54 protein-coding genes and 2 tRNA genes (2 of these 56 running past the window's edge) are annotated in these 57,671 nt (G+C 59.7%); 37 read left to right on the top strand and 19 right to left on the bottom strand.

From position 1 onward, the window contains the following. From FH975_RS05990 to FH975_RS16900, 22 genes are all read left to right on the top strand, one after another. Positions 1–1,305: the 3' portion of a monovalent cation/H+ antiporter subunit D family protein gene (locus FH975_RS05990; RefSeq protein WP_162320498.1), read on the top strand. Its footprint begins 306 nt before the window's first position; the window shows 1,305 of its 1,611 coding nt (coding positions 307–1,611); its start codon lies off the left edge, out of view; it ends in the stop codon at positions 1,303–1,305. After that, positions 1,302–1,733, top strand: coding sequence for a Na+/H+ antiporter subunit E (locus FH975_RS05985; RefSeq protein ID WP_153078178.1), 432 nt, complete (start codon positions 1,302–1,304; stop codon positions 1,731–1,733). The genes FH975_RS05990 and FH975_RS05985 overlap by 4 nt, the downstream gene beginning before the upstream one ends. Beyond that, on the top strand, positions 1,733–1,996 hold the full coding sequence (locus tag FH975_RS05980; protein WP_235928472.1) for a monovalent cation/H+ antiporter complex subunit F: 264 nt from the start codon (positions 1,733–1,735) through the stop codon (positions 1,994–1,996). Before FH975_RS05985 ends, FH975_RS05980 begins: the two co-directional genes overlap by 1 nt. Continuing rightward, entirely contained in the window at positions 1,996–2,373 is a 378-nt protein-coding gene (locus FH975_RS05975) for a cation:proton antiporter (RefSeq protein WP_162320497.1), read from the top strand. Before FH975_RS05980 ends, FH975_RS05975 begins: the two co-directional genes overlap by 1 nt. Before the next feature lie 52 nt (positions 2,374–2,425). Next, positions 2,426–3,679, top strand: a complete 1,254-nt coding sequence (locus tag FH975_RS05970; protein ID WP_235928470.1) for a YihY/virulence factor BrkB family protein — start codon at positions 2,426–2,428, stop codon at positions 3,677–3,679. Between the two features lie 455 nt (positions 3,680–4,134). Then, the gene (locus FH975_RS05965) at positions 4,135–6,072 is read left to right on the top strand and encodes an ABC transporter substrate-binding protein (RefSeq protein ID WP_162320496.1); all 1,938 of its coding nucleotides are present in this window, start codon (positions 4,135–4,137) and stop codon (positions 6,070–6,072) included. Positions 6,073–6,208: 136 nt separating this feature from the next. Next, on the top strand, positions 6,209–7,774 hold the full coding sequence (locus tag FH975_RS05960) for an ABC transporter permease (protein WP_162320495.1): 1,566 nt from the start codon (positions 6,209–6,211) through the stop codon (positions 7,772–7,774). Further along, a complete protein-coding gene (locus FH975_RS05955; RefSeq protein ID WP_162320494.1) occupies positions 7,771–8,886 on the top strand; it encodes an ABC transporter permease in 1,116 nt (371 codons plus the stop codon). The genes FH975_RS05960 and FH975_RS05955 overlap by 4 nt, the downstream gene beginning before the upstream one ends. Positions 8,887–9,262: 376 nt before the next feature. Further along, positions 9,263–11,005, top strand: a complete 1,743-nt coding sequence (locus FH975_RS05950; protein WP_162320639.1) for an ABC transporter ATP-binding protein — start codon at positions 9,263–9,265, stop codon at positions 11,003–11,005. Between the two features lie 39 nt (positions 11,006–11,044). After that, a complete protein-coding gene (locus tag FH975_RS05945; RefSeq protein WP_162320493.1) occupies positions 11,045–12,097 on the top strand; it encodes a hypothetical protein in 1,053 nt (350 codons plus the stop codon). A 172-nt stretch (positions 12,098–12,269) separates the two neighbouring features. Then, a complete protein-coding gene (locus tag FH975_RS05940; protein ID WP_162320492.1) occupies positions 12,270–13,907 on the top strand; it encodes a peptide ABC transporter substrate-binding protein in 1,638 nt (545 codons plus the stop codon). Positions 13,908–14,007: 100 nt separating this feature from the next. Beyond that, the gene (locus tag FH975_RS05935; RefSeq protein ID WP_162320491.1) at positions 14,008–15,624 is read left to right on the top strand and encodes a peptide ABC transporter substrate-binding protein; all 1,617 of its coding nucleotides are present in this window, start codon (positions 14,008–14,010) and stop codon (positions 15,622–15,624) included. 114 nt (positions 15,625–15,738) lie between these two features. Beyond that, on the top strand, positions 15,739–16,665 hold the full coding sequence (locus tag FH975_RS05930) for an ABC transporter permease (RefSeq protein WP_153078187.1): 927 nt from the start codon (positions 15,739–15,741) through the stop codon (positions 16,663–16,665). Positions 16,666–16,676: 11 nt separating this feature from the next. Further along, positions 16,677–17,609: an ABC transporter permease gene (locus tag FH975_RS05925; RefSeq protein ID WP_153078188.1), complete on the top strand. Its 933-nt coding sequence runs from the start codon at positions 16,677–16,679 to the stop codon at positions 17,607–17,609. 7 nt (positions 17,610–17,616) lie between these two features. Next, positions 17,617–18,684, top strand: coding sequence for an ABC transporter ATP-binding protein (locus tag FH975_RS05920; protein WP_162320490.1), 1,068 nt, complete (start codon positions 17,617–17,619; stop codon positions 18,682–18,684). Further along, positions 18,681–19,727: an ABC transporter ATP-binding protein gene (locus FH975_RS05915; RefSeq protein ID WP_153078190.1), complete on the top strand. Its 1,047-nt coding sequence runs from the start codon at positions 18,681–18,683 to the stop codon at positions 19,725–19,727. Before FH975_RS05920 ends, FH975_RS05915 begins: the two co-directional genes overlap by 4 nt. 113 nt (positions 19,728–19,840) lie before the next feature. After that, positions 19,841–21,763, top strand: a complete 1,923-nt coding sequence (gene typA / locus FH975_RS05910) for a translational GTPase TypA (protein WP_153078191.1) — start codon at positions 19,841–19,843, stop codon at positions 21,761–21,763. Positions 21,764–21,770: 7 nt separating this feature from the next. Next, positions 21,771–22,181 (top strand): hypothetical protein, encoded by a 411-nt coding sequence (locus FH975_RS05905; protein WP_162320489.1) that lies wholly within the window; start codon positions 21,771–21,773, stop codon positions 22,179–22,181. 12 nt (positions 22,182–22,193) lie between these two features. Then, positions 22,194–22,523 (top strand): ferredoxin, encoded by a 330-nt coding sequence (gene fdxA / locus FH975_RS05900; protein ID WP_138251767.1) that lies wholly within the window; start codon positions 22,194–22,196, stop codon positions 22,521–22,523. A gap of 10 nt (positions 22,524–22,533) precedes the next feature. After that, positions 22,534–23,667, top strand: a complete 1,134-nt coding sequence (gene dapC / locus FH975_RS05895) for a succinyldiaminopimelate transaminase (protein WP_162320488.1) — start codon at positions 22,534–22,536, stop codon at positions 23,665–23,667. A 94-nt stretch (positions 23,668–23,761) separates the two neighbouring features. Further along, a complete protein-coding gene (locus FH975_RS05890) occupies positions 23,762–25,042 on the top strand; it encodes a citrate synthase (RefSeq protein WP_153078194.1) in 1,281 nt (426 codons plus the stop codon). A 120-nt stretch (positions 25,043–25,162) separates the two neighbouring features. Continuing rightward, on the top strand, positions 25,163–25,882 hold the full coding sequence (locus FH975_RS16900; protein ID WP_202923033.1) for an ASCH domain-containing protein: 720 nt from the start codon (positions 25,163–25,165) through the stop codon (positions 25,880–25,882). Positions 25,883–25,885: 3 nt separating this feature from the next. Here FH975_RS16900 and FH975_RS05880 read toward each other — a convergent pair whose 3' ends face one another. From FH975_RS05880 to dapD, 3 genes are all read right to left on the bottom strand, one after another. Further along, entirely contained in the window at positions 25,886–26,833 is a 948-nt protein-coding gene (locus tag FH975_RS05880) for a PDDEXK family nuclease (RefSeq protein WP_162320487.1), read from the bottom strand. 254 nt (positions 26,834–27,087) lie between these two features. Continuing rightward, a complete protein-coding gene (locus FH975_RS05875) occupies positions 27,088–28,167 on the bottom strand; it encodes a hypothetical protein (protein WP_153078196.1) in 1,080 nt (359 codons plus the stop codon). A 9-nt stretch (positions 28,168–28,176) separates the two neighbouring features. Next, a complete protein-coding gene (gene dapD / locus FH975_RS05870) occupies positions 28,177–29,130 on the bottom strand; it encodes a 2,3,4,5-tetrahydropyridine-2,6-dicarboxylate N-succinyltransferase (protein WP_407938613.1) in 954 nt (317 codons plus the stop codon). Between the two features lie 222 nt (positions 29,131–29,352). Between dapD and FH975_RS05865 the strand changes: the two genes are divergently transcribed. Together FH975_RS05865 and FH975_RS05860 are read left to right on the top strand one after the other, a co-directional pair. Further along, the gene (locus tag FH975_RS05865; RefSeq protein WP_162320486.1) at positions 29,353–30,369 is read left to right on the top strand and encodes a TAXI family TRAP transporter solute-binding subunit; all 1,017 of its coding nucleotides are present in this window, start codon (positions 29,353–29,355) and stop codon (positions 30,367–30,369) included. Then, positions 30,366–32,552, top strand: a complete 2,187-nt coding sequence (locus FH975_RS05860) for a TRAP transporter permease (protein ID WP_162320485.1) — start codon at positions 30,366–30,368, stop codon at positions 32,550–32,552. The genes FH975_RS05865 and FH975_RS05860 overlap by 4 nt, the downstream gene beginning before the upstream one ends. Positions 32,553–32,575: 23 nt before the next feature. On the opposite strand, the gene menC is transcribed toward FH975_RS05860, so the two are convergent. Both menC and FH975_RS05850 read right to left on the bottom strand, forming a co-directional pair. Further along, entirely contained in the window at positions 32,576–33,691 is a 1,116-nt protein-coding gene (menC, locus tag FH975_RS05855) for an o-succinylbenzoate synthase (protein ID WP_162320484.1), read from the bottom strand. Between the two features lie 3 nt (positions 33,692–33,694). Then, positions 33,695–34,468 (bottom strand): GNAT family N-acetyltransferase, encoded by a 774-nt coding sequence (locus FH975_RS05850; protein WP_162320483.1) that lies wholly within the window; start codon positions 34,466–34,468, stop codon positions 33,695–33,697. 62 nt (positions 34,469–34,530) lie between these two features. On the opposite strand from FH975_RS05850, the gene FH975_RS05845 reads away from it, so the two are divergent. Next, entirely contained in the window at positions 34,531–35,223 is a 693-nt protein-coding gene (locus FH975_RS05845; protein ID WP_162320482.1) for an SDR family oxidoreductase, read from the top strand. Positions 35,224–35,231: 8 nt separating this feature from the next. On the opposite strand, the gene FH975_RS05840 is transcribed toward FH975_RS05845, so the two are convergent. After that, positions 35,232–35,801: an LOG family protein gene (locus tag FH975_RS05840; RefSeq protein WP_328821793.1), complete on the bottom strand. Its 570-nt coding sequence runs from the start codon at positions 35,799–35,801 to the stop codon at positions 35,232–35,234. Positions 35,802–35,882: 81 nt separating this feature from the next. Here FH975_RS05840 and FH975_RS05835 point away from each other — a divergent pair. After that, a tRNA-Asn gene (locus FH975_RS05835) sits at positions 35,883–35,954 on the top strand. Positions 35,955–36,034: 80 nt separating this feature from the next. Further along, complete coding sequence (purU, locus tag FH975_RS05830; RefSeq protein ID WP_202923083.1) at positions 36,035–36,904, top strand: formyltetrahydrofolate deformylase; 870 nt, start codon at positions 36,035–36,037, stop codon at positions 36,902–36,904. Positions 36,905–36,975: 71 nt separating this feature from the next. Here purU and FH975_RS05825 read toward each other — a convergent pair whose 3' ends face one another. Then, entirely contained in the window at positions 36,976–37,461 is a 486-nt protein-coding gene (locus FH975_RS05825; protein WP_162320481.1) for an Hsp20/alpha crystallin family protein, read from the bottom strand. A gap of 217 nt (positions 37,462–37,678) precedes the next feature. On the opposite strand from FH975_RS05825, the gene FH975_RS05820 reads away from it, so the two are divergent. Further along, entirely contained in the window at positions 37,679–38,548 is an 870-nt protein-coding gene (locus FH975_RS05820) for a siderophore-interacting protein (RefSeq protein WP_162320480.1), read from the top strand. On the opposite strand, the gene FH975_RS05815 is transcribed toward FH975_RS05820, so the two are convergent. Next, positions 38,545–38,991, bottom strand: a complete 447-nt coding sequence (locus FH975_RS05815; RefSeq protein WP_162320479.1) for an NINE protein — start codon at positions 38,989–38,991, stop codon at positions 38,545–38,547. The genes FH975_RS05820 and FH975_RS05815 overlap by 4 nt on opposite strands. Before the next feature lie 112 nt (positions 38,992–39,103). Here FH975_RS05815 and FH975_RS05810 point away from each other — a divergent pair, with 112 nt between their 5' ends. From FH975_RS05810 to FH975_RS05800, 3 genes are read left to right on the top strand one after another with little or no spacing between them, the layout of a single operon-like run. Next, positions 39,104–39,922, top strand: coding sequence for a phage holin family protein (locus FH975_RS05810; protein WP_162320478.1), 819 nt, complete (start codon positions 39,104–39,106; stop codon positions 39,920–39,922). A gap of 19 nt (positions 39,923–39,941) precedes the next feature. Then, complete coding sequence (locus FH975_RS05805; protein ID WP_202923082.1) at positions 39,942–40,697, top strand: CDP-alcohol phosphatidyltransferase family protein; 756 nt, start codon at positions 39,942–39,944, stop codon at positions 40,695–40,697. Then, the gene (locus tag FH975_RS05800; protein WP_162320476.1) at positions 40,694–41,890 is read left to right on the top strand and encodes a glycosyltransferase; all 1,197 of its coding nucleotides are present in this window, start codon (positions 40,694–40,696) and stop codon (positions 41,888–41,890) included. Before FH975_RS05805 ends, FH975_RS05800 begins: the two co-directional genes overlap by 4 nt. Positions 41,891–41,906: 16 nt before the next feature. Here FH975_RS05800 and FH975_RS05795 read toward each other — a convergent pair whose 3' ends face one another. Continuing rightward, a complete protein-coding gene (locus tag FH975_RS05795) occupies positions 41,907–42,992 on the bottom strand; it encodes a glycosyltransferase (RefSeq protein ID WP_162320475.1) in 1,086 nt (361 codons plus the stop codon). A 57-nt stretch (positions 42,993–43,049) separates the two neighbouring features. Between FH975_RS05795 and FH975_RS05790 the strand changes: the two genes are divergently transcribed. The 4 genes from FH975_RS05790 to FH975_RS05775 all read left to right on the top strand — a co-directional run bounded on the left by FH975_RS05790 (position 43,050) and on the right by FH975_RS05775 (position 45,367). Then, positions 43,050–44,054 carry a zinc-dependent alcohol dehydrogenase gene (locus FH975_RS05790; protein ID WP_162320474.1) on the top strand — a complete coding sequence of 335 codons (1,005 nt, stop codon included), beginning with the start codon at positions 43,050–43,052 and terminating at the stop codon, positions 44,052–44,054. Further along, positions 44,054–44,458: a 6-pyruvoyl trahydropterin synthase family protein gene (locus FH975_RS05785; protein ID WP_162320473.1), complete on the top strand. Its 405-nt coding sequence runs from the start codon at positions 44,054–44,056 to the stop codon at positions 44,456–44,458. Before FH975_RS05790 ends, FH975_RS05785 begins: the two co-directional genes overlap by 1 nt. Positions 44,459–44,556: 98 nt before the next feature. Further along, positions 44,557–44,633, top strand: a tRNA-Ile gene (locus tag FH975_RS05780). A gap of 221 nt (positions 44,634–44,854) precedes the next feature. Continuing rightward, positions 44,855–45,367: a hypothetical protein gene (locus FH975_RS05775; RefSeq protein ID WP_162320472.1), complete on the top strand. Its 513-nt coding sequence runs from the start codon at positions 44,855–44,857 to the stop codon at positions 45,365–45,367. Between the two features lie 69 nt (positions 45,368–45,436). Here the strand turns inward: FH975_RS05775 and FH975_RS05770 are convergent, their stop codons facing one another. The 3 genes from FH975_RS05770 to FH975_RS05760 form a co-directional block, all read right to left on the bottom strand. After that, positions 45,437–45,979 (bottom strand): hypothetical protein, encoded by a 543-nt coding sequence (locus tag FH975_RS05770; protein ID WP_162320471.1) that lies wholly within the window; start codon positions 45,977–45,979, stop codon positions 45,437–45,439. Positions 45,980–46,935: 956 nt separating this feature from the next. Then, positions 46,936–47,712 (bottom strand): SDR family oxidoreductase, encoded by a 777-nt coding sequence (locus tag FH975_RS05765; RefSeq protein ID WP_162320470.1) that lies wholly within the window; start codon positions 47,710–47,712, stop codon positions 46,936–46,938. Between the two features lie 123 nt (positions 47,713–47,835). Beyond that, positions 47,836–49,038, bottom strand: coding sequence for an FUSC family protein (locus FH975_RS05760; RefSeq protein WP_328821792.1), 1,203 nt, complete (start codon positions 49,036–49,038; stop codon positions 47,836–47,838). A 181-nt stretch (positions 49,039–49,219) separates the two neighbouring features. Between FH975_RS05760 and FH975_RS05755 the strand changes: the two genes are divergently transcribed. Continuing rightward, positions 49,220–49,789, top strand: a complete 570-nt coding sequence (locus FH975_RS05755) for a GrpB family protein (protein WP_162320469.1) — start codon at positions 49,220–49,222, stop codon at positions 49,787–49,789. Positions 49,790–50,018: 229 nt separating this feature from the next. Here the strand turns inward: FH975_RS05755 and FH975_RS05750 are convergent, their stop codons facing one another. The 7 genes from FH975_RS05750 to FH975_RS05720 form a co-directional block, all read right to left on the bottom strand. After that, positions 50,019–50,966 (bottom strand): PDR/VanB family oxidoreductase, encoded by a 948-nt coding sequence (locus FH975_RS05750; RefSeq protein WP_162320468.1) that lies wholly within the window; start codon positions 50,964–50,966, stop codon positions 50,019–50,021. A gap of 1 nt (position 50,967) precedes the next feature. Next, positions 50,968–51,828 carry an ABC transporter ATP-binding protein gene (locus FH975_RS05745; protein ID WP_162320467.1) on the bottom strand — a complete coding sequence of 287 codons (861 nt, stop codon included), beginning with the start codon at positions 51,826–51,828 and terminating at the stop codon, positions 50,968–50,970. A 10-nt stretch (positions 51,829–51,838) separates the two neighbouring features. After that, positions 51,839–52,609 (bottom strand): ABC transporter permease, encoded by a 771-nt coding sequence (locus FH975_RS05740; protein ID WP_162320466.1) that lies wholly within the window; start codon positions 52,607–52,609, stop codon positions 51,839–51,841. Beyond that, a complete protein-coding gene (locus FH975_RS05735; RefSeq protein ID WP_235928468.1) occupies positions 52,606–53,268 on the bottom strand; it encodes an ABC transporter permease in 663 nt (220 codons plus the stop codon). The genes FH975_RS05740 and FH975_RS05735 overlap by 4 nt, the downstream gene beginning before the upstream one ends. Positions 53,269–53,404: 136 nt before the next feature. After that, positions 53,405–55,114, bottom strand: a complete 1,710-nt coding sequence (locus tag FH975_RS05730) for a dihydroxyacetone kinase family protein (protein WP_162320464.1) — start codon at positions 55,112–55,114, stop codon at positions 53,405–53,407. A 12-nt stretch (positions 55,115–55,126) separates the two neighbouring features. Next, a complete protein-coding gene (locus FH975_RS05725) occupies positions 55,127–56,122 on the bottom strand; it encodes an ABC transporter substrate-binding protein (RefSeq protein ID WP_162320463.1) in 996 nt (331 codons plus the stop codon). Positions 56,123–56,143: 21 nt separating this feature from the next. Then, positions 56,144–57,346: a cytochrome P450 gene (locus FH975_RS05720; protein ID WP_162320462.1), complete on the bottom strand. Its 1,203-nt coding sequence runs from the start codon at positions 57,344–57,346 to the stop codon at positions 56,144–56,146. Positions 57,347–57,611: 265 nt separating this feature from the next. Between FH975_RS05720 and FH975_RS05715 the strand changes: the two genes are divergently transcribed. Beyond that, positions 57,612–57,671, top strand: partial view of a MarR family winged helix-turn-helix transcriptional regulator gene (locus FH975_RS05715; RefSeq protein ID WP_162320461.1) — the start only. 441 nt of this gene lie beyond the right edge of the window; the window shows 60 of its 501 coding nt (coding positions 1–60); it begins with the start codon at positions 57,612–57,614; its stop codon lies off the right edge, out of view.

Genomic DNA, 57,671 nt, shown 5'->3' with positions numbered 1-57,671 from the left:
ATGGCGACTCATGAGGCTCGCTCCCGCTTTTACCACCCGTTCGTCCTCATCCTCATGGCTGGTGTAGCCGGGGCTCTGATGACGGGAGACATCTTCAACCTGTTCGTGTTCATCGAGGTCATGCTCCTGCCCAGTTATGGCCTATTGGCGATGATGGGCGCCAAACTCGGTGCCCACGGGGCGCGTATCTACGTCTCGGTGAACCTGCTTGCCTCCACACTGCTGCTGTTCGGTATCGGAATTGTCTACGGCACAGCCGGCACCGTTAATCTTGCTGAGCTGCACGGAGCTGCTGCTGAGGATCCCGCGGTGGCGGTGGGCGGCGCCGTCGTTCTCACAGCCATCGGCATCAAGGCCGCAGTGGTCCCAGTGCACGGCTGGCTGACCCGCACATATCCCATGACGTCGCCGGCAGTCACTGCATTGTTCTCTGGTATCCACACCAAAGTGTCGATCTATGCGATCTACCGGATCTATTCGGTGATGTTCGACGGCGACGAGCGGTTCCTGTGGATTGCCCTCGTCGTGACCAGCATGACGATGCTGATCGGCGTGCTGGGAGCGATCGGGGAAAAGACGACGCGGTCCATTCTGGTCTTCCACATGATCAGTCAGATCGGCTACATCCTCATTGGTGTTGGCCTGTTCACCGGACTAGGCCTGACCGCTGGCATTTTCTACCTGCTACACCACATGATTGTGAAGGCCAGCCTGTTCATGTCGACCGGTGCTATTGAGGAGACCTACGGAACTGGGGAAATCGACAAACTCGGGGGCATGCTCAAACGGGAGCCGCTGATCGCCATCACCTTCATGATCGCCGCGCTCTCTCTGGCGGGCCTGCCGCCCTTCTCAGGATTCGTAGCGAAGTTCACGATCATCCAGGCGACCCTTGAGCAGTCTCATTACTGGGTGGCCGCAGTGGCCGTGATCGTCAGTGTCTTCACTCTGTTGTCAATGCTCAAGATCTGGGTGGGCGTGTTTATGGGCAAGCCTCCGGCCGACCTTGAGGACAACGCGCTGAAGTATCAGGAGAAGATGCACGGCAAACGGTACCTTCGTGTGCAGGCGCAGGCGGAGAACCCCACTCTCACCATTGGCCCACCCACAGCTGCGATGTCTGCGGTTCTCTCCGGTCAGCGGGCTGTCAAAGTTCCGGTGAAGCTCATCATCCCCGGTGCCATCCTTGCCGCGATCACCGTTTTCTTCGGCTTCGGCGCCGAACTGCTGATGCTGCTCTCGGAGACTGCGGCGGAGAACCTGTTGAACCCCGAAGGTTACGTTGAGGCGGTGATGGACGCATGAGTACCACTTCCTCCCTGGCCTCCTGGCCCTGGCGTATAGCGAGCTTCCTCTTCTGGTACGCCAAGGCATTCGTGATGGCCAATGTCTATGTCACGCTGGACATCCTCCGATCCAAGAAACGGATGAAGACCTCTCCAGCGATTATCGCGGTGCCGGCCGCCAGCGAGTCTGACACCGAATGGACGCTCATCTCATGCTTCATCACCCTGACACCGGGCACACTGACCCTGTCGATTTCTCGGGAGCACAAGATTCTGTACGTGCACGGCATGTTTGTCGAATCCCGGGAGTCCTTGGTGGGGGAGATTCAGGAGATGGAAGACCGGATGCTACGAGCCCTCCGGCGCTCCCCGGGCGATCTGTCCCGTCCGCTCCGGGTCCCGGACGTCGTTCCTGTCGATGAGCCGCCAGAAGATGAGGTGCGCTGATGTCTGAGGTCACCCTGGAAATAGCCCTGATCCTGCTGGGGCTCGGGATGCTGCTGGCTGGTGTGCGCGCCTACCTGGGCCCCAAGATTACTGACAGGGCGGTGGCGGCGGACCTCATCTTCTTCGCGATCATCGGGTTCATCGCGCTCATCGGACTCCGGGCCAACATCGAGGCGCTGTTCGACATCATTCTCATTGCCACCCTGCTCGGGTTCATGGCTGCCATCTCAATGGCCCGGCTCGGATCAGGAGGACGCCGCTGATGGAATTCCACGACATCATGCACGGAACCGGTCTGGTGTTCATCTTCCTGGGTATCGTCACCATCATTGTGGCCGGTATCGGGTTGTTCAGACTGCCGGACCTCTACCTGCGCGCCTCAGCGGTCGGCACCTCTGCGGGCCTGGGAGTGGCTTCCATTGTGATCGGCGCGCTTCTGATGGACTTCAGCTGGCTGAACCTGGTGAAGGCAGCCGTGGCAGTGATCGCCCAGCTGCTGACCTCCGCAGTGGGATCTATGGCGATCGCGCGCTCCGGATACCTCAACAACTCCGCCCCAGCTGAAATCACCCATACAGACGACCTGCTCAAAACCCGCCGGGACCGGGTGACGGACCCAGAGGCTGAATCTTCAACGTAACGTCACGGCCGTGCACACGGGCCGTCCAGGAAGTATCCGGATACTGTGGATTATGAACGCTTCCCAGGATCACCCCGCTGCGCCAACCGGTCTCGCGCCCCACAGGGTGCGTCTCCGTGACGAAAAAGACACGGACATATTTGATGAGACGGCTACATACCATGACGGTTCTGAGCCAGGTACCGTCTCCGCAGCCGCGGACCAGCCGTACATGGTGAAGGCACTTCAGCGTGAGGAGCACGCTGAGGGCGAGAGTGCGCATCAGGATGACCGCAAGGTGGCCTCGCCGCTGAAGCTGACAAAAGCAACCTGGAAGTACAGCCTCAAGCGGACCTTAAGCGAATTCGGACGCGACAGATGCACTGATCTGGCCGCCGGGCTGACCTACTACGCAGTCTTATCGATCTTTCCCGCGCTCATCGCTCTGGTGTCGATTCTTGGCCTAGTCGGTGAGGCTGATCGTGTCACCGGATTCTTCGTTGACACGGTTGATGACATGACCGACGGCAACCAGGAGGTCATGGACACGGTCGACACTGTCATGGGCAACATCACCGGTGTCGGGGGTGCCGGGCTGGGTCTGGCTGTTGGGATCCTGCTGGCCCTCTGGACGGCTTCGAACTACGTCAATGGCTTCTCCCGGGCGATGAACCGGATCTGGGAGGTTGAGGAAGGGCGTTCGATTCTCAAACTGCGGCCCCTGGTGTATCTGGTCACAGTGATACTCATCCTGCTCGTGGCCGCTGCCGGCATGATGCTGGTCGTCTCAGGCCCTATCGCTCAAGCGGTGGGAAGCACTATTGGCCTTGGGGACACAGCGGTGACCGTGTGGAACTGGGCCACCCCTGTGGTGCTCATTCTTGTGGCGGCAGCCGGAATTGCCATGCTGTATACGACCACACCGAATATTCGTCAGTCAGGGGTGAAGTGGACCTCTGCAGGGGCCCTGGTCACGATTCTGGTGATGATCCTGACTACTGCGGGTATCGCGGTCTACGTGGTGAACTTTGCCAACTATGAGGCCACCTACGGGGCGTTAGCCAGTGTCATCATCTTCCTGTTCTGGGTGTACATCATGAATATGGTGTTGCTGCTGGGCGCGGAGTTGGATGCTGAACTTGAGCGGGGTCGGCAGCTCCAGGCAGGCATAGTCGCCGAGCGCACGATTATGTTGGCTCCCCGGGAGACCAAGAGCTCGAAGAAGAAACACGCAAAGCACGAGAAGTTGGTGGCTTCTGGACGTGCGCTGCGACTGTCTGAGGGCAGCACGAACGACCCCGATGAGCTCTGGAGGAAGCATTCGTAGCTTGCTCTGGGCTGTGACTCATGACACAAAGCGTAATATTTCGTAACATTTCTGCTGGCTGAAACGCCAGCTAACACCCACGCAGCGTCCAGCTGGCGTTACAACAGTGTTTCGCGGACTCCTTAGAAGCTTGTGAACTTTGGGTAACCTTGGGGAAACCTGAATTTATGCTGCATGCCGACTTGCCCGGAATGGCGGCGAAGTTCGAAGGGAAAAGTGGCATCGCGCTTCTCACCTGGAAGGTTTCGTAAATGTTGAATCGTCGGGCTTGACTTCCTTTTCGATCGCGTTAGGCGCCGTTCTGTGGCCTTGCATGCCCCGGTAACGATTCGATCACGAGGGCTGAAATGTCTCAATAGGTGAGTCGGTCGGTCGTAATCTGGGGGGCACCTGAGTTCTGGGGTGTGGCACACACCACTAGTCACTCCGCACCTAAATTTCTTGAGGAGCAATACGTGAAACTACGCAAACTCTCTGCTGCTGCGGCCATTGTGGCCTCCAGCGCACTCGTCCTGTCGGGCTGCACGCCCGGCAATGATGAAGAGAACGGCAATGGCGATGCCAATGGCGCCGAGAACGGCGAGACCGGCGACAACGGCAATGGCGAAGGCGGCGTCCAGGAGGGAACCGGCGGCGAATTCGACCAGGAAGGTGCCCTGTATTCGACAGTTCCAGACTCGGGCGCACGGGCTGAAATGCCGGAGGACTTCGAAACACAGGAAGACACCATCATCGTGTCTCCGGGTGAGCAGCCTTTCGTCAACGTCAATAATGACTACTCGGGCGCGAACTCTGTCAGCAATTCAGTGGTCATGGATCGCATGCGATCCAATTTCATGTACTTCGGTACAGACCTCTCCATCAACCCGAACGAGGAGTTCGGCACCTTCGAGGTGACCAGCGAAGAAGATCCGTTCATTGTTGAGTACACCATCAACGATGAGGCCGTCTGGTCTGATGGCACTCCCATCACAGCTCGTGATTACCAGCTGCTGTGGGCAGCACAGGCCTACGCAGGTTCTGATGAGGCAGAGGCTGAAGAGGCTGAAGAGGGTGAAGAGGGTGAGCCAGGAGCTGGATTTAGCCCCTCAGGCGCTACCTTGCCGTTGTACGTACCGGAAGGCTTTCAGTCCGAGAGTCCCGATTCCAAGACTTTCACCATGGAGCTTCCTGAGTTTTACGCGGACTGGCAGCTCCTAATCGGCAATTCATATGTCCCTGCCCACATTGTGGCAGAGCAGGCAGACATAAGCGTTGAAGACCTTGATACAGCGATTGCTGAGGCTGACCTCGACGCTCTCGAGCCTGTTGCTGAGGTATGGAACACCGGCATGGGTAGTGAGGGTGAGTGGGATCCGGAAATCGCGCTGTCCTCCGGTCCCTATCAGATGGCGGACTGGAACTGGGAAGGTGAAGAGACCGGTGGCTCCGTCACCCTGGAACCAAATCCCGAGTGGTGGGGAACTCCTCCGGGTGTGGACACCATCGTGATTGACTTCCTCAACGAGGACACCCACGTCCAGGCACTGGAAAACCTCGATCTTCACGTTATCGAGCCCCAGGCTGACGAAGACGTGAAGCTCGGCCTCGACTCACTCGCCGAGACCGGCGACTTCGTTGTCCACGAAGGCGACGTTGCTACCTGGGAGCACATTGACTTCCAGTACCAGCAGGGCCCATTCGCGGACACACCAGAGTTGGCTGAAGCATTCGCGCTCTGTCTTCCGCGGCAGGAAATCGTCGACCAGTTGATCGCACCCGTCAACCCAGACGCTGAGGTACTCAACGCTCGCGAAAAGCTCGCATTTGAGGATGACTACGAGGATTTCGTAGCAGAGTCCTACGACGGCCGTTACGACGAGGCTGATGTAGACGCAGCCGCTGAGATCATCGAAGAGAACGACGCTGTGGGCACGACTGTTGAGATCAACCACTTCGGTCAGCCACGTCGTTCCGCTGCGGTGGAAATCATCAACACCTACTGCGGGTCCGAGGGCGCAGGCTTTGACATTGTCGACGCCGGAACTCCGGACTTCGGTGCTGAACTCCTCGAAGGCAACTGGTCCGGTGTTGCAATGTTCGCCTGGGCTGGTTCAGGACAAGTTGTTTCAGGACTGAACATCTACTCCTCAGATGGAGCCCAGAATGCAACTGGCTTCTCAAACGAGACTGTTGATGAGCAATGGAGAGTCGTTGGGGACAACGTTTCTGATGAGGAGCGCACTGAAGCACTGGTCGAGATTGAGAAAGCCCTTTGGGACGACCTGCACGGCATTCCGCTCTATGTCCACCCCGGCATTGTGGCTGCAGATGCTTCAATCGCCAATGTTCGACTGACCGCCGCGCAGTCAAGCGTTACGTGGAACGCTGAACAGTGGCAGCGGGCCGAGTGAGTCGGTTCCTCTAGGAACTTGACTCGCCGCTCACGGTACAGCACCACAGCAAAGGGGCCCGGTAGAGATCTCTCTGCCGGGCCCCGGCCGGTGCATGGCCTATGACCCGCACAGACCGGAAGGCGATCTACCCACCGTGCTGAACTACATCTTTAAGCGCTTCGGACGACTTTTCCTCGTCCTTTTCGGTGCCTCACTTCTTTCGTACTTTCTCGTCGTTCACTCAGGAGATCCCTTGCAGGATCTGCGTGAGTCCACAGACGCCGATGCTGAGTATCAGATGGAACTCAGGGCCGAGCAGTTGAACTTGATGCTCCCCTGGACCGACCAGTACTACTTGCCTTGGTACGAACGCTACTGGGACTGGCTGACGGGCGTGCTCGGGTGTCTAGACCCCACGGACAGCATTATTGGGGTCTGTGATTGGGGCACTACTATCAATGGCGGCGATGTCACGGCACAGATCGCCAATGCAGCAGCAGTGTCGCTGCGCCTGGTCTTGATTGCTACGCTGCTAGCGATCGTTTTGGGAGTACTGACCGGCATCATCTCAGCTCTGCGCCAGTATTCGGTCTTTGACTACTCTATGAGCTTTGTCATGTTCCTCTTCTGGTCACTCCCGCTGTTCTGGGCGGCCGTGATCGCCAAGGAGTATCTGGCCATTCGCTACAACGACTGGATGGCAGATCCGCACTTCGCGCCGACCACCATCTTGATAGTGGCGGTACTACTCGCCATTGCCATACCGACCATTATCGGCGGCAGTAGCCGCCGTCGGATCGCAACTGGCGCAGTCATGTTTTTCTACACCTGCACCGTGATGCCCTTTCTGGACCACATTCATTTCATGGAACAGCCGAGGCTGGGGACCGGTTTCATCGCCATCGCGGCAATAGTCCTTGCCGTGGGCTTCACCGCCATGATTGCGGGAATTCACAATCTCAAGGTGCTCTATTGCGGCTTGGCTGTGGCCGCGCTCGGCGTCGTCTCGTACTTCCTGACCTGGAACCTTATGCGTGGCGCCGAGAGCTACTTGCTTCCCCTTGGTCTCTTCCTGCTCACTATTGCCATTTGTCTGGCCATAGGCCGGATATTCGGTGGGTACGCGAAGGGTCAGGCTACTGCAGTCACCGTCCTCACAGGGATCCTGATTTCTGGCATCATCCTTCTGGACCACTACATGTACACCTGGCCAGGTCTGTTGTCAGCGAAACCGCGTCCTATTCGAACTGTTGGCGCATCCACGCCCAATCTTCGGGCCGATGACTTCTGGGTTGTGTCTTTGGACCAGCTGACTCAGTTGTGGCTGCCCACGCTCGTCATCATGCTGACGTCCTTGGCAACATATACCCGTTACACCCGAAGCTCGATGCTCGAAGTGATTCAGCAGGATTACATTCGCACTGCGCGGGCAAAGGGCGTCACCGAACGTACCGTGGTGCTCAAACATGCTTTCCGTAATGCGATGATTCCGCTGGCCACACTAGTGGCCTTCGACTTCGCCGGTCTCATCGGGGGAGCGATCATCGTTGAGAGAGTCTTTGGGTGGAACTCCATGGGCACCATGTTCATCACCGGGTTGTCCAACGTCGACCCTGCCCCGGTGATGGCTGTCATCGTCTTCACCGGAGGAATAGCGGTGCTCTTCAACTTCATCGCTGACATTCTTTACGCCGTCCTCGACCCAAGGATCCGAGTATGAGCAACGAACAGACTCCCAACTCAGACCTCGACCAGCAGATGGTCGACCTCGCCGAGGTTGAGGACGCAAAACTCACCTCAGACCAAAAGTCCTACTCCCAAAATCAGCTGATTCGGAGAAGGTTCTTTTCCCATGTGCCTGCCATGATCTCACTGGTCGTGCTCACGATCATCGCGATCGTCGCGTTCACCTCAGTCGGCTACGGAATCATCCCCGGCTGGTGGCAGCACCCCTTCCGGCTTCCAAGAGGTGCTGAACTGGTAAACGGCGGGCAACCAACGATGTTCCAGGATGGGCAAATCTTCGGCCCGCACCCGTTTGGCCAGGATGGCCTGCCGCGCGACATCTTCGCCCGCGTCATGCGTGGTACTCAACAATCACTGATTATCGGTGTTGTCGTCGCCTTCGTCTCGTCCGTGCTCGGTATTCTGGTGGGTGCAGTCGCTGGTTACTTTCGCGGGAAGATCGAATCAGTCCTGATGACGCTCACAGACTTTGTCATCGTGGTTCCTCTTCTGGTGATTGCAGCTATTCTTGGCAACTTCGTCCGGGAGATGCCATTCGCGCCCTTCCCGCTCGCGATTGTCCTGGGTCTTGCGACGTGGACGGGCATGGCGCGACTAGTGCGGGCAGAGGTGCTTTCGCTGCGGGAGAAGGAATACGTTTCAGCGGCAATCGCTATGGGCGCATCGCCGTGGCGCATCATTATCAAACACATGCTGCCGAACTCCATCGGTGTGATCATCGTCAACGCATCATTCACAGTTGCGGCTGTCATTCTCCTCGAGTCGACGCTTTCCTATCTCGGAATGGGCGTTCAGGCGCCTGAAGTGTCGCTTGGCATGCTGGTGTCCCAAGGAGAATCAGCGATTAATACCCGACCGCACCTGTTCTGGATTCCTGGCATCTTCATCCTCACCATCACGCTGTGTGTGAACTTCATCGGCGACGGTCTCCGAGATGCCTTTGACCCGAGGCAGCAGCGCAAGGGCGATCGTCGTCCGGGACTGCGTCAGATTCTGGGCCTCCGCGGATTTGCGATGTCCCAGCAGCGCCGCGATGAGTCCGTGCGGACAGCTCACGCGCAAGAACAACGGGAGCGATCAGAGTGACCGTAGCCGGATACCTCGAAACCTTCGACCCCCATCAGTTGCAGTCCTGGAGGAACACATGAGCAAGAAAAGAGGTTCGGAGACCCCAGTCGAGAAGCTCTCGGTTTCCAATCCGTGGATTCCGGCAGTGATGTCACTGTTGATACCCGGACTCGGGCAGGTGGTGATCCTCAAGCAGCGAGAGTTCGGGCTGAAATTGCTCATCGCATGGTTGGTGATCGCCATCGGCCCAACGCTGGTTATGACGCCGCTCAGACTCAGCGGGACCCAGGTCAATCGTGGGGCGATAACCCTGGCAGACACGGTGGCGCTCTCTGCGCTAGGCATTGGTGTGCTCATCGCTGCGTTCGCAGCCGTGACGGCCTACCGCAGCGCCATGCCGGACTCCGACGAGGCGACTGCTGAGGCGGCCAGGGAGAAGCCGCCCGAAGCGGCGTTGAGTTTCCAGGATCTGAGGGTCAGCTTCAACACTGAATTCAGCACAGTGGACGCGGTAAAAGGCGTGAGCTTTGATGTGATGCCAGGCGAAGTGGTCGCCGTCGTCGGTGAGTCCGGCTCGGGCAAGTCGGTCACGTCCGCAGCGGCAATGGGTCTGATTCCCAAGAACGGCACCGTATCCGGCAAAGTTTTTCTCAGCGGTCAGGACATCACGACTATGGACGCCGCTCAGCTGCGCCGACTGCGCGGAACCGAGGTATCCATGGTCTTCCAGGAACCGATGACCGCGCTGAACCCGGTGCTCAAGGTCTCTGACCAGCTCAAGGAGGCTATGGAAGTCCATGGTGTGGCCTTTGGAAAGGACGCCCTGGCTAAAGGTGTTGAGCTGCTGGAGCTTGTGGGTATCCCTGACCCGGGGAAGCGGATTTTCGAGTATCCCCACCAGTTCTCTGGTGGACAGCGGCAGCGCATCGTCATTGCCATGGCGATAGCCTGCAGCCCTTCGATGATCATCGCTGACGAGCCGACGACTGCCCTGGATGTCACCGTTCAGGCCGAGATCCTGGATCTGCTACGCCGACTCAAGGTTGAGATCAATACGGCGATCATGCTGATCACCCACAACATGGGTGTGGTTGCAGATATGGCCGACCGCGTTGTGGTGATGTTCCAGGGAGAGGTGGTGGAGTCCGGAACTGCTGAGCAGATCCTCATGTCTCCTCAACACCCCTATACGCGACGCCTTTTGGAGGCAATGCCAAAGCTTCATCAGGCGAAGCCGTCGGCCACGGCTGCGGTCGAAGTTTCCGAGGAATGGCCAGACCAGACCCAGGCTGAGGTGGATGCCGAGATTGCCATCGAGGCTAAAGATCTTGCTCTTGCCTATAAGCATCGTGGGAAGGCGATGCGAGTCGTTGAGGGTGTCAACTTCTCCGTACCCAAAGGTGAAATCCTTGGTCTGGTGGGGGAGTCCGGATCTGGAAAATCCACCATTGCCAAAGCAGTTCTTGGACTGCTCGATGTCGACCACGGCGAGCTGCTGATTCGTGGACGTAACCTGCCAAGCCTCTCGCGCAAAGAACGCAAAGCAGTGCGCAAAGACATCGGTGTAGTTTTTCAGGATCCCGCGGCCTCTCTGGACCCGCGGTTTCCGATCGGTGAGATTATCGCCGAACCTATGGTGGTCCAGAAGGTCGGCTCACCAAACGATCGCAAGGAACGGGCGGCAGAGCTGCTCGAAGCGGTCAAGCTCCCCAGAAGCGTCATCAACCGCTACCCGCACGAACTCTCTGGCGGACAGCGTCAGCGCATCAGCATCGCGCGAGCCCTGTCTCTGAGCCCTTCGATCCTGATCGCCGACGAGCCCACGTCCGCGCTAGACGTCTCAGTTCAGGCGCGGGTTCTTGAGATGTTCATTGAGCTTCAGGAACAGTTCGAGTTTGCATGTCTCTTCGTTACTCATGACCTTGCGGTGGTTGATCAGCTCGCCAACCAGATCATGGTCTTGGAAAAGGGGCGCGTGGTCGAGCAGGGTCATAAGAACCAGATTCTGCGCGAACCCAGAATGGATTACACCAAGCGTCTGCTGGCTGCGGCGCCGGTTCCGAACCCTCAGGAGCAGCGAGATCGCCGCGAAGCCCGCCACAAACTTTTGGCAGCACAGGGACTCAACACCGACTAGCCAGGTTCGAACGGGAGACACACCTCTGGGGATGAAAGCGTGACACAGGACAACAGCAGTCTGACTGACTTCTACAGTCGAGCCAAGAATGACGACTGGCGTCAGCAGAAGCAGGACAACCACCGCCGGTGGCGACGACGCACCTTCGGTATCGGTTCAGCGGCTGCAGTAGTGATCCTCGTCGCGGGGTTTATCATCTACGACTATCCAAGAGAGTCCGGTCTCACGGATGCCCTGGGTATAACGTGCGGCGAGTACGTGAACCTCGACGATCCGGCGTCAGTACCGAGTCCTATGGATGACTGGGAGACCTACCAGCAGCAACTGACGAGGGCTGACGAGCTTGATGGTGAGGGCTTCCTCACTGCTGTAGCGCTCGTATCTGAGGAGCTTAACGCTGAACCACAGATGGGGCACGTGTACGAAGCCATCACCCAGCGCGAGTCTTCTGCTGTGGCTGCTGGTGAAACTTTGATGGTCGGCCATCATGAAGAGTTGTGGTCAGCTACCGATCGTGTTTCAGTCTTGGACCCAGAAGCTCACGAGATTACCTGGACGGCTGAGCTCAGACATCCGGTGCGTGATCAGGATCTCGCAGGAGAGGACCGTCCGCGGGTGCTCTACGGTGTGGGAAGCACAGACCAACACGTCGTACTTCAGACTCCCACCCATCGGGGTGACACCGATGTGGTTATCGCGGTAAAAAATTCTGCGGACGCACCTCAATGCGTGAGACTCGAAGGGGCGGTAGACACCGTAGAGCTCCTCACTTCCAGCGACGATCACATGCGCGCCTGGAGCCAGACGATTAATCTCAACGCAGGCCGAGTCTCCGCAACCCAATTCCTCATCCATCACGGGATCCAGGAGGATTCGGCACAACATGCGATGAGTGGTGTTGACGTTGCGACTGAAGAGGTTGATCCCGACCCTAGCGACGCCATTGATGCCCTCGACACCGACGATCACATCGACATACCTCAAGAAGCTCAGGACGCAGTAGACCAGGATCTGCAACGTTTGGCACCTTTGGACCCTGGTCACTACCTGCTCACCTGGGAAGCCGGTTACCTCGTCTTCGCAACCCATTGAAAGGACAAGGAGTTTGAAACCCAAGTGTTACAAGTTCGTGTAATGAAACCCATTAACACCACGTGATCAGTGATGGTTGTGAACATTGAACAGTGTCGAAACATCACCGCAAAGAAAACTGTACTAGCGTAATAACCACTACTCGCTCGATCCATTGATGAGGAGATCTCATATGAACCGCGAAACAACCACGAGGCAGTTCTGGCGCCGCGGCGCTGTAGCTGTCACGGCGTCCGCAGCGCTGGTCTTGTCAGCCTGCGGCAACGGCGATGACGGAGCCGACGCCAACGGCGGCGAGAACGGCGACCAGGCCACTGGCGGCGGAACTGTCAGCGTCTACAACTGCGAACCTCAAAACCTCATGCCCTCCAACTCCTCGGAGGTCTGCGGGTCTTGGGTGTTGGAGCAGTTGTTCACTGGCCTGACGCAGGTCGACTACGACACTTTTGAGGCCGAGCCCGGTGTCGCCAGCAGTTGGGATTCCAATGAAGACCAGACTGTATGGACCTTCGAAATTGATGAAGGTTGGACGTTCCACAATGGTGATGAGATCAACGCCCAGACTTTCGTAGACACCTTCAACTGGACCGTTGACCCCGAGAACGCGCAGCAGAACAACGATTTCTACGATGTCTTCGTCGGCTACGAAGACATGGTCGAAGGTGATGCTGAAGAACTCGAGGGCGTGCGTGCCGTCGATGACTACACCCTGGAGTTGGAGCTCAACGAGCCCTTCTCCCCGCTACCACTGATGCTCTCCTACACCGGTTTTTACCCCATGCCGGAGGCGGCGTTCGAAGACCCTCAAGCCTTCGAATCGTCCCCCATCGGTAACGGTCGGTACCAGATGGACGGCGAGTGGGAAAACGACGTGCAGATTGCCGTGGAGCGCTACGACGAGTGGCCGGGCGAAGACCCCGGCGTCCCTCAGCGCATCGAATGGCAGATCTACAGCGATATTGACACCGCCTATCTCGACGTCCAGGCAGGGAACCTCGATGTTCTTGACACCGTTCCACCAAACCGGCTGGGAACGATGGAAAGCGACTTCGGGGACAACCAGGCCTTGTTCGAAACCTCATCCTTCACCTACATGGGCTTCCCGCTCTACCAGGATGAATTCCAGGATGTAGATGTTCGGCACGCACTATCGATGGCGATCGACCGTGAAGAGATCATCGACAACATTTTCGACGGCGCACAGGTGCCCGCCCGAAATATCATTCCACCTATGCTGCCGTCCGGGCGAGAAGATGCGTGTGAGCATTGCGACTTCGACCCGGAGGCCGCTGCGGATCTCTATGAGGAGGCAGGTGGACCCAGCGAGCTGACCGTCTACTTCAACTCCGGTGCAGGTCACGAAGACTGGGTGGAAGCTGTCAGCAATCAGTGGCAGCAGCACCTCGGCATCGAAGATGTCACCTTCCAGTCACTGGAGTTCGCTCAGTACCTGGACCTCCACGACGAGCAGTCTGTCACCGGCCCGTTCCGTCTTGGCTGGGTGCTCTCTTACCCCAGCCCGCAGTATGCGATGGAGCCCATTTACACCACAGGTCAGTCCTCGAACTACACAAGCTTCTCGAATGACGATTTCGACAGTCTGATCGCTGAAGCCAACGCAACCGATCCGGAGGACGCGGACGCGCTGTACCAGGAGGCAGAGGACATTCTGCTGGAAGAGATGCCCGTGATCCCCATGTGGTTCCAAAGCATGGGTGTGGTGCACACCGACCGTATTGACCACGACTCGGTCACGATGGATCCACGCACGTTCCTGCGTGTAGAGCAGCTCGAAGTCACCGACGAGTAACAGAAGTTGTTGACATGTGAAGGCCCGTCCCGCCCCGAGACTCCGGGGCGGGACGGGCCTTCTTCATATCCCAACCATTTTGGAGTGAGCACTTCGCACCATGACATCTGCATCAATGCCGGCCGGCAGTCTCCAACGGTCCCGTCGAATCTCCACCGCCGCGGGAGGGGCGCTCACCGTCGTGCTAGCCGCGGCCGCCTGCGGCAGCGACAACGGTGAGTACGAGGCTTCGGCGGACGGCGGAAGCCTCAGCACCTATACTTGCGAGCCCCAAAACCTCCAACCGGGAAACAACACAGAGAACTGTGGTTCCCGCGTCCTGCAGCAGCTGTTCACCGGCCTGACAGAGGTCGACTACGAGACTTATGAGGCCCAGCCCGCCATGGCGAGCGATTGGGAGACCGAAGACCAGGTGGTGTGGACGTTCGAACTGTCCGATGAATACACCTTCCACAACGGCGACCCTGTCACAGCCCAGACGTTCGTGGACACGTGGAATTGGGTGGTCGACCCTGATAACGCGCAAGCGACTGCGAACTTCCACGACAAGTTTCTCGGCTACGAGGACGTCGTCAACGGTGATGCCGAGGAGATGGAAGGTGTTCGCGCGGTAGATGACTACACCCTGGAGATCGAGCTCGTCGAGCCCTTCGGTCAGCTTCCCATCGTGTTGACCTACAACGGTTTCTACCCCATGCCCGACGTCGCGTTCGAAGACATGGATGCTTTCCAAAACTCTCCTATCGGTAATGGCCGATACCAGATGGATGGGGAATGGGTCCGCGACACGGAAATCAACATGAACCGTTATGAAGAGTGGCCGGGGGAGGACCCGGGAAGTCCGGAGCGCATTGAATGGCGAATCTACAGCGACATCGAGACCGCATACCTCGATGTGCAGGCGGGTGAGCTGGACATTCTTGGCGAAGTTCCCCCCAGCCGAATAGCCCAGGTGGAGGAGGATTTTGGAGACAACTATTCCCAGAACGAGTCATCACGCTTTGTCTATATAGGTCTCCCCACGTACCAGGAAGACTGGGAAGACGTGGATCTCCGCAGAGCCCTCTCCATGGCTATGGACCGCGAGGAGATCAATGAGCAAATCTTCGAAGGAGCCATGACACCTGCATACGGGATTTTGCCTCCGATTCTTCCGATGTCACGCAATGATGCCTGCGAGTACTGCGATTTCGACCCTGAGCAGGCTGCTGAACTCTATGAGGAAGCTGGTGGACCGTCAGAGTTCACCATGTACACCGATGTTGGCACAGGCCACAACGAATACGTGGAGGCGATTGCCAACCAGTGGATGGCGAATCTCCCCATCGATGACATCACTTTCCAATCCCTGGAGTTCGCTCAGTACCTTGACCTTCATGACTCAGGTGACGTGACGGGGCCTTACCGCTTGGGGTGGCTTCTGGCGTACCCGAGCGCCCAGTACGCGATGGAGCCGCTCTACACCTCGGACGCCGCATCGAACTACGCGGGATACAGCAGTGAGGAATTCGACAACGCGATCCGGGAGGCGAACTTCGCAGACGCTGATGACGCCGACGAGCTCTACCAGGCCGCCGAAGAACAGCTGCTCGAAGACCTTCCTGTGTTGCCCCTGTTTTTCCAGGACTACTTCATCGTGCACACCGACCGAGTCGACAACGTCTATTCCGACCTCTCCAGTTATGTGCGAGTAGAAGACGTAGATGTTCTCGAGTGATCGATCAGAATGTCTCATCCGCACAGCACGGCGGATCGGACATCAACATCAGAAGATTGATAACCTTCTCACTGCCCAGATTCACCGCACCCCTTACGCACCCCAAGGACTCCAATGACCGGATACATCATTCGGCGTCTGCTGCAGTTCATTCCTGTACTCCTCGTGGCGACCCTCATCGTCTACGCCATGGTCTTCCTCATGCCCGGCGACCCCATTCGGGCGCTGGCGGGAGACAGGCCGATGAGCGAGCAGGTTCAGGCGCAGCTGCGTGACCAGTACAACCTTGATGACCCCTTCCTCGTGCAGTACGGGAAGTACATGTGGGGGGTCTTCACGCAGGGAGACTTCGGCACCACATTCCAGGGCCGACCGGTATTGGACATCATCCGGCAGGGCCTCCCGATCACCCTGACCCTTGCAGCTGTGGCGTTCGTCTTCCAGGCCGTGATCGGAACTATCGCCGGCATACTCGCCGCTGTCTACAAGGACAGCTTTGTCGACCGATTCGTCCAGGTGTCCCTCGTGATCGTCGTAGCCCTGCCGACGTTGGCCATTGCATTCCTCCTCCAGCTGACTTTCGGACTCAATCTGGGGTGGTTCCCCATCGCTGGAACGCGAGAAGGGTTCGTGAGCTACATCCTTCCGGGCATTGTGCTGGCGGCCGTCTCGACGGGCATCGTCGCCCGCATGCTGCGCAGTGAACTCATTGAGGCACTCCAGTCGGACTACGTGCGCACTGCGACGGCCAAAGGAATGAAGCGCAGCCGCGTCGTCACCAGACACGGTCTGCGCAACTCGCTCATCCCGGTGGTCACCTTCCTCGGTGCCGATCTTGCGACGATGCTGGCTGGGACAGTCCTGGTAGAGAGTGTCTTCAATATGCAGGGACTGGGCGGTCAGGTCTTCCGCTCCATTCAGGCGCAGGAGAACACCATTGTGGTGGGCATCGTGATCCTGTTTGTGCTCTTCTACGTCGTCGTGAATCTCATTGTCGACCTCCTGTACGCCGTCCTCGACCCCCGTATTCGCTACGACTAAGGAGAGCCGCTATGACTGAGCTGAACAGATCACGCGCAGTGGCGTCTGCGGGGGACCCAGCGCCTGCACCAGAGCCCAAGAAGCGCTCGCAGAAGGATGCCAGCCTGTGGATGGACACCTGGAGGTCGCTTCGCAAAAACCCGTGGTTCCTGATCTCCACGGTGCTCCTTCTGGTCATGATCACGATGGCGCTGTTTCCGCAGCTGTTCGCCACCCACGACCCGCGTGAGTGTTTCCTTGGCCGGTCCAGACAAGAGCCATCGGCGGAACACTGGTTTGGGACGGACATCCAGGGCTGCGACTACTACACGAGGGTCATCTACGGCGCCGGTAACTCCATCGCTGTGGGTGTGATCGTCACAAGCAGCATTCTCGTATTCGGGTCACTCCTGGGCCTCATCGCCGCGTACTTCGGTGGGTGGGTGGACGCGCTCCTGATGCGCGTGACCGACCTGATCTTCGCCATCCCCTACCTGCTCGGAGCTCTGGTCTTCCTCGCTGTGCAGCAGGATCGCAATGTGTGGGATGTGGCCTTCATCCTCATCGTCTTCACCTGGCCGACCATGGCGCGACTGATGCGCGGATCAGTGTTTTCTGTGATTCACAACGATTACGTCACCGCCGCCCGTGCCCTAGGCGCCGGACCTGTCACCATCATGCGCCGGCATATTGTGCCCAATGCTCTGGGACCCGTCGTCGGTTATGCGGCCGTGTACACAGGCATCATTATTGGCGCTGAGGCCACGCTGACGTTCTTAGGTGTAGGACTGCAACTGCCTGCGATCTCATGGGGTCTGCAGCTCAATGACGCCCAGAACTACCTGCAACAGATGCCGCACCTGCTGACGTTCCCGCTCATTTTCGTGGCCATCACAGTGTTCGCCTTCACCACGATGGGTGAAGCTCTCCGCGACGCCCTCGACCCCAAGTCCAAGAAGAGGTGAGTCAGAGATGACAACCACACCCCCGAGCACGCCCCCCGCGTCGGGTCCCGGAGCATTTGCCAGTTCGGGACCACTCTTGGAGGTCAAGGATCTTCACGTGGAGTTCCGCACCAAGAGCGGAGTGGCGCAAGCCATCAATGGGCTGAATTTCAGTCTGGAGGCCGGCGAGACTCTGGCAATTCTCGGCGAGTCAGGCTCTGGCAAGTCCGTCACAGCTCAGACCATCATGGGAATCCTCGATATGCCACCGGGACATATCGCTGGTGGCGAGATCCGTTACCGGGGCCAAGATCTTCTGGCGATGAAGCCCGAGCAGCGGCGACTGCTGCGCGGGGTGAACATCTCCATGATCTTCCAGGATGCGCTCTCTTCCCTGAACCCTGTGCTGCCTGTTGGTTGGCAGATCGCCGAGATGTTCCGCGTGCACCAGAAGATGAAGCGAAAGGCCGCCCGAGAGCGTGCCATTGGACTTATGAAGCGCGTCGGCATCCCTGCGCCAGAACAGCGTGTGGGGGACTACCCGCATCAGTTCTCCGGCGGTATGCGCCAGCGCATCATGATCGCAATGGCCATCGCCCTAGAACCAGACGTGCTCATCGCGGATGAACCCACCACTGCCCTCGACGTGACCGTCCAGGCCCAGGTCATGCGTCTACTCAAGGACCTGCAGACCGAGAACAACATGGGCTTGATCCTCATCACTCATGATCTCGGCGTCGTCGCTGATGTGGCCGACAAAATCGCGGTGATGTATGCGGGACGAGTGATGGAGGCGTCGGACGTCTACGAGATCTACGCCAAGCCCGGACATCCTTACACCAAAGGTCTCCTGGAGTCGTTGCCGCGACTCGACTCAGCAGAGACCCGGCTCAATGCCATCCCCGGTCTGCCGCCCTCGTTGACTGACATGCCGACAGGGTGCCCGTTCAGTCCCCGCTGCCCCTACGCCACAGACCTGTGTCGCAACGAACTGCCTGAGCTGCTTCCGATCGTGGGCCAGCACACCTCTGCCTGTCACTACCGTGATGACATCTACCATGGGCGTCTGCAGACCCCAGAGGAGGCACAAACATGAGCCTGCCCAACACCGAGTCCTTTGACGAAAACGCGGAGGTTGTGCTCGAGGTTGAGAACCTGGTCAAGCACTTCCCCGTGAAGGAAGGGCTGGTATTCAAGCGTCAGACCGGAGCGGTTCAGGCAGTTGACGGGGTGAGCTTCCAGCTTCGACGGGGAGAGACTCTCGGCGTCGTGGGCGAGTCCGGCTGCGGTAAGTCCACGCTGGCCAAACTCCTGATGCGCCTGGAAGAGCCGGACTCCGGATCCATTCGGTTCCGTGGCCAGGACTTCCTGGCGATGCGTGGTGAGGCCCTGCGGCATATGCGCCGGAAGATCCAGATCATCTTCCAGGACCCCTACACCTCATTGAATCCCAGGATGTCCGTCGGCGACATCGTGGCCGAACCCTTCAAACTGCACCCAGAGGCCAAACCCGCTCAGGGTGTGCGGAAACGCGTCAAGGAGCTCCTCGACGTCGTTGGTCTGGATCCCGATCACATCAACCGGTACCCGCACCAGTTCTCCGGAGGGCAGCGGCAGCGCATCGGTATCGCGCGGGGGCTGGCGCTTAATCCGGACGTCATCATCTGTGACGAGCCCGTCTCCGCCCTCGACGTGTCGGTCCAGGCCCAGGTGATGAACCTCCTCAAAGATCTTCAGAACGAATTCGGGATGAGTTATATCTTCATCGCTCACGACCTTTCCGTGGTCCGGCACATATCCGACCAGCTCGCCGTGATGTACCTTGGTCGGCTGGTGGAATTGGGCACCGACGACGAGCTCTACGGTGCGCCATCTCACCCCTACACACAGGCGCTGCTGTCGGCAGTGCCGGTGCCGGACCCCACCCTGCGTGGGGATCGGGAGGAAATAGTCCTCAAGGGTGATCCACCGAATCCGGCCAATCCGCCCTCCGGGTGCCGCTTTAGGACGCGCTGTTGGAAAGCCACAGATATCTGTGTCACGCACGATCCGGAACTCACTGTGCGTCCAGGAGTCACACAGGAGGTCGCCTGCCACCATGCGGAGCCGAACACGAGGGTTCTGCCGCAGGAGGTCTGAGCTCGGATCTTCGGGCCGGGAGAAATCACCTGCTGCCCTCGCGTACACTGGTGTGGTTGAGCACTCGACTGTCGAGTTGCTGATCCCTATTTTCGGAAGGCCCTTCTTTCTCCATGAGCACTGTGTCACGCAATGATCTGCGCAACGTCGCGATCGTCGCCCACGTCGACCACGGCAAGACCACGCTGGTTGACGCCATGCTCCGCCAGACCAAAGCAGTCGGCGGCCACGGCGACCTCGAAGACCGAGTCATGGACTCCGGCGACCTCGAGAAAGAGAAGGGCATCACCATTCTCGCCAAGAACACCACGGTGTTCTATTCCGGACCCTCCGCTCAGTCTGTAGCTGAGGCGGAAGCCGTCACCATGAACATCATCGATACCCCAGGCCACGCCGACTTCGGCGGTGAGGTCGAGCGCGGCCTCTCCATGGTCGACGGTGTAGTGCTTCTGGTGGACGCTTCCGAGGGTCCGCTGCCGCAGACTCGGTTCGTCCTGCGCAAAGCACTGCAGGCCTCGCTGCCGGTGATCCTCGTGGTCAACAAGACTGACCGTCCTGATGCCCGGATCGACGGCGTGGTCTCTGACACCATGGATCTGCTGCTCGGCCTGGCCTCCGACGTCGCAGAGGAAAACCCCGAACTCGACGTCGACGCGGTCCTGGACCTACCGATCGTCTACGCATCAGGCAAAGCTGGCCGTGCCGCCAAGACGCAGCCAGAAGACGGAGGCCTGCCCGAAAACGAGGACCTCGAGCCGCTGTTCGAAACCATTCTTCAGCACGTTCCCGCGCCAACATACGACGACGCCGAAGTCCTCCAGGCCCACGTCACCAACCTCGACGCCTCGCCCTTCCTAGGACGCCTGGCCCTGCTGCGTGTCTTCAACGGCACCCTGCGCAAGAACCAGCAAGTCGCCTGGGCTCGCAAGGACGGCACCATCAAAACCGTCAAGATCACCGAATTGCTGGCCACCAAAGGGCTCAAGCGTGTTCCTGCTGAATCCGCGGGCCCCGGTGACATCGTCGCAGTCGCAGGTATCGGCGACATCATGATCGGTGAAACACTCACCGACCTGGAAAACCCCAAACCACTTCCCAACATAGTGGTCGATGACCCGGCAATCTCCATGACCATCGGCATCAACACCTCACCGATGGCTGGCCGAGTCAAGGGCGCCAAGGTCACGGCCCGCCAGGTCAAAGACCGGCTTGAGCAGGAGCTCGTGGGTAACGTCTCCATCAAAGTGCTTCCCACGGAACGCCCCGATATGTGGGAGGTTCAGGGTCGTGGTGAGCTCGCACTGGCAATCTTGGTCGAGCAGATGCGCCGCGAAGGCTTTGAACTCACCGTCGGTAAGCCACAGGTCGTGACAAAAGAGGTCGACGGTGTCCTTCACGAGCCCATGGAAGCCATGATCATTGATGCGCCAGAGGAATACATGGGCGCCATCACCCAGCTGCTTGCGGCCCGCAAGGGAACCATGACCACCATGGCGAACTCCGGCTCCGGTTGGATTCGCATGGAGTTCACCGTTCCAGCTCGCGGGCTCATCGCCTTCCGCACCCGGTTCCTCACCGAAACCCGAGGTGCCGGCATCGCGTCGTCGTACTCTGCCGGGTACGAGCCCTGGAAGGGCGAGATCGAATACCGCACCTCCGGGTCCCTGGTCGCCGACCGTGCTGGTACTGCCACGCCGTTCGCCATGATCAACCTGCAGGAGCGCGGCACGTTCTTCGTCGAGGCAACCTCCGAGGTCTACTGCGGCCAGGTGGTGGGAGAGAACTCCCGCAATGAGGACATGGAAGTCAACATCACCAAAGAAAAGAAGCTCACCAACATGCGTGCGGCTTCCGCTGACTCCTTCGAAGGTCTGACTCCACCCACCAAGTTCACCTTGGAAGAGTCCCTGGAGTTCGCCAATGATGACGAATGCGTGGAGGTCACTCCGGAGTCCATCCGTATCCGCAAGGTCATCCTGGATCCGAGCGAACGCATGAAGGTCACCCGCCGCAAGAAGCAGGCCGCAGGAGTCTGAGCCGCTGATGCCACGGCCGGTCCTGCTCGGCATCTGCTTCGCCTCAGGCGTGATCCTCGGGGTGCTCGGCACTGTGCTCCACGGCAATATTTGGATCGTCGGTGATGTCGGTTCCGGCGCCGTCGTGCCCTGGGGAGCTGCCGCTGCTCTGCTGATCCTCTTCATGGCGCTGCTTTGGGCGGGCATGACGGGGCGGTCGCTGGTGGAGCCCTTCGTGATGGGCGGTACGGCGTTCACCGTCGCAACAATCGCGTACTTGTGGCCAGGTCCCGATCAGCTCGTCGTGCCGTATTCGCCACTTGCCATGGAGACCCTGCCGGGACCTGTCATCGCATCACTGGTCTGGTGGCTCGGAGCGGGAGCGGTGACCTTGGTCTCAATGGTGCTGAGCACATGGATACTGTCCAAAGACCGGTAGACTTGGGGCACTATGACCTATGTGATCGCCCTGCCCTGCGTAGACCTGAAGGACAAGGCCTGCATTGATGAGTGTCCCGTTGACTGCATTTACGAGGGTGAACGTGCCTTGTACATCCACCCGGACGAGTGTGTCGACTGTGGCGCCTGCGAACCTGTCTGCCCGGTGGAAGCCATCTATTACGAGGATGACCTGCCCGATAAGTGGAGCGAGTACTACCGCGCAAATGTGGAGTTCTTCGATGACCTGGGCTCGCCAGGTGGCGCCGCGCGTCTCGGGCTGATCGAGAAAGACCACGAGGTCGTTCAGGCGCTGCCGCCGCAAGAGCACGACGTAGACTGACGCCCTCACCATGCTGAATCTGCCGGACTACCCCTGGGATGCCATGGGGCCCTACCGAGAGCGCGCTCAGCAGCACGCCGGCGGGATGGTCAACCTATCAATCGGCACACCAGTCGACCCCACACCTGAGGTCATCCAGACAGCCCTCGCGCATGCAGCTGACGCGCCCGGTTACCCCACCACGCACGGTACGGCCGAACTCCGCGAAGCCATCTCCCACTGGTATGCGCGCCGGAGAAATGTCCCAGACCTCGACCCCCAGGCCATCATGCCGACCATCGGGTCCAAGGAACTGGTCGCCTGGATGCCCACACTGCTCGGCCTCGGCCCGGAGGACATCGTGGTCTATCCACGCATCGCCTACCCCACCTATGACATGGGTGCGATCATCGCGGGCGCGCGTGGCCTGGCCACAGATGACATCCACTCACTCGATGAGGCCACACTGAGCCGAGTGAAGCTCATCTGGCTGAACTCCCCTGGCAATCCCACCGGAGAAGTGCACGACGCCGCCCACCTCGCCTCCGTCGTCAGGCTCGCCCGGCGCATTGGCGCCGTCGTCGCCTCCGACGAGTGCTATGCAGAGCTGGGCTGGGAGGCTGCAGAAATCCCCTCCGTCCTGGACCCCCGCGTCTGCGGCGACAGCCATCAGGGGCTGCTCTCGGTCTACTCAGTCTCCAAACAGTCCAATTTGGCAGGCTACCGCGCAGCGTTCGTCGCGGGATGCCATGAGCTGATACGTAATTTGGTTAACACTCGGAAACATGCCGGGATGATCATGCCCGCTCCGGTACAGGCTGCATTAGCTGCTGCGGTGAGCGACGATGCCCACGTCAACGCGCAGCGCGAGGTGTACCGGCGGCGTCGTGCTGTGTTGAAACCAGCCTTGGAGTCAGCCGGTCTGCTGGTGGAGCATTCAGAAGCCGGACTTTACCTTTGGTGCCGGGCCAGCGCCCCTGCGTCCGCAAGCACCTGGGACATGGTCCAGAAGATGGCTGACCTGGGCATTCTCGTGGGGCCGGGTGTCTTCTACGGTTCCGCGGGGGAAGGGTACATCCGGGTGGCGCTGACCGCCACAGATGAACGGATCGACGCCGCGGCCGGCAGATTGAGCTCCAGCTCAGAGCGCGCCAACTCCATTTGATGCGGCTTTGACGCATTCGCGTGTACGCGCGGCAACACGGTAAGTTACCTACTGTTGTCACCTTCGCGTGTCCTCAAGATCAAAAGGAGAGCCAGTGAGCGAGCAGACCCCAGCGCACTTGGAATATCAAGGCCATGAGCTTGAACTTCCGGTGGAGGCCGCCGTCGAAGGTAATGACGGGCTGAGCATTGCTCCGCTGTTGAAGACCACCGGCGCGGTCACCTACGACCCCGGGTTCATGAACACCGCCAACACCAAATCAGCCATCACATACATTGATGGCGACGAGGGGATTCTGCGCTACCGCGGCTACCCCATTGAGCAGCTGGCGGAAAAGTCCAACTTCCTCGAAGTGAGCTACCTGCTTATCTACGGAGAACTGCCCACCGAGCAGCAGCTGGCGGATTTCGACAGCGTCACCCGGCGTCACACACTTCTGCACGAAGAGCTCAAGAACTTCTTCTCCGGCTTCCCCCGGGACGCGCACCCCATGCCGGTCCTCTCTTCCGCGGTCTCTGCGCTGTCGACCTACTACCCGGACTCACTGGACCCCTTCGACCCCGATCACGTCGAACGCTCCACATACCGGCTACTGGCGAAGCTTCCCACCATTGCCGCTTACGCCTACAAGAAGTCTGTCGGCCAGCCCATGCTGTACCCCGATAACAGCCTCAACCTGGTTGAGAATTTCATGCGAGGCTGCTTCGGTGTGCCCGCCGAGCCTTATGAGGTTGATCCCGATATCTCTAAGGCGCTCGATACGCTGCTGATCCTTCACGCCGACCATGAGCAGAATTGCTCGACCTCCACGGTTCGTATGGTGGGCTCGGCGCAGGCCAACCTATTCGCCTCTGTCTCCGCCGGCGTCAACGCCCTCTACGGCCCAGCCCACGGCGGCGCTAATGAAGCCGTCCTGAAGATGCTCCGCGATATCCAGGCCGGCGACGTCAGCCCAGAGGCCTTCATGGAGAAGGTCAAGAACAAGGAAGACGGCGTGCGGCTAATGGGCTTCGGCCACCGCGTCTACAAGAACTACGACCCGCGTGCACGCATTGTGAAGGGCCTGGCAGATGACCTGTTGGCCAAGCTTGGCGTCAACGATGAGATGTTTGAGATCGCGCAGCGTCTGGAATCCAAAGCACTGGAGGACGACTACTTCGTGGAGCGCAAGCTGTACCCGAACGTGGACTTCTACACCGGGCTGATCTACAAGGCGCTGGGCTTCCCGGAGAAGATGTTCACCGTGCTCTTTGCGCTGGGGCGACTGCCGGGCTGGATCGCTCAGTGGCGTGAAATGAACAGCGATGGTGCCACCAAGATCGGCCGCCCCCGCCAGATCTACACCGGCGAGGGCCTCCGCGACTACCCGGCCTGAGGCTGGCTGTCTCCCGTCGCGCGTTCGTCGGCCCCTTGGGACCACACTTTTGGCCGGAAATGGGTCAGAACGTAGTCCGAAGGCGCCGCCGTAAGCAACCCGAGACGACAGGAGCGAGTCGTGGAGCCGAACAATGCTGAGCGACGGGTGATCTCAGCAGCTGAATCACAGGCTGCCGATATCGGTGGCGACCCATATCACACTGTGGCCGCAGCAGCTATGGACCTGCACGGGCGCATCCACACAGGTGTGAACGTGTACCACTTCACCGGCGGTCCCTGCGCGGAACTGGTAGCTATGGGTGTCGCCGCCGCAGCTCATGCCGGTCCGCTGGTGACCATCGCCGCTGCAGGGGACCGTGGACGCGGGCTCATCCCGCCCTGTGGAAGATGCCGCCAGGCGCTGCTGGATCTTCATCCGGACATCCTGGTTGCAGTGCCCACCACTAGCGGCCCGCAGATGCGCCAGGTCCGGAACCTGCTGCCTGACACCTACTTCTTCCCAGACCACCAGACACCGCGCATCCTCCGATTCAACAAGCGCTACTACGATGCCGTGGCCTCGGGTAAGAAGTCCGTCACCATCCGCTATGACGATCCCACTCCGCTCGGCTCGTCCTTCTTCTACTTCGAGGACGACGACACCCACGGTCCTCTCCGGGGAACTGTCACTTCAGTGACTACGTACCCTTTGAGCAGCCTCACCGCAGAGCAGGCGCGGCTACCTCCCGCAACCTGCGTGGATTCCCTCAAGGAGGGGCTCCGTGGGCATTACCCGCACATGCCCGAAGACGTAGAGGTTGAGGTGGTGACCTTCACCGTTGACAGTGCGCACTCATGACTCTCAGCGTCGCCACCCGCGAGCCAGGAGTTCCCGCTCGATTTTGACGATGGCGAGCCTGCCGGAGTCATACATGTGATCTTTGGTGATGCGGACCTCTTTCCAGCCGAGCGCTTCGGTCCGTTCGGTTCGCAGGACATCTTTCCGCATCTGCTCACCGGAATGGTACTTTTCGCCGTCATACTGGATGGCTAGCCGCCACCGTCGCAGGAGGAGATCGGGCTGCACCACCCGCCGTCCGTCGTCGTCCAGCAGCCAGCCATTGACCTCCGGTTCGGGCAAATCGGCCTGGTGCATATAGAAGCGCAGCCTTGTCTCCTGCGGTGAGTCCACACCTGTCCGGGCAAGTTCCAAGGCTTGGGCGGCAGCACGCACTCCATTGGCGCGGCCTCGCAAGGAGAGAGCCTTCCGCAGTTGTTCAATCGATGTTGGCGGAGCTGCAGCCTCACCGAACTCCCGGCGTCCGGGTCGGATGAATCTGTCGGCCAGGACTAGCGCCTCGATCAGTGATCCGTTGATAGCCAGATCCGTCCACGTCCATGCCGGGGAGGTCACGGGAATTCCGTGACGCTGCACAATTTGCGTGGGAGGAACGTCCGATCGGTGCCCTGTGACCAGGGTGCGGTGCACGTGCGGGCCCTTCCGTGGGGTGGTGATGTGAAACGGCGGTTCCAGCGGCATATGGAGGAGTTCCAGCAGTATCGCCGCCGTGGCATGGCTGACAACCCGACCGGTGCCAGTAGTCAATGCTTGCAGTGCAGCGACATGGCGTTGATGTTCGCCGGCGTCGGCGAAAGGTGAGTAGAGGCCACGAGCAATCGGCGCGAGTGCGTTGTTGTACACCGCGTGACGAAGGTCGCGTCGTGAAATGCGCGTGTTGAGCTCAGTGCTACTGACTCCACGCCCCGGCAGGGGGTAGTGGCGGGGACGCCGTCGCCGGTCTCTGGTCATGTCCCATTCCTGGCACAGCACCGTGTGCCCCAGCGTGATACCAGCTAGACCCGGGGAGGGCGGGCGTGTCGACGGCAGCACCCGGCGACCTGTGAAAAAGTGAGACCGCCCGATCATGGCATGGCGAGCTGGTCTGGCCCATAACCAGAACCCTGCCACTACGTCGGCGAATGACGCCCATTAATCGAACCGTTTTCATGCCCGATTATGGGCGGCAAGCGCCGTCGTCCGAAGCAGGGCCGTGGGGAACGGCCTCAATGGTCGCGGGAGAAACCGAGCACCACTGTGCCGACGGATGCTGAGTCGGCGTCCTCGTCGGAAAGGCGCTGCCAGCGTGCAGAGTCGCGCTCCCACCGGTAGGGCGCCGAGGTCACCGACTGCACACCAAAATCTTCAGCCGAGGCCACCGACCAGTGCGCAATCAGCCACTGATGGTTGAGCTCCGCCTCCGAATCGGGCATCTCCACGGTCACCAGGGCATCCTCGTCCTGCCCTGAGACTTCGATGATCCCGTCGAGGATGGGCTCCGGCACAAACTCCTCGTCCTCTTCATCCTCTTCCGGGGGTTCCGTGAAGGGGACCTCCAAGACTGTGGGCATCAGACCGACCAGCTCGTCCGTCACTCCCTCAGGGTCAGGCCCGGGAACGTCCAGCTGGGAAAGGTGGCATGTCATATCTGGCCCCTGGGTCTGTCCCGCCAATGGCCAGGCAAAGGCTCGGGCGGCAGTGCCATGCTGGGGGTAGAACTGCGGATTGTGCGGGCGTTCCAGAGCTGCGGCTGCCTCATCCAACTCCAGGTCGGGCATCCAAAAGAGCTCCGTGTTTTCATCCTCGTCGTCTTCGTCAGCTTCTTCCGCCGCTTCCAGGCCCGAACGCCATGATCTTTCCATCACAGAGAAGAACCCATCCACGGTGATCTCCACTGGTTGAGCGCCGTTATCCGCAGTCCAATCGGGCGCGCCACGGGCGAACAGCACCTCTGAACCGCGCTCGTCATCCGAATCGCGGATGTTCAGCTCGGTCTCCTGCATGGACATGGCCAGCGCGTCGACGGCGGCCTCAGGCGGAAGTCCGTGGTCTGCCGCTGATGCCGCGAGCAGGGCGGCGTTATGCGTTTGGGTGGGGCTCAGCTCGTAATCGGTATCGCCCACAGTCACCGCGCACCGTTCGTCCAGGAGGAATTCGCGCTCCTCGATATAGCGCCACGTGCCGTAGGACGCACCAGCCACCATCGCCGTGGTCACACCCAGCGCGACCAGGGCACGACGACGCCGCCGCCGACGAGCCATCGGCCGAGTGATCACAGTATTGCGGCGTCTCCGGAAAGGACTCATGGTGCAGCCTCAGTTGGCGTGCAGCGCGGCGTTGAGCTCGACCTTCTGGCCCTTGCGTGGGCGGGCCTGAACCTGCCCGGTGACCGAGTCGCGGAGGAAAAGCAGACCCGCTGACCCGGAAAGTTCCGAGCCCTTAGCTGTGCCGCGGACACTGCCGTCACTGTTCAGCACGGTGACCTTGGTTCCGGAGGTGACATAGAGCCCGGCCTCGACCACGCAGTCATCGCCCAGCGAGATACCAACGCCGGAGTTCGCGCCCAGCAGGACCCCTTCACCCAGGGAAATCTTCTCCTTGCCTCCGCCGGAGAGGGTGCCCATGATGGACGCACCACCTCCGACGTCCGACCCGTCCCCGACGACGACGCCGGCAGAGATTCTGCCCTCAACCATGGAGACACCCAGCGTGCCCGCGTTGAAGTTGACGAACCCTTCATGCATCACTGTGGTGCCTTCAGCAAGGTGGGCGCCCAGCCGCACACGGTCCGCATCGGCGATTCGCACCCCGGACGGGGTGACGTAGTCCACCAGGCGCGGGAATTTGTCAATGGAATACACCGTGACTTGTCCGCGGCTGCGCAGCTTCAGGCGCGTGAGTTCGAAACCCTCAACAGTGCAGGGACCGAAGTTGGTCCACACCACATTGGAGAGGTGGCCGAAGATTCCGTCGAGATTGATGCTGTTGGGAGTCACCAGCCGGTGGGACAGCAGATGCAGGCGCAACCACACATCGGATGTCCCGGTGGCCTCAGCGTCTAGGTCTGACTCCACCGACACTGCCTGCACCTTCACCCCACGGTCTGGGTCTTCACCTTCTGCGGCTTGGAAGTGACTGGTGAAGGTGGCGTCGTCGTTCTCCGCCAGCGGGACCAGGGCAGGGGAGGGGAACCAGGTGTCCAGCACGGTGCCGTCTGCGGCGATCGTGGCGAGTCCATGTCCGGAAGCAGTACGAGCAGTAGAAGTCATGACCTCCATCCTACGTATGAGCGGAGTATGACGGTCACTCCTTCGAAGACACGCGGCATTAAGGTTACGTTTGTGTTTCAGGCCACTCGCTGACTGGCCGAATGCCGCTGACCTGCTCTAGTGTGATCTTCACGGGGTCGGCTGGGAATACCCTCATTGCAAGCTTGTGATGAGGTGGACCGGGTCGGTCGCACCCATGAATCATGTTTATCAGGAGGACCAATGACTATCCGCCGAACAGCCGCAGCAATGACTGCTGTGGCCGCGATGACCGCACTCGCCGCATGTGGGGACGACAACGGCGATGACAACGGAAACGGGGATGAGGGCGACGCCGACGTTGAGGTCGGCAGCGAAGACGACTTCACCACCGACCTGGAGTTCACCACCGGAGGCACCGGTGGCACGTACTACCCACTCGGTGGTGAACTTTCCGAGATCTTCTCCGCAGAAACTGACGCCTCTGTGAACTACGTGGAATCCGGTGGGTCCGGTGAGAACCTGGGCCGGATTTACAACGAACAGTCGCAGCTGGCACTGACGCAGAATGACACTGCGGCGTTGGCCTACACCGGAGAGCTCGAGGACCTCGAGGGCATCGAGATCAATAACGTGGGTTGGATCGCCAACCTCTATCCCGAGGCCATGCACATTGTGGTCCGCGACGACTCCGGCATCGAGTCCATCGAGGACCTCGAAGGCGCGACCATCGCAGTCGGTGACGCTGGCTCCGGTACTCGTGCAATCTCCGACGCCATCCTCGAACACTACGAGATCGACTTCACCCCTGAGGTGACAGACTTCGGTGCTTCCACCGAAATGCTGGGTGACGAGCAGATCGACGCTTCAATGTTCGTGGCCGGACCACCGGTCGCTGCGCTGACCTCGCTGGCCGCCACCACTGATGTGTCACTGCTGTCACTGGATGAGTCCGATGCTGAGGAGATCGCAGAGGGTGGGCTGTTCGATCCGTACACGATCGAGTCCGACATCTACGATTTCGCTGACGACGACATCACCACCATCTCGGTCTTCGCAGCTCTCGTGGCTTCGACGACACAGGTGAGCGACGATCTGGCCTATGACCTGACCGCCGCACTGTTCGACAACGCCGACAGCATCACCCTTGAGGTCGGCGAGAACATCGACATCGACGAGGCGCTGCTGGGCCTCGGCGCCCTGCCTCTCCACCCAGGCGCTGAGCGCTACTTTGAAGAGCAGGACGTCGACCTGCCGTGACCTCGACTGCCGCAGCCGATCAGCCCCGGGGGTCGGCATCTTCAGAGGATGCCGCCACCGGGGCTGCGGCTCAGCAGGAGGCGGACGATGTCCTGCGCGCTCATGACATCTCCAGCCGTTTCCGCACCGACCTCGGATGGTGGGGTTGGGTAGTCGGCGGCATCTCTGTCGTCTTCACCGCCTATCATCTCTACGCTGCGTTTGAACGTCCGTACAACGCGTGGATGCACGGGTCGCTTCACGTCGCCGGCGCACTGGCGCTGATCTTCTTGCTCTATCCCGCTTCAAAGCGACTGCTGCACGTCAAGCCCAGCGGCAACCGCTGGCTCGACGTGCTGACTGGTAGGCACCGTGGTATCCCGTGGTACGACGTGGTCCTGGCTGTGGTTGCCACTGTGTGCAGCCTCTACATCTTCTTCAACTACGAGTACCTGGTCTCCAACCAGGTAGCGATCATTGGCTACAGCGACACCGACGTCCTGGTAGCCACACTCGGAGTCATTCTTGTGCTGGAGGCTTCCCGACGCTGCGTGGGAACCCCGATAGTGGTTGTGGCCGGTGTGGCCATCCTCTATGCACTGTTCGCCACCGGTTCTGTGATGCCCGGAAACTGGGGGCACCGCGGACAGGACTGGAGCGAGTTCGCCACAAATATGTTCCTCTCCGCAGGACAGGGTATCTTCGGCACTCCCATCCGGGTCTCCTCCGAGTTCATCTTCCTGTTCCTGTTCTTCGCTGTTGTGCTGCTGCGAACGAACATCGGCCAGTTCTTCAACGATCTCGCCTTCCGCGCTGCCGGACGGTTCAGCGGCGGACCGGCCAAGGCTGCCGTGGCGGCCTCGGGCCTTCAGGGCATGGTGTCCGGGTCCTCGGTGGCCAATACGGTGGCCTCGGGCTCTTTCACCATCCCCATCATGAAACGCGCCGGGTTCAAGCCGCACGTGGCAGCAGCGACCGAGGCGACTGCCTCAACCGGTGGTCAGATGGTGCCACCCATCATGGGTGCGGCCGCGTTCATCATGGCTCAGAACATCTCCGGTCTGGAGTACAACGAGCTGATCGTGATTGCGATCATTCCGGCAGCGCTGTACTTCACGGGTGCATTTCTCTCGGTGCATTTCGAGGCTAAGCGCAATGAGCTCAAGGGAATTCCGCCTGAAGAGCTTCCGAGCTGGAAATCCATCATCACCCGCATCGATATGCTGCTGCCGCTGGTGGTCATTATCGGCACCCTGCTCGGAGGCGCGAGCCCGATGCGCGCTGCCCTCTTCGGCATCGGCACCGCACTGGCTCTCAGTCTGCTCCGCGCCATCATCGAGCATGTGGTCCCGGTGATCAGCCAGGCCACAAAGGAGGGCAAGAGCCCGCTTTCAGAAATCGGCAAGATGTTGGTAGCGCTGGTGTATGTAGTGGCCCAGATGTTGGTGGCGGGTGCCCGCACTGCGCTTCCGGTCATTGCCGCTTGTGCCACGGCCGGTATGGTCGCCGGAACGGTGACTTCCACCGGCCTGGGCGGTCAGCTGGGCGCCGGTCTGGTAGCCCTCGCGGGTGGAAACTTCCTGCTGGTTCTCTTCATGGTGATGATCGCGTGCATCATCCTCGGTATGGGACTGCCGACCACCGCGAACTACGTGGTGACAGCCACTGTTGCGGCCCCGATTCTCTATCAGAACTTCGACGTGCCGCTGATCGCGGCGCATATGTTCGTATTCTTCTTCGGCATCCTTGCAGATGTGACGCCACCAGTGTGTCTCGCCGCCTTCGCCGGCGCGGGCATCGCTGGTGCGAATCCTATGCGCGCAGGCGTGAGCGCTATGCGCATGGCAGTGGCCGGATTCCTCATCCCCTACGCCTTCATCCTCGAACCCGCCCTGCTTCTGGAAGGCACCTTCACGGAGCTCATACTGGCGCTGGGCACCGTGGTACTGGGCATGATAGGGGTCTCGTCAGGTCTGGCGGGCTACCTCATAGCCCACGGCACAGTCGTCGACCGGGTGCTGCTCGTCGTCGGTGGTGTGATGCTCATCTACCCAGATGTTGTTGTCTCGGGTGCTGGTCTCGGCGTCGTCGCGGCAGCTGTTGCGATTCAGGCAGTCCTGCGCTCTCGGGGTCATAAGGCGGACATGGAGTCTGGCTTTACCCCGGAGATTGACTATGACGAGGCAGCTGCTGACAGCAAGTGAGGTTCGGTACCCCGCACGCCGCGCTATGCAGTGAATGAGGCGGTCTGCTTCGCGTGCTCGGCAATCAGTGCAGTACGCACCTCAGCGCCCAGGCCGGGTCTTGTCGGGACGGTGACGACGCCGCCGTCGGCAGTCACTGCCGGTTCGATGATGTCTTCCGCGTAGTACTTTCCACTGGCGGAGACATCTGAGGGCAAGGTGAAGCCCGGCAGCGAGGAGATCGCGACGTTGGCGAGCCGGCCGATTCCGAACTCATGCATCCCCCCGCACCAGACGGGCCAGCCGGCCCCCTGTGCCAGATTGTGTGCCTCGCGTGCAGCGCTGAGTCCTCCCATGCGGGAGACTTTGATGTTCAGCACTGCTCCTGCTCGGAGCTCAAGCGCGGTGCGCAGATCATCCAACGTCTCCACCGATTCGTCGAGGCACACCGGTGTATCCAGCTCAGCCTGGAGGCGCGCTGAATCGAGGAAATTCCGGGGCGCGAAGGGCTGTTCAATCATCGTCAGCCGGTGCGGGTCGAGTGCGCGAAAGATGCCGAAGGCCTCCTCATCACCGGGGTAGGCCCCATTGGCATCAACGTGAACATCGAGTTCTGGATATGCCCCGCGTACCGCCTTGACCGGTTCCACATCCCACCCTGGGGCGATCTTCAGCTTCACCCGCGGATAACCGGAGTCCACGTGCTTGGCCACCTGCGTCAACAAGTCATCAATGCTCGGTTCGATCCCGAGGGAGACCCCTGCGGTCACGGTGCTGCGGGTCCCGCCCAGGGCCTGCGCCAGGGGCTGGCCGCTGTGGGCGGCGAAGAGGGTCCATGCCGCCATCTCAACTCCCGCCTTGGCGAACCAATGCCCGCGCACCTTCGCATAGAGTCCGGATACCTCATCAGGATGTTCCCACTCCGCCCCGAGGACCGCGGGGATCAAATACTCCTGAGCAGTGTGCCAAGCGCTGGTGGTGGTCTCTGATGCGTAGTATGGCCCCGCTGGGGAGGCTATCTCTCCCCACCCTGTGGTGCCGGTCTCGTCAGTGAGTTCCACAATCAGATGCCGCAACGAGGACTTCCGGTGGCTGGAAGTCTCGAACGAGTGGACCAGCGGAAGCTCAACGTCGTGGAGTGTGGCGGAGACAATGCGCATGGATCAGTCCTCAATAAAGGTGTACACAGCGGTGTGTGGGTCGGTACGGAAACAGGAGAGAGCGGTCAGGCCCTGGTCGAATACACCCCGGATCTGTTGGCGCAGGCTGGCGGCGAGATCAGGGTCCACAGGCTTGGCAGCCGGTAGTCCCAGGTGGGTCCCGGCTGCGTTGTGGTGCAGTTCGCCCACGGCAACGTGGGGCGTGCTGGCGCCATCAGCGTTCGGCGCATCTGGAGCGGCGTCGTCGTCAGTGAAGCGCCATTCCACGGTGATGCGGTCAGTGCCTGGCAGGCCCTGCGCGTCAGGGGAGTACCAGCGGCCGCGGGCACCGAGGACATCAAGATTGAAGTGGGCGTTGCGGGCCAGTAGGGGGTCATAGGTCCATCGCATGCGTTCCGCGCCTGAACGTTGGGCCATGGCTGCTTGGACTCGTTTCAGTGCCCGGCCGACACCCTGCCCTTGCAGGACGGAGGAGACCACGGCTGCCTGGGAGAAGTGGTAGATGTGGGCGTCGTCGCCGGTCTCGACAGCGGCCCAACCGTAGGCGAAGGCCAGCACTGTGCCGGAGGGATCCACTGCGCCGACCACCGAACCTGAGTGGCTCAGCAGTGAGTTCAGCATCCGTGGGTTCAGCGACTCGTCCTCCCCGGTGTAACCGAACACGCCACGATAGAGCTGGCAGGCCTGCTTGAGTTCCCCGTAGTTGCTGAGTTCGCGGACGATGAGCCCCGAGCTCAGCGTCAGCCGCTCGGCGGGAGAATTCTGTCCGGGGTTCATGGAGCCACTGTATCGTTCTGCCTCCGGCTCGCGATCAGGGTGGGGAAGATAAACTACGGACTATGGCTGAGAAAGTTGCACTGATCACTGGTGGGTCGCGGGGGATAGGCCGCGCGATCGCCGAAGAGTTGAGTCCGGACTACCGCATCTTAGTCGGTGGCACCAGCCCTGAGCGTGTGCACGAGGTGGTCTCCTCGCTGCCGGACGCGGCACCGTTCGTGGCTGATCTTGGCGATGCTGACGCTGTACGGCGCGCATGGGAAGAGACCGGCGTGCAGCAGTTGGACGTGTTGGTCCACTCGGCCGGCTTGGCGTGGACCAATCCTGTGGGTGAGGCCACACTGGACCAGTGGCGGGAGATGTTCGAGATCAATGTCTTCGCCGTGGCGGAGCTGACCCGTCTCACACTGCCTGCCTTGCGAGCAGCATCAGGGCATGTGGTGGCCATCAATTCTGGGGCGGGTTTCAGATCCCGCGCCGGTAGTGCGCTCTACTCCGGATCCAAGTTTGCGCTGCGGGCCTTCACCGACGCCCTGCGGGAAGAGGAACGGGGTGCCGTGCGAGTGACGTCGTTGCACCCGGGTCAGGTGGACACGGATATGCAGGTCGCCCTACAGACTGCTGCGGGGAACACAGAGTACGACGGCGCCCGCTACATTTCCCCGGAGGCGGTGGCCAAGACTGCCCGCTTGGCTTTGGAGAATGAAGCTGCTTCAAGTATTGATGAGCTCACCATTCGCCCGATCAATCCGTGATGCAGTGCCTACCGGTCCTGAATAGGCGGTCTCCAGGCCCGCAACTGGGAGATCAAATCTCCGGGGGTGTCTGCGATGACCAGAGCGTCCCGCCGCCATCCAGCGATGAACCCTTCATTCACCTGGTGGTCAATCATCTCCAGGAGAGGGTTCCAGAAACCCTTGATGTTGTAGAGCGCTACGGGTTTGGCGTGGATTCCGAGGTATTGCCAGGTCCAGACTTCGAAGAGTTCTTCGAGCGTGCCCATTCCGCCGGGGAGGGCCACAAAGGCGTCTCCGAGCTCGCCAAGCCGGGCCTTGCGGAAATGCATATCGGGCACGATTTCTAGATATGTGATGTTTCGATGTGCGACTTCGCGTTCTACGAGCACCTCGGGAATCACTCCGATGACCTCGCCGCTGGCGTCCAATGCGGAGTCCGCGATCTGGCCCATCAGCCCCACTTTCCCCCCGCCGTAGACCACTCCGATCCCGGCCCGCGCGAACTCAGTGCCGAGCGCGCGAACATGCTGTTGGTAGGTCAGATCATGACCTGAGGCGCCGCCGGTAAAGACGGTAATGCGTTCAAGATGAGTCACACTCCTCATCCTATAAGCGGGGTTGGAGGCAAGGCCGATTTTTCATCAGTGCTGCCGGCCTGCTAGAATTTCGAGGTCCATTCCTCCGTAGCTCAATGGCAGAGCACTCGACTGTTAATCGAGTGGTTGCTGGTTCGAGTCCAGCCGGGGGAGCGAAACACAAAAGGCCCTCTGCCCGTCGGGTGGAGGGCGTTTTTGGTTCCGCTGGTAGTACTTGATCCCGGAGGCCCATGATGAATACTGAGCAGCGTCCTGACATTGCCCGCCTGGTCATCTCTTGCCCCGACCAGCACGGCATCGTCGCTGCGGTATCGGAACTCATCGCCGAACTCGGTGGCAACATCATCACCCTGGATCAGTACTCCACCGGGGTGGAAGATGGCCAGTTTTTTCAGCGCACAGTGTTCCATCTTCCGGGATTCGCTCAGCGGCGGGATGAAATCCGGCAGACAGTCGAGGAGCGTCTCGGCCAGCGATTCTCCATGGAGTTCCAGCTCACTGATGCCGCTGAGCCCAAGCGGGTAGCGATATTCGCCTCCAAGACGGATCACTGTCTGCTTGACCTGCTGTGGCGCCATCGCCGCGGTGACCTGCCTATGGACATCTCGATGGTGGTCTCCAATCACCCAGATCTGGAGGACGATGTACGCCGCTTCGGTATTGACTTCCAGCACGTGCCGGTGGATCGGGACAACAAATCGGCCGCCGAGGTCGAACACCTAAGTCTGCTTCGCGGAAACGTTGACCTGGTGGTGCTGGCGCGCTATATGCAGATCCTTTCCCCGAACTTCTTGGACCAGGTTGGTGTGCCGATCATCAACATCCACCACAGCTTCCTCCCCGCCTTTATTGGTGCTGGGCCCTACCAAAAGGCTAAAGACCGGGGTGTGAAGTTGATCGGTGCTACGGCGCACTACGTCACTGAGGATTTGGATGAGGGTCCGATTATTGAACAGGACGTCATCAGGGTTTCTCATGCTGACGACGTCGCCCAGCTCACTCGTTTCGGAGCCGACGTAGAGCGGGCTGTGCTGTCCCGTGCCGTGAAGTGGCACTGCGAGGACCGGGTTATCCGACATGGCGGCACAACTATAGTTTTCTAGGCTTAACGAAGTTGGGACCGCCAAAAGAGGCGGCCCCAACAGTTGGTTTCAGACGGTGTGGATAGCTGTTCCTATTGGCGAATCTCTTTTGCGTCAGCTTCGGAAGCGTCGACCTGCTGCGATCCGGCGTTGGACGTGACTTGGATCTTCTGCGGCTGTTCTTCCGCGTAGACACCTGCTATTCGCACGGTCAAGACGCCGGATTCGTAGTCAGCGGAGATGTCACGTTCCTGCACCGCTTCCGGCAGGTGCAGCGTTCTGGAGAAGCTGCCGTAACGGACTTCGCGGAACCCTTCAGCCTCATGGCGGATTTTGCGCTCGCCGGAGACGGTGAGTGTTCGCCCACCGTTAGAGAGCTCTACGGAGATATCGTTCGCCGGATCAACTCCGGGAAGGTCAACAGAGGCCACGAGGTCCTCGTTGTCCCTATGTGCATCAACAGCCGGCACGAACCCGGAGGTCCGCTGCTGATCGTTGAACTGGGGAATGCGTGACTGGCGGAGGAAATCATCCACCAGAGCAAAAGGGTCAAGGCGGGTAAAGGTTGAGTTGATCATCAGTAATCAGCTCCTCTCATACAAGCAACTCATCACCTACAACGGTGGACTGCGCCATTTTGGCGCTGTCGACTCACATAACGACGCCGCGTGCGTAGCTATTCCTGAAGTTGAGTCAAAGAGGCTCAAGATTTATCTCCCAAGAAATGCGTCATAGCGATATTGCGTAGTGGGCATGACTGCGGCTTAGGCTCACCTATCTTGTAGAGTGAGGTATATGCGAACGCAGACCTCCTCCCCACAAGCCACCGCAGTGCCCAAGAAGCCCCGCAAGACCAAGGTCCAGACACTTCTAAAAGTGGTGCGGACTGAGCGGCTCGCCCCGCACATGGTGCGCGTGGTCCTCGGTGGGGAGCAGTTCGATGCCATGGAGTTCAAGGAGGACACGGACCAGTACATCAAGCTGCTGTTCGCCGATCCGGCCCTGGGATTGGAGCGCCCCTACGATATGGAGGCACTCCGTGAGCAGCTCCCCAAAGCACAAATGCCAGTTCGGCGGACTTACACCATCCGGCACATCGACTGGAAGCATAAGCAGATCTGGGTAGATTTCGTCGTTCATGGTGATGAGGGTGTTGCCGGGCCGTGGGCGGCCAATGCTCAGCCAGGCGACCCCATCAGCTTCTTCGGGCCCGGCTCAGGCTACGCCCCCAGGCAGGAGGCCGACTTTCACGTCATCGCCGGCGATGAATCGGCAATCCCAGCAATTGCAGCTGCTCTGGAGGGAATGGATGCTGACGCGCGCGGCGTCGTCGTGCTGGAGGTCCGTGATGCCACCGAAGAAGTGCCGCTCACTGTTCCGGAGGGAATAGATCTCAGGTGGATTCACCGCGGCGGAGACTTCACCCCGGAGAGCACGCGCATTACGGATCACCTGCGGAATATCGAGATTCCCGATGGCGATGTCCAAGTCTTCGTCCACGGGGAGCGGGAGCAGATGAAGAGAATCCGCAAACTCCTGGTCAAGGAGCGTGGACTCGAACGCAAAGGGATGTCACTGTCGGCCTACTGGGCCTATGGCCGGATCGAAGATCAGTTCCAGGCTGAGAAACAGACTCCTGTGGGAAATATAGATCCCGAAAACTAGCCCGCAACCCCGGAGCTTGTGCCGATAACCAGAGCGACAATCAGCCAACCGACCAGCACCGCGACAGTTGCCGCTGCGCAGACTCCACCGAACCGGGTGAAACCCCGGAGCCGGTGGTCGGCTGTGTCCCGCATGGTTCCGGAGAGCAGAAGGAACAGGTCGATGATGGTCCACGCGCCGACGACGCCGATCAGCGCGAGTCCGGCGTTAGGTATGTCCAGGAGCAGCAGCACCACCCCGGCGGAGAAAAGGCTCGTCTTTACGACAGCGGTGACGAAATAGCCAAGGTAGTAGCGTTGCGCCCCAATGGGTCCCAGGAAGAGGGCCAGAGCCCATGCGATCACAAAATTCTTCGATGACTCCGGCTGAGTTTCGAAGGCGAGCCGGTCTTCTTCCGTATAGGTATTGGCGTAAAGATCCTCGAGGTTGTAGTCACCGGCCATACCTACAATTCTAGCTCTGGCACGAAAGCCCGGGTCCACGCGCCTCACCAGGGGTGCAGGTGGTAGTTTGGACCTGAATATACGCTTCTCAACTATGGATGGAGGCGCTGTCGTGGCGCAGCAGAACACCAAGAGCGCGGCATCGAAACCTTCCTTGATCGATGTTGCCAAAGTTCTCGTCAGGCTCGGCCCCAAGCAGATCAACGACGAGATCGCCCTGGCCACCGCTCAAATGAAGTCCAAGGGGATCGCCGCTGCCGTCGCAGCAGCCCTTGTGGTCGTTGGTCTGGTCTTCCTCACGTTCCTCACCGTGGCCCTGATCGTCGCTGCGATTGCCGGCCTCCACGCCGCAGGCTTCCAATTGTGGGCTGCGGCGCTGATTGTGGCCGGCGCATTTCTGCTGATAGCGCTGGTCTTCGCGCTCATTGGCCTGCTTAAGCTCAAGCGCACCCAACCTCTCAAACCGGAGGATGCCATCCGCGGCTTCCGGCTCGACCTCGGAGTGGCGCGCGAGGGGACAGACTTCGATCCGAGGTCCCTGGACAGAGCCGATGAGGATCGACGCCGCGCTAAGGAGGAGGCCAAGCGCCGGGCCGCCGAGCAGAAGAAGACTCCGGGCGAAGGTGCGCCGCAGAAGCCCACCTATACCGAGCTTCTGCGCCGGACGGCTCTTCGCCGAGATCACATTGCCGGTTTGCAGGACCAGCTCCGCACCAGATTCACCCGCACCAGCGCTGCCGATGACCAGCCGCTCGCCGGGCCGGCTCCGCTTCCCCCTGAGGCCCCAGCTCCCGCCCCGCCAGTTGATGGTCAGAGTGGTGATGCCCGGGGAGCCAAAGAGTTCTTTGCGGAGCGTTGGAAACCCCTGGCCGTCGCAGCAGGTTCTACGGCCGCCGCAGGTGCCTTCCTTCGTGAGCTGATCAAGAAATAGACTGAGCCCTGTGAGGATCATGGGTATCGGAACCCGCCAGGGTTTCGAGTACACCGTCAAGGAGACTTTCTGGACAGTCCCGAATGTTGTGACAGTCCTGCGGCTACTCCTTCTGCCGTTTTTTGTGTATTTCGTCCGCGAGGGCGAGATCATGACCGCCTTCTGGATCTTGGCGGTACTCGGAGCGACTGATTGGCTTGACGGTTTCATAGCGAGGTTCTTCAACCAGATGTCCACAGTCGGTCGTTGGCTGGATCCCTTGGCCGATCGGTTCGCGATGATCATCGTGACCCTCACCTTGGTCTACTTGGACATCGCCCCCGAATGGCTGCTCTGGGTGATTCTGATTCCAGACCTGGTGCTTTTGGTAACGTCTACGGTCTTTTTCGCGGGTTCGCCGCAGTTGTCAGTCTCTGGCATGGGAAAGGTGCGCACCGCCTGTCTCATGGTCAGCCTGCCGATGCTCCTGCTCGCGGAGCTTCCTGAATTCTCTGAGCGCATCGGAGGGCTCTTCCCTCTCGTTGCTGAGTCGCTGCTTGTCGCCGGAGGAGTTATGCATATCATCGCCTCCATGGATTACTTCATCCAAGCCCTCGGCAAGTTCCGCAGACTCCGCGCAGCAGACATCAACCCGTGGAGGCGCAGTACGTGGGCGCGGATCGGTGTAGCAGCACCACCCGGTGAACCGCTGGTTGGTGGAGCAGAGACCAGCGCTGAAAAGACAAACTTGCCCGCCGAACAGGGAGGACCTCCGCGGAGGGTCAACGAAGAGTGAACAACCGCAAGCCTCTGACAGTCCTGATCGCAGCCGATACCTACCCACCTGATGTCAACGGGGCATCGATCTTCGGCTATCGGCTGGCCATACACATGACAGCCCGCGGACACCGAGTCCACATAGCTGCGGCACGGCCAGGCCCAGGCCCAGATGTGGTGGAGCACCATGATGAGGCGACCATCCACCGGTTCCGGTCCTTCAAGGCGCCCACCCACGAGTACCACCGACTTTGCCTGCCGTGGCTGGTGGAACCGGCCATGCGTCGGTTGGTCGCTGAGATCGAACCAGACGTGGTCCACGTCCAGTGCCACTACATGATCGGAAAGGCTGCGATTCTGGCCGCGGAAGCCGCACGTGTCCGTACGGTGGCCACCAACCACTTCATGCCGGAGAACCTGGACCCGTTCTTGCCCTTTCCCAAGTGGTTTAAACGAATCGTGGCGAAAAACTCTTGGAGAGACATGGGGCGCCTGATGGGTAAGGCCTCCGTGGTGACCACTCCCACCCCATTAGCTGCAGATACGATGCTGGCCAAGGGGGGATTCGAACATGTCCTCCCGCTTTCCAACGGGATCGACGTCGACTACTACAGCACCGCTCCTGATGAACCCATTGCCCAGCGGGACAAACCGACGGTGCTCTTCGTCGGGCGCTTAGCCGTTGAAAAGAACGTCGATGTTCTCATCGACGCCGTGGCCAAGACTGACCCTGAGTTGGAGATCAACGCTGAGATCATCGGCGACGGCGAACAGCGCGATAAGCTCCGCGACCAGACGGCAGAGTTGGGCATCGAGGACCGAATCAACTTCAGGGGACATGTGGATGACGCGGACCTCCGAGAGGCCTACATTGCTGCTGACGCATTCTGCCAACCAGGAACCTCAGAACTTCAATCCTTGGTGTCTCTGGAAGCCATGAGCGCTGCCAAGCCTGTGGTGCTGGCAGACGCCCTGGCTCTTCCGCATTTAGTGGCGGAGGGAGAGAACGGTTATCTCTTTGAGCCGTTCAACAGCGATCACTTGGCTCAACAGCTCAACCGCATATTCCGGAAAACCCCTGAGGAGCGGACAGCTATGGGGCTGAGAAGCCGAGAGAAAGCCAACCAGCACGCGATCGGAAAGACAATGGCGGCTTACGAGGCCCTCTATTACGGCGCGGACTGGACGGAGACCTATCAGTTCGAGTGGTAGAACGCGTCGATTCGCACTAGTCGGTCCGAGTCAGCGATTCAGCCAGTGCGAGTAGCCGAGCAGCGGACTCCGCCCATGAGTAGTCCTGACTGCGGGCCCGTGCGGCACTACTGGCTGTCGCGAAGTCTCGGGGATTCTCCAAAGCTCGTACCGCTGCGGCAAAGCCCGTCGGGTCGTCGCTGTTGATGACTTGCGCTCCGTAGGTGCGTGCGGCAGAGCCGGTGACCTCCCGGAAGATGGGCAGGTCCGAGGTGATGACGGGGGTGCCGTGACTCAGTGCCTCGACCACGGGAAGGCAGAATCCCTCTGCATGGGAAAGCGTCACCAGCGCTGTGGCCCGCTGCAGCAGTTGGTGGTACTCCCACTCGTCGATCCCGTTGTGGAAAACGAGTTGACCTGGTCTTAGGGCGAGTGCCGTCAGCCGCGCACGTGTTGCTCCGTCAATCGGTGAGCACAGGTGCAGCCTGTAGCCGGGCAGCTCGTTGATCGCTGCGATGAGCGCCGGGATATTTTTGTAGTCCATAAAAGACCCCATGTAGACCAAGTCATGTGTGGGAGGTTGGCGGGGGTTGCGCGGTTGAGCGCCGGCTTGGGGGGCATTTGGGATCAGGTGAACTGGCCGTGAGGTCAGCCGGTGTTCGGCGATCAACTCCGCCGTTGTCTGCGAAACGGTGGCGACGGCGTCGGCCCGGTTCAGTGTCAGCCGCTGTGGCACATAGCTGAGGTGATAGAGCCGCCATCCCAACCGGACTGGGGCAGGAAGGTTCCGCGGAGGTGTCCGGTGCTGGTAATAGATGAGGTCGTGCAGGGTGAGGATCAGTCGGTAGCGTCTGCCCAGGCTGCCCATAGTCTGCATGGGAGAGAAAACCACATCGGGGGAGTGGGGGTTGATCTGCCGCGCCACGAAGGGTTCTTTCGGCCCTGTAGGGGAACTAATCAACACATGGGGAAGATCCGGGAGCTGATTCAGCTGTTCGGGGTCGTGAATGAGCATGGTGACTTCGGCCTTGTCGGCAACAGCGTTCACCAGTGAGGCGGTGTACCGGGAGATACCGTCATGCACCCGTGGGCGGACGTACCGGCAGTCGATGAAGAGCCTCATAGTCTTTAGTCTGCCACCTCCAGGTGTTGTTCCGGCTGACGTGCGACGATAGGGCCGATGACACAGACTGCACGCGAACTTTGGATCGAGGCGCCCCGTTCTGCGCGGGTGCGCGACGTTGCTGCACCCGAGCCGGGTCCCGGTGAGGTGCTTCTGGAGACTGAACTTTCTGGGATTTCTCCTGGCACCGAATCGGTGGTCTACCGGGGGGAGGTTCCGGAGGCGGTCGCCAGTCTGATGGCTGCCCCCCACCAGCTCGGCGATCTGCCGTTTCCCGTCTCGCATGGCTATCTCAATGTGGCGATCGTGCGCCAGGGCCCTGCGGAGCTGCTGGGTAAACGAGTCTTCAGCCTGACAGGTCATCGCAGTCACGCAGTGGTGCCGGTGGAGGCCTGCCATGTGGTGCCCGATGATATGCCCAGTTCACGTGCCTTGGTGGCGGGAATCGCGGAGGTTGGGCTCAACGCGGTGTGGGAGGCCCAGTCAACGCTCGGTGACCGAATCGCCGTGGTGGGTGCCGGTCTGGTGGGATTGGTGACTGCGCTGCTGCTCTCGCAGGTGACGCCGGGGCGGCTCCAGGTAGTCGAGATCGATCCCGCTCGACGTGCCCTGGTGGCGGAGTTGGGGCTTCAGCCGGTGTCCCCTGAGGAGGCAGCCGATGATAACGACGCCGTTTTCCATACCTCGGCTGCCCAGTCCGGCCTTGGCTGTGCCCTCGAGATCACGGGCGACGATGGGGCTGTGGTGGAGATGTCCTGGTACGGCACCAGCGAACCCAATGTTCCTCTGGGTGGCGGGTTCCATGCCCGGCGTCTGCGGATAATCGGTGCTCAGGTGGGTCAGGTGGCGGCGCCCAAGCGTCTGCGGCGCAGCCGAAGGCAGCGGTTGGCAGCAGCTCTGGAGTTGCTGGATTCGCGGTTCGACGCACTGGTCACGGGGAGCTCGCCCTTGGAGGATCTTCCCGTGGTGCTCGATGATTTCTCACGTAAGGCAGACTGGACCCGAAACCAACTGCTGCATGCGGTGACCTATGCCGCATCTCAGACCCAAGGAGCTGACTAATGCCCGCCCATGCCCCAGTATTCCGTGTAGCGGTCGACGACCACGTGATGATCGCTCACTCCCTTCCGGATGAGTTTTTTGGCCCGGCTCAGCAGTTGCACGGAGCGACGCTCGCCATCACGGCGACATTCGAGAGGGTGGGGCTAGATGAGCACGGCGTGGTGATGGACATTGGGGTGGCGACGTCGCTGCTGGGCGGTGTACTTGATGGCCTGAGATACCGGAATTTGGACGAGCACCCGGACCTGTCAGGGAAAATCACGACAACTGAAGTCGTCTGTCAGTACGTGGCTGAGCAGGTGGTGCAGGGGCTGCCCGATCACCACGGGTTGCGTGCTCTGGAGATTGCAGCTGACGAGCATCCCCAGGCGCGCGCCTCCGTCAGGCTCGAACTCAGCCCATAACAGGATCCACATCTCGCCGGGACATGGTCAGCTGCGCGCGCTGCTGCGGTCCTCAGTTAGTATAGAGCGGCTGCCTTTGCGTGTCGGGGCGGCTGCGAGGGGGGTTAGCTCAGTTGGTTAGAGCAGAGGACTCATAATCCTTTTGTCGCGGGTTCAAGTCCCGCACCCCCTACCAGCTACATCCCTGTTATAGCAGGGAAGGGCCCCCGCCGAAAAAACACGGCAGGGGCCCTTTTTCGCGTCTGACGGCCCTTCTCTACCCGGCACGCCGACGACGGAACCCATCGAACCCCACCACAGTGTCTGAGGGATCAGGGTACGGCTCGGGCGTGGAGGGGCGGACCAGAGCGCTTCCCCCATGACCTGCGCCGCATCCCTGCGCATATCGTCTATAACGTGTTGGTACCGCTTGAGCATGGAGACCTGGGAGCAGCCCATCATGTCCATCACCACCCGCTCGGAGACAACCAGAACCGCCAGCTGATCCGCAGCATGGGCGTGGGCAAGGTAGCCCGTGCTCCGCAGGAGGTAGCCGACACCTTGGACGGGGCGCACAATCTGCGGTCCGCGCTGGATCGTGCCTATGAGATTGGACTGCAGCCGGCCTGGGACGGGTCCGTTAACTTCGAGCTGGGGAGCGCCGGCCGGAGCTTGCGGCTGCTGTGTCCGGGGGCTGGGACGTACTTGGTCAGCATCAGCCGGACGGTGCTTGGGCAACTTCCGGTGTCCAGTGCTCGTATTGGCACGGGGCCTATGGTGTCCCGTATGAAGCGCGGCATCGGACGCAATACCGGCTGCGCGACGCCAGCGTCAACAGCACCGCCTCACAGTTCCACACGGTCGCCTCACTGGTTCAATGCAGTTGGGAACTCTGGAATCGCGAGTATGGAGCGTGGCCACCGACTGTAACGTCGCCACCTGACAAATAAGGGCCCTGCATCGCAATGATGCAGGGCCCTTATTTCTGCGCGCGCAGTGTCACCACCATCGGTCATCGGCTTCGCATTCTTCGGCCGAGATATAGCCTTCATCGCAGAGTTCATCTGGCGTCAGTGCGCTGCTATGGTCGACGAACCTGTCAGTCTTTTCGTTCCATTGGTTCGTGACTACCGGTTCGGTGAATTCGATAACGCCATAAATGTCCATATAGCAGCCTAGTTCTAGGGCCCGGTTGAACTGTTCCACGTGCCCTTCGACCTGCGCGACTTCGGCGCCGTATGGGCACGGCTCGGCATCGGGGTCTTCGATGTCGAGGGCGAACCGGGGCCCATACGTCTCATAACTGTCTGGCGTCGGCGTCGGTGTCGGCTCTGGCGTCGGTTCGCTGTCCTGCGCGGGCGCCGAGTCCGTGCGGTGCAGCTCGACTGCGCTGGACTGGTCGCTGGCGCCTGTCCCTGGCTCTGCCGTGGCGCTGGGCTCTGGTGCCGGTTCGGCCGCTGTGTCGCTCTCAGGGGCGCTGCAGGCCGCCAGGGCGAGGGTTACGAGCGCTGCCGTGCTGGTGAGGATGCTGCGAGTGTTCATGCTGCTGCGGCCTTTCGGTCGTTTCTGGCGTTCGGACTACCTTAGGGGCTCCTCTGGGTGAGGACAATCATCCGGACTGACAGCTGGGACATGCCAAATAGCTGCGCTAGGTCATACATGGTGACGCCCTCGGAGTCGAGGCGAGCGATCTCGCAAGAGTGTTGGTCCTATGTGAGTGGCTTAGCCCTGGATGCGGGGGGGGGGTCAGTTTGCGTGGGGTGCCTTCTGAGCCTTCCTCGTCTTTTTCGACTTTGTCAGCAATACCTTGCAGCCAGTTCGGGAGGAGTCTAAACAGCGATTCCGTCCATTCCGATTCTCTGTGTGGCTGCGCTGCCAAGTCAGAAAAAGTCGCGAACACCAAACAGGATTCGGGGAGGTGAGTGCACGTTGCGGTTGTGTTTGCTGCAACCGAGCTCATCCTGGCACCAGTCCTTGAAGTTCTGTTGATCAGCTTGGATCCGCATGCTGCAGATCATTGCAAGTAGCCCTACTATGCGATCACGCTCGGCCTTCAAAGCCTGCCAGTCCTGAACCCACGGGGCAACGGGAGCAAAAGCCCTATAGAGGGGACCCCTAAAGTCGTAATTCCTCTGCGCGTCCCGAGGAGAGCCGGCGCTTGGTTAGTGAGCCATTCCATAAAGAAACTTTAGGTCAACCCTCAGGGGCCCGCATGTACTTGGATAATGCGGGCCACGTTCAGGGAGAGCCAAAACCAACGAGTGGACCTGCTATCGATTTCCGCGATCCATTGATTCTTTGACGGCCTTTCCACGGGATAACGGGGGGCAACCGGGGGCCACCGGAGAGGCCCGGTATCGACATAGCACCAGGTCAGAGGGCAATCGGGGCCAACCGGTGACAACGGGGAAAACACTGATATGGCACTCATAATCCTTTTGGCGCGGGTTCAAGTCCCGCACCCCCTACTGAGTGGGCCGCTGACCAGATTCTCCTGATTATGCGGTCCCTTCTGTCGAGTCCAGCCACCGCTCCACGGTGAGGTTATCGACGATCCCATGATCTGGGATGAGACCACCAGTGGCGATCCCACGTCCGACGTAGGGCAGTTGAACCATGAGACGTGGCTGGTACCCGCCGATATTGCCTCGGTGGGCGAGGATTGCGCGACACAGCTGCAGCGCCGTCATGACTTCGGGGCCACGAATAGCCAGGTTGCGGTCAGCGGTATCGGCAGCGCTGCTGTCAATATCCTCGGCGATGATGGCGGCGGCTCGCTCTGCTGCCAGTGCTGCCATCTTCATGGTGGGCAGCACTGTGAGGGGTCCTACCGTCGACCGACGGACAATGTTGTCCATGAGTTCGTACCACTGGGTTGAGTGAATGACGGTAACTGGCACAGGAGATTGTCGATACGTCTGCTCTTGTGCCGCTTTGCCCTTGTAGTACCCGAATAAGCGATTCACATCAGGATCTGTAGCGCCTGCGATTGAGACGCAGACAATCCGCTGCACACCAGCGGAGTGCGCTGCAGCCGCGACTTTCCGCGCTGCATTGGTGAAGAACTCCCGTGACGTTCTGGCTCGGATGGTTTCGATGTTCAGACAGTCCACGACCACGGCGGCCCCCTGGAAGGCTTCGCGCAGCTGAACATCATTCATGACATCGACTCCGGTGCTGCGACTAGCGCGGGTGACGTGGTGGCCGCGTCCCTCCAGCGCCGCAGAGATCCGAGCCCCGATCATTCCGGTAGCGCCCACAACGGTGATGTGCATAGCCCCCAGGGTAGACGCGTTTGGATCAGGGCGGAGGTTCAGCGGTCTTCGGTGCCAGGCTCCATCCCCGCCAGTAACAGTTCTCGCCGCCGTGACCTGCACTGCCGGACCGACGACGGGCCCTCACGAGCTTGGGAGTCGAGGGTTTTTGGCTCCTCCTTCGCGGGCTCTGCGAGCGGAAGCGACATCGTCGACAACGACAACGATATGACGCACACTGGCGATCAAAGAGCCATATGTGGGCCAGGAATCTCGGGGGAGTCCCCGGTCATCGGACATGTCAATGGACAGAGCAGTGAGGTCATCGTGTAGAGGTGCGACCTCTTCATCAGGGTCTGCGATCGCTTGGCCGACATTTCCAACGATCTGCGCCCAACGTTCACGGAACTGATCATCCCATTCACCGTCGGAGTAGGAGGCTTCCCGCAGCGAACGGGCCAGGTGGCGCAGATGAGAGATGCCCTCGTCAGTACGTTCCAAGATCTCCTCGTAGCTCACCTCCTGAGCCTTCCGATTGCTCTGGTTGAGCTTGCTCCCACGACGCCGTCCCCGCGGGTTGGCGCGGCGAGACTCTCTGGCGAAGCGCACCACCGCCCATGCGGAATCGAGCTCCTGGCTCATCGACTCCGTCTCCTTGAACCACGCTTCTGCCCTGTCGGTGTTCCAGGAGTCGGAGAACTCTTCGGAGATGTTGACCAAGACGGCACCCATGCGTTCGTTGAGACTGTCTACATAACGGCCAGCCTGCTTGTCGCCCAGGGGCGGAACAATCAACATGTTGACGGCGACTCCGGCAGCGACGCCTACTGCGACTTCGAGTATGCGATCGTCGAGCAGCGGTGCCTGTTCGTCGAACCCACTACCGAACACGAATATCGCCGTGGTGGCAATTGCGACCCCCTCATCACGAATCCACGAGATCCGCGCCGCGGCCACCCCTACGAGTAGAGCCAGGGCGAAGGTCCACAGACTGACGCCGAGAAAGTAGCCGATGAGAAACGAAAGGCCCACACCGATAGTTGATGCAACTGTGGTTTGAATGCCGTGCGAAAGTGAACGGTGCACTGTCGCGTGGACGGTGAGCAGGGCGGTCCAGGGTGCAAGGAACGCGAGCTCAGACTCCAATACGGAGGTGGAGAACCACCATGCTGCTGTGCCGGCAATCACGGTCTTGAGGATTTGCAACACATCGGTGAGAAACTCCGGCTTTTCCACCACTTTCCGGATCCACTGCGCACCACCCTGAATAGACGGTGCGAGCTTAGATTCGACTTCGGCGCCTCGCTCACCGCGCTCAGCCGTGTCCTTCTTCGAACTTTGGGCCACGCCTGCTCCTCAGATGTCATGAGATGAATTGTGTTGGGCGGTCTGCGCGCTCGGCGCCGCAGTCCATATTTTGGCACTGCTGGGACTGTATCGCTATCAAATGGCCCCTGATGCCCACTGAAAATGAGCAAAACTCCTCATATGGGACGTCAGCTGTTGATTTGGTCAGTATTCTGAGGGCATGTCTGACCGGTACAACAAAGGCATCTCTGTGGTCGCCCACTGTCCTGATTGGGCGCACCAATTCGAATCAATTGCGACGGAACTCGGTACGCTATTGGCTGGTATACCGGTAGAGGGGATCGAACATGTGGGGTCGACGTCGGTGCCGGGCCTGCCAGCTAAACCGATTATCGACATTGACGTCATCGTCCAGCGCAGCGCCATGACCGATGCAACCCTTGCCCTTGAACGTGGCGGGTACAAACATCTTGGGGACTTGGGAGTCACCGACCGGGAGGCATTTGGTGCTCCGGAGGACAACCCAGCTCGCAATGTATACCTGTGCGTGGTCGGCACACTGCACGTTCGCAATCACCTTGCGGTCCGAGAGACGCTACGCGCTCGCCCTGACCTCAGGGATCGCTACGGAACGGTCAAGCAGAAGTTAGCGAGCGAACCGGATATGAACATTCACCGTTACCTGGCTGGTAAATCCGCAGTCCTGCAAGAGGTCTTGGCCCACTCCGATCTCACGCCCCGAGAGAAGCGAGAGATCTACGAACTGAATACGCGCGCCGATCCCTCGTAGTGGTTGAGTCCGGAAGACGACGACGGAGAAGCTCACCACCCAATCGGCCGGGGAGCGGATCACTGAGCCAGCTGATGCAGTCATGTCCACCCCAGGGTGCCCCGTGGCCCACGTGAGCAGGCGTCGAACACCTCGTCGAACCATCAGGCGCACGTTCGGCGCCGTTCAATCAAACTACGATTGCGAACGGCTTCAGCCCCTAGGTGCGTGAGCGGATTCGGCGGACGGTTCAGAGTTCCAGCTTCAATCGGGTGCCTTTGCATCGAGAAACACACACCATCATCACTTCACTCTCTTCGCGCTCTTGTGCGTTCAATATGGCATCCCGGTGGTCTGGCTCTCCCTCCACCACAAACGTTTCGCATGTGCCGCAGGTGCCACCCTGGCAAGAAGAGGGCACAGCAATCCCGTTCTCCTCTGCAACTTTCAGGATGGACCTGCCTGGGGGTACTTCAAGAGTCTTGCCGGAGAGTTCACATTCAACGACGAAGGTATGGTCGCCTACGTTGTCGACGGTGTTCTCGTTGACGAAACGTTCCACACGGAGGCTGACGCCATCTGCTTTTTGAGTAACATCTTCGAGTTCATCCAAAAGGCGGGCGGGCCCGCACGCATAAATCACCTCAGACAAGGTGCCGTTTACTACGTTATGCACATCCATTCGGCTGCCCTCGGCGCTGATATGTACTTGGACCCGATCGCCGTACTCGGCGAGCTCCTGCAGAAAAGGCATGCTGTCGCGGGAACGGCCCGCGTAATGCAGTCTCCAGTCAACGCCAGCAGCCGCAGCCGCGTGCACCATGGGCAGTATGGGGGTGATTCCGATACCTCCCGCAATCAGCGTCACACGCTCATGATGTCGAAAGGAAAACTGATCTCTAGGTTCTGACACTTGAATGAGCTGGCCAGTGCGGACAGTCTCGTAGACATACCTGCTGCCCGCTCCATCCGCTTCCGCTAGGACTGCAATTCGGTAAATTGCAGAATCCGAAGGGTCTCCGCAAAGAGAGTACTGGCGCACTAGTCCTGGGTTTTCCGGGGGGTCAAGGTGCAGGTCGATGTGCGCGCCCGCCGTCCACTCGGGAAGCGGCGCGCCTTGTGGGCTGGCTAGGCGTAGGCTTACTACTCCGGGCACAAGCTCTTCACGGGAAACAACCTGAAGAGTCTGAGTTTGCATTTTAGGTAGCCACCTTGTCTCTGCCCTCATCGCGATTCTCATTCTCCGGCTGCGGTTGGGCGGTGTAGTAGTTGACGCCCTTCGCGTACTGGATGGTCTCGTAGACCTCAGTGCGCAGCGAAGCGAATTCGGGCAACGCTCGTGTGATGAGTTGGCTTCGTTCTGCCGGTAGGTTTGTTTTGACTTCTTTCAACACACATGTCGGCGCGCTGGATAGGATCAGGACTCGCTCACCGAGGTAGACAGATTCGTCAATGTCGTGAGTGACAAAAAGGACTGTGATACCCAATTCGGAGCGTAGGTTGCGTATAAGGTCTTCCAGATCGGCGCGAGTCTGAGCGTCCACTGCCGCGAAAGGTTCGTCCATGACCAAGACCCGCGGTCGGTATGCTATGGCGCGAGCAATAGCTACTCGCTGCTGCATTCCTCCTGATAGCTGCCAAGGGTAGGATTTTCCAGAATCAGAAAGACCGACTGAATGGAGTGCTTCAGTAACTCGTTTTTTACGCTTAGTTTTGGTGAGGCCTACCGCTTTTAAGGGAAGTTCTATATTTGCTGCAACGGTCATCCAAGGGTAAAGGCTACGACTGTACTCTTGCAACACCACGGCCATGTCAGCTGGAGGTTCTGTGACTTCACGTCCCTCCAAGATGACCGTGCCTTCAGTAGGTTTCAGTAGGCCCGAAAGGCAACGAAGAAAGGTCGTTTTGCCTGCACCAGACGGTCCTACGATGCAGACAAACTCTCCAGCTCTGATCGTGAATTCAAGATGACCGATGGCTTCTACTGCCTTAGAGCCCTCACCGTAAACTTTTCTCAGGCCACGAACCTTCAGAATGCCATCGTCGTGTGTTTGATTCATTTTAAGTTCCTCATTTCTCTGCCGCGTGTAGTCCAACGTGCCAAGTCAATAGACGGTTCTCAATAATTTTGAAGACCGCATTTAGACCGACTCCAAGAAGCCCCAGCAGAATGATTCCACTCCACATTTCAGGTATGAGGAAGAGCCGCTGGAACTGGATAATGTTGAAGCCTAGGCCGTTGGTGGCGGCGAACATCTCGGATATGACCATCATGATGATGCCTATAGCGAGGGATTGTCGCGCGCCGGCGACAATCTGCGGGGTGGCAGCTGGCAAGATCACACTGACGAAGCGCAACCTTCCAGAAAAACGGTAGCTTGCGGCGGTGTCGAGTTGTACCTCGTCAATGCCTCTTACTCCTGCGACGGTGTTTATAAGAATTGGCCAAACGCAGCCGAATGCGATCACGGCGATCTTCATCCCGTCTCCAATGCCAGCCACCAGCATGATGATGGGGACCAGTACAGGTGGAGGGACAGCTCTGAACAACTCGAAAATTGGTTCGAGCAGCAGCCGTAATGGTTTGAGCATCCCGACGAGCGTGCCTACTCCAACTCCAGCAATCAGGGCTAGTCCGAAGCCTGCCGCCAAACGGGACAGGCTAGGGAAAATGTCACCGCTGATCGCTCCGGAGAACCATGTGTCTGGAAAGACCGCCAAAATGGCAATAGGTGAAGGGAAGTAGATGGTGTCGGAGGTTTCCGAGGCTATGGTCCACGCAATGATGAGCACCACCGGAACAGCGAACGTGAAGAAGGCCCAGGCCCCTAATCGCTTCACTTCTGATCACCCCGAATCGACGCGTGCCAGAACAACACTTTTCCTTCCGCCATGCGCATTCCGCTGTTGATTAGTACGCCAAGGAAGGCGCTGACTAGAACTAGGGCGTACATGGTGGGAACCGCCGCGGAGGACTGAGCAACACTGATCAATCGGCCCAGTCCAGGGGTACCGATAATCAGTTCTCCCGTGATTTGCAGGATGAGCGCGACAGCTGCTGCCAAACGGACACCGATGATTAGGTAAGGCATAAGGCTAGGCAGCATGACTGAGCGAATTGTCCGGACCGTGCCGAGCCGATAGGTCCGAGCCGTTTCCAACGCAACCTTGTCAACGTCCCGAACTCCATAAATCACTTGCACGAGCACCTGCCAAGTGCTAGCGAAAACAACCAGAAGTAGTGTGGCTTCCATAGACGTCCCGAACAGCAAAGCTGCCACCGGTACCAGGGCGACGGAAGGAATCGGGCGGAGGAATTCGACGGTCGAGGAAAGCAGCCGGTCTAAGATCCTGAAACTCGCGATTAGGATCCCGCCAACGCCCCCAATAATGACGGCGATAGTGAGTCCGAGGAGCCAGCCCGAGACAGTGGAACCCAATGCGGACCAGAAATCCGCAGACGACAGCTGGCTGGAAAGTGAGGTTAGGATTTCGGTCAACGGTGGAAAATACCTCGAGTCCAGGACCCCAACGGTTGGGAGGACCTGCAATACGGTGGCTAGTAACAGCAACCCGGTCACGCCGTAGATAAGTGGTGCTGCTCTATGGTCCGCGCTAAGGCCCAAGGTAAAGGGTCTACTCACGGGATAGCCCGCCATTCACCGTCTCGGCCAGTGCTGCGAAAATGACAGCAACAGCCTCTGCCCCCGGATCGCGATGTCCGGTGGAACGCGCACCGAGATAACTTCCCCGACCCAGGGCAGCCTGAAGTTCAGCAGTATCATCAACACCCTTCCGTGCGGCATGGGCGGCCGTAGAAAGCTGGGTGCCGATCGGCGTGTCCGACCGGTTGTTATAGAGTGCCTCAACCGCTGGTTGGAGTGCGTCCACCATTGTGCAGTCCCCAACCTCAGCCCCACCGAGACGCTTGATGTTCGCCAGGCCTTCAGCAGCGGCCTGTGCCCAGCCCGTCGTGGATGCCCCGTGAGCTTCGACTGAAGCTAGCCCTAGAATTCCTAGACTGTAGAGCGGTCCCGAGGTGCCTCCCACCGACCGTCGGACCAGTAAGCTAAGGCACTTCATATAGTCCGCCGAGTTGCTTTCCCTAAGGAGCTCGTGCCCGTGCTGGAGGACGTGTTCGGCGCCTCGTCTGAGGTTGAGACCCAGGTCTCCGTCACCCACACGACGATCCATCTCGGACAGCACTGGCTCGGCATCTATAAGCGCCTCGCACACTGCGGTGACCAAGTGGTGTAGTCCGCTGAGGTCCTCGTCACCTGTCCGGTCACTACGGGCCACGCTCTCAGCGGGGGGTGCAGGCCGTGTGGGTTCCTGAACTAAGGGAAAACTATGCACAGGGAAGGCCGGGACATTTACCGGGTCTTCCAACAGAGGCCTGAAGTGCTCGGCAACTCGCGCCACGGTAACGGATGCGCCCGCCATATCTAAAGAGGTCATGAAATTGCCCGCCCAGACATAGGTGGCGCTCAGGCGGTGACGGTCGAGTTCAGTCAGCACATCATTGAGGAGAACACCGAGCTCAATCTCCGGTGTGCCACCAAGTCCGTTGACCATCACAGCGACGTGCTCGCCTGCGGAGAAACCTCGGTCCTCCACCAGCTCGGCGACAGCCTTTTCTGCGATCCGAGCGGCAGTCAGCATTGTGCCACGACTGTGGCCGGCTTCTCCGTGGATGCCGAGCCCCCACTCGAACTCCTCGGGTCCAAGTTTGAAGCCAGACTCCGTGGCACCCGGGATAGTGCAGGCCTCCAGCCCTACGCCGACCGTGGCTAATCCGGAAGTGAAATCGTCAACCAGAGAACGCAACTGGGCGGGGGTATCGCCGCGTTCAGCCGCGGCTCCTGCGATTTTGTGTACAAGCACTGTCCCAGCGATACCGCGGCGGCCAGCACGAGACCCATCGCCCAGGGCGGCGTCGTCAGCGACGATGACCATCTCCACAGTGTGTCCCTCAGTTTTTGCAAGCTCGGCTGCGAGGCCGAAGTTCAATCGATCGCCTGTGTAGTTCTTCACGATCAGCAAGGTTCCGGCTTCTGTCCCAATTGCTCGGATTGCTGTCAGTACATCGTCAACGCTAGGGGAGGTGAAGACTGGGCCTAACACGGCCGCATCTAGCATTCCGGGGCCGACGTATCCCGCGTGGGCTGGCTCGTGGCCTGACCCTCCGCCAGAGATGAGGGCGACCTTGCTCTGCGGTTTCTGATGCTCTTGTGCCCTTACCACGATCGGTTTCTCAGCTAGTCTCTGAAGTCGGTCCGAACCTTTCGTTAGACCTGAGATGTATTGGTCAACTACGTCCACGGGGGCGTTGATGATCTTCTTCATGCGATTCCTTCTCTACTGCTCACCGTGCTCGTCCAGCCAGCCTGAAATTGCCTCAGTGGAGGCATCCGGGTCGTCCAGTGAGTTTGCGTCATGGGCAAGATCGGCGATCAGCTGCAAGTCATCGCTCGTGAGGCCCCAGTCGAAACGAGTCAATACGATGGTCTCTAGAAGCTCCTCATCAATTTCGGTGAAATTGCCGAGCTCGGCGCGAACGGCGTCCGGGTTAGCCTCCGCGTATTCGAAGGAACGTTCCAAGGCACGGGTGAATGCCAATAGACTTTCAGGGTCTTCCTCGGTGCGCTGGGCGGACGTGAAGTAGATAGCAGTGACAAACTCCGGGTCGGCATCTACGTAAAGGCTGGTGATGAGCTCTGCGCCTTCACCCTGGAGGACAGTGAGAAAAGGCTCCGCAGTAGAGGCGGCGTCGATCTGTCCTCCGGTGAGGGCCGAACCCATCTCTGGCAGGGCAAGTTCAACAAAGTTCACTTCTTCTGGATCGCCGCCGTCATTACGGACGGATGCCCAGATGGCTGCTTCGTGCAGGCCGCGTAAGGCGTTGACCGCGACGGTGCGACCTTCGAGGTCGACCGGAGATTCAATGTCGCTGTCCGGCATCGCTAGAACGCCGCCGTGATCCTCTCCAGCGACCCCTGTGGTGCGGCCCCCGACGGCCAACGCCTGGAGTGGAAGGTCGCGGTCTGTGGCCTGTAGGGCGTTAATCGACCCGCCGTAGAGGATGTCGTATTCGCCATTCAAGAGAGCTGGGATCATGGCCGCTGAACCCTGGCCGAACTCGATTTCGAGTTCTAGGCCTTCATCTTCGAAGAAGCCCTGATCTTCGCCCACATAGAGAGCGGCTACGTCGACCACGGGAACGGCCCCAACGTTTAGAGTCATAGTTTCGTCTGCGGCTTCGTCGTCGCCGGGGGTGTCATTGGCGCTGGCACCGCAGGCTGTCAGGACTAGAGCAGCGGTGGTGGCGGTTGTAATAAATGGGTACTTTTTCATAAAAAGTTCCTTTCGAAGGGATTAGGCGGGTGTGGCGCGCATGGGGAGTGAGGTGAACCCTCTGAGCCAGTTTGAATAGAAGGGTTTTGCGTCACCGACCAGCTCGAGCGAGTTCGTGTGTCGCGCCAAGGCTGATAGCAGTGACGTCGCTTCCATGCGTGCCATCATTTGGCCTACGCAGCCGTGGATGCCGGTGCCGAAGGCAAGGTGGCCGGCGGTCTCACGGTGGACGTCGAAGGCTTCAGGATTCTTCCACCGACGCGGGTCGTGGTTGGCCGCAGCGAGAAGCAACATGACCTTCTGCTCTGGTTCGAACCGCACGTCGCTGATGGTGACGGCATGTCGTGTTGTCCGTCCGATGTAGGGACTAGACGGGTAACAACGTAGTGATTCTTCGAAAACCTTCTGTGCGCGGTTCGGGTCCTCTCTGAGAAAGGCCCACGCCTCCGGGGTTTCAGCCAGCGCTTTGAGAGTGAACTGGAGGGCAAAGATGGTGGTGTCCACGCCTGCAGACAGAAAGGTGCGCACCAACATGGCTGCGTCCTCTTCAGTAATCTCTCCCTCATCGGCGTAGCCGTAGATCTTTCGGCCAAGACCTCCTGGTGCCAGGGCTTCTCGCCGGACTTGCCAGGAGACATACTCTGTGGCTTCCTGCGCATGTTCTAGCGCGTCGAAGTAGAACTCGTTGCGCGGACCCATGGCTTGGAAGTTCAGATTCGAGTAAGGCAACAGGTGGTGTCGGCCTTCCGGAGCAAAGCCCACAGCGTCAGGGAGTACTTGAAGGGGGTAGGCCTCGGCGAGCTCCGTGGCTCCGTCGAACTCCTCCCGATGGATTACTTTAAGGACGAGTTCCTCTGCGACCTCCTGGAAGGATTCCTTCAGGCGACGGATCACGCGCTGACTCAGGACCGAGGTCATGATGCGGCGGTATCGAGTGTGATCTGGCGGGTCGTTTTCTAGGATGACGCTAGGTTTTCGCCAGTTTTTTTCCTTTTTGATGTTGGTCAGTCCTGTACCTGCTGAGGACTCGAAGTTCTCGTAATCCCTAAAGATTCTCTCGACAACGTCGTGACGCCCAGTAGCCCAGATCCCGTACTCCTCCAGCCATACGACCTCCCCAGCTTCACGGATCAAGCGATCCACATGCTGAGGGTTGCTGAGCGACTCGCGACTAAAGGGGTCGACGTTTACGGTGGGGACTTCAGGACTGATGGACTTGGTCATGGGCTATCTCGAAACTTCCTGTAGATGTGATCTACTTAACACCGACTGTGTGATGGAGATTACATGTAAACTTGTTGATACACAAACTTGTTGCGATGACTCGGTGTTGCCAGGAAACTGGGGTAGCTCAGGAAATTGCGGCAACCGCAGATCGAAACGAAGGAGTCTAGTTCTGTCGAACACTCACGAGTCCTCTTCGAAGCCTTCGGGGGAGCAGTCACCGCATGCCCACGGGCCCCATATTCTTCAGAATGCCGACGATCTAGTGACTGTCCCGCTTGCGGAGGTCATCGACCGTGATCGCTACACACTTGCGTTGGTCGCG

It is taken from the genome of Nesterenkonia haasae (assembly GCF_010119385.1).
In the GTDB taxonomy this organism is placed as follows: Bacteria; Actinomycetota; Actinomycetes; order Actinomycetales; family Micrococcaceae; genus Nesterenkonia; species Nesterenkonia haasae.
The sequence above is the reverse complement of the archived record's forward strand: the minus strand, read 5'-3'. Positions and strand labels throughout refer to the sequence as shown.

Bases quoted from the DNA above. Each gene is read 5' to 3' on its own strand.
- FH975_RS05875 (WP_153078196.1), bottom strand. From the start codon at position 28,167: ATGAGTCCTTTCCGGAGACGCCGCAATACTGTGATCACTCGGCCGATG.
- FH975_RS05795 (WP_162320475.1), bottom strand. From the start codon at position 42,992: ATGAGGCTCTTCATCGACTGCCGGTACGTCCGCCCACGGGTGCATGAC.
- FH975_RS05970 (WP_235928470.1), top strand. From the start codon at position 2,426: ATGAACGCTTCCCAGGATCACCCCGCTGCGCCAACCGGTCTCGCGCCC.
- FH975_RS05975 (WP_162320497.1), top strand. From the start codon at position 1,996: ATGGAATTCCACGACATCATGCACGGAACCGGTCTGGTGTTCATCTTC.
- FH975_RS05950 (WP_162320639.1), top strand. From the start codon at position 9,263: ATGCCGGACTCCGACGAGGCGACTGCTGAGGCGGCCAGGGAGAAGCCG.
- FH975_RS05905 (WP_162320489.1), top strand. From the start codon at position 21,771: ATGCCACGGCCGGTCCTGCTCGGCATCTGCTTCGCCTCAGGCGTGATC.
- FH975_RS05955 (WP_162320494.1), top strand. From the start codon at position 7,771: ATGAGCAACGAACAGACTCCCAACTCAGACCTCGACCAGCAGATGGTC.
- FH975_RS05915 (WP_153078190.1), top strand. From the start codon at position 18,681: ATGAGCCTGCCCAACACCGAGTCCTTTGACGAAAACGCGGAGGTTGTG.
- FH975_RS05985 (WP_153078178.1), top strand. From the start codon at position 1,302: ATGAGTACCACTTCCTCCCTGGCCTCCTGGCCCTGGCGTATAGCGAGC.
- FH975_RS05845 (WP_162320482.1), top strand. From the start codon at position 34,531: ATGGCTGAGAAAGTTGCACTGATCACTGGTGGGTCGCGGGGGATAGGC.
- FH975_RS05755 (WP_162320469.1), top strand. From the start codon at position 49,220: ATGTCTGACCGGTACAACAAAGGCATCTCTGTGGTCGCCCACTGTCCT.
- FH975_RS05880 (WP_162320487.1), bottom strand. From the start codon at position 26,833: ATGACCAGAGACCGGCGACGGCGTCCCCGCCACTACCCCCTGCCGGGG.
- FH975_RS05815 (WP_162320479.1), bottom strand. From the start codon at position 38,991: ATGGCCGGTGACTACAACCTCGAGGATCTTTACGCCAATACCTATACG.
- FH975_RS05980 (WP_235928472.1), top strand. From the start codon at position 1,733: ATGTCTGAGGTCACCCTGGAAATAGCCCTGATCCTGCTGGGGCTCGGG.
- purU (WP_202923083.1), top strand. From the start codon at position 36,035: ATGAATACTGAGCAGCGTCCTGACATTGCCCGCCTGGTCATCTCTTGC.
- typA (WP_153078191.1), top strand. From the start codon at position 19,841: ATGAGCACTGTGTCACGCAATGATCTGCGCAACGTCGCGATCGTCGCC.
- FH975_RS05730 (WP_162320464.1), bottom strand. From the start codon at position 55,114: ATGAAGAAGATCATCAACGCCCCCGTGGACGTAGTTGACCAATACATC.
- FH975_RS05820 (WP_162320480.1), top strand. From the start codon at position 37,679: ATGCGAACGCAGACCTCCTCCCCACAAGCCACCGCAGTGCCCAAGAAG.
- FH975_RS05750 (WP_162320468.1), bottom strand. From the start codon at position 50,966: ATGCAAACTCAGACTCTTCAGGTTGTTTCCCGTGAAGAGCTTGTGCCC.
- FH975_RS05725 (WP_162320463.1), bottom strand. From the start codon at position 56,122: ATGAAAAAGTACCCATTTATTACAACCGCCACCACCGCTGCTCTAGTC.
- fdxA (WP_138251767.1), top strand. From the start codon at position 22,194: ATGACCTATGTGATCGCCCTGCCCTGCGTAGACCTGAAGGACAAGGCC.
- FH975_RS05940 (WP_162320492.1), top strand. From the start codon at position 12,270: ATGAACCGCGAAACAACCACGAGGCAGTTCTGGCGCCGCGGCGCTGTA.
- FH975_RS05805 (WP_202923082.1), top strand. From the start codon at position 39,942: ATGGGTATCGGAACCCGCCAGGGTTTCGAGTACACCGTCAAGGAGACT.
- FH975_RS05770 (WP_162320471.1), bottom strand. From the start codon at position 45,979: ATGAACACTCGCAGCATCCTCACCAGCACGGCAGCGCTCGTAACCCTC.
- menC (WP_162320484.1), bottom strand. From the start codon at position 33,691: ATGCGCATTGTCTCCGCCACACTCCACGACGTTGAGCTTCCGCTGGTC.
- dapD (WP_407938613.1), bottom strand. From the start codon at position 29,130: ATGACTTCTACTGCTCGTACTGCTTCCGGACATGGACTCGCCACGATC.
- FH975_RS05920 (WP_162320490.1), top strand. From the start codon at position 17,617: ATGACAACCACACCCCCGAGCACGCCCCCCGCGTCGGGTCCCGGAGCA.
- FH975_RS05785 (WP_162320473.1), top strand. From the start codon at position 44,054: ATGCCCGCCCATGCCCCAGTATTCCGTGTAGCGGTCGACGACCACGTG.
- FH975_RS05790 (WP_162320474.1), top strand. From the start codon at position 43,050: ATGACACAGACTGCACGCGAACTTTGGATCGAGGCGCCCCGTTCTGCG.
- FH975_RS05825 (WP_162320481.1), bottom strand. From the start codon at position 37,461: ATGATCAACTCAACCTTTACCCGCCTTGACCCTTTTGCTCTGGTGGAT.
- FH975_RS05925 (WP_153078188.1), top strand. From the start codon at position 16,677: ATGACTGAGCTGAACAGATCACGCGCAGTGGCGTCTGCGGGGGACCCA.
- FH975_RS05745 (WP_162320467.1), bottom strand. From the start codon at position 51,828: ATGAATCAAACACACGACGATGGCATTCTGAAGGTTCGTGGCCTGAGA.
- FH975_RS05935 (WP_162320491.1), top strand. From the start codon at position 14,008: ATGACATCTGCATCAATGCCGGCCGGCAGTCTCCAACGGTCCCGTCGA.
- FH975_RS05930 (WP_153078187.1), top strand. From the start codon at position 15,739: ATGACCGGATACATCATTCGGCGTCTGCTGCAGTTCATTCCTGTACTC.
- FH975_RS05850 (WP_162320483.1), bottom strand. From the start codon at position 34,468: ATGAACCCCGGACAGAATTCTCCCGCCGAGCGGCTGACGCTGAGCTCG.
- FH975_RS05765 (WP_162320470.1), bottom strand. From the start codon at position 47,712: ATGCACATCACCGTTGTGGGCGCTACCGGAATGATCGGGGCTCGGATC.
- FH975_RS05865 (WP_162320486.1), top strand. From the start codon at position 29,353: ATGACTATCCGCCGAACAGCCGCAGCAATGACTGCTGTGGCCGCGATG.
- dapC (WP_162320488.1), top strand. From the start codon at position 22,534: ATGCTGAATCTGCCGGACTACCCCTGGGATGCCATGGGGCCCTACCGA.
- FH975_RS05720 (WP_162320462.1), bottom strand. From the start codon at position 57,346: ATGACCAAGTCCATCAGTCCTGAAGTCCCCACCGTAAACGTCGACCCC.